Origin of the sequence: Ensifer sp. Root127, from assembly GCF_001425225.1 — a bacterium.
Taxonomy (GTDB): Bacteria; Pseudomonadota; Alphaproteobacteria; order Rhizobiales; family Rhizobiaceae; genus Ensifer; species Ensifer canadensis.
On the sequence record NZ_LMDX01000011.1, the window covers coordinates 55727 to 112668 of the forward strand.

At 60.5% G+C, this 56942-nt stretch carries 52 protein-coding genes, 9 tRNA genes and 2 pseudogenes (2 of these 63 running past the window's edge); 29 read left to right on the forward strand and 34 right to left on the reverse strand.

Annotation, left to right across the window (positions count from 1 at the left end):
* The 4 genes from ASD03_RS13335 to glmU form a co-directional block, all read right to left on the reverse strand.
* Window positions 1-595 carry the 5' portion of a DUF502 domain-containing protein gene (locus ASD03_RS13335; RefSeq protein WP_025427007.1) on the reverse strand. Its footprint begins 98 nt before the window's first position, so only the first 595 of its 693 coding nucleotides appear in the window; it begins with the start codon at window positions 593-595; its stop codon lies off the left edge, out of view.
* An 18-nt stretch (window positions 596-613) separates the two neighbouring features.
* Complete coding sequence (locus ASD03_RS13340) at window positions 614-1111, reverse strand: N-acetyltransferase (protein ID WP_025427006.1); 498 nt, start codon at window positions 1109-1111, stop codon at window positions 614-616.
* Entirely contained in the window at window positions 1111-2937 is a 1827-nt protein-coding gene (gene glmS, locus ASD03_RS13345; protein ID WP_025427005.1) for a glutamine--fructose-6-phosphate transaminase (isomerizing), read from the reverse strand. The genes ASD03_RS13340 and glmS overlap by 1 nt, the downstream gene beginning before the upstream one ends.
* 146 nt (window positions 2938-3083) lie before the next feature.
* Window positions 3084-4454 (reverse strand): bifunctional UDP-N-acetylglucosamine diphosphorylase/glucosamine-1-phosphate N-acetyltransferase GlmU, encoded by a 1371-nt coding sequence (glmU, locus tag ASD03_RS13350; protein WP_025427004.1) that lies wholly within the window; start codon window positions 4452-4454, stop codon window positions 3084-3086.
* A gap of 205 nt (window positions 4455-4659) precedes the next feature.
* Here glmU and ASD03_RS13355 point away from each other — a divergent pair, with 205 nt between their 5' ends.
* Complete coding sequence (locus tag ASD03_RS13355; protein ID WP_025427003.1) at window positions 4660-6423, forward strand: hypothetical protein; 1764 nt, start codon at window positions 4660-4662, stop codon at window positions 6421-6423.
* 3 nt (window positions 6424-6426) lie between these two features.
* Here ASD03_RS13355 and ASD03_RS13360 read toward each other — a convergent pair whose 3' ends face one another.
* Complete coding sequence (locus ASD03_RS13360) at window positions 6427-8073, reverse strand: Na/Pi cotransporter family protein (RefSeq protein WP_025427002.1); 1647 nt, start codon at window positions 8071-8073, stop codon at window positions 6427-6429.
* Between the two features lie 23 nt (window positions 8074-8096).
* Here ASD03_RS13360 and ASD03_RS13365 point away from each other — a divergent pair, with 23 nt between their 5' ends.
* From ASD03_RS13365 to glp, 6 genes are read left to right on the forward strand one after another with little or no spacing between them, the layout of a single operon-like run.
* Window positions 8097-8393, forward strand: a complete 297-nt coding sequence (locus ASD03_RS13365) for a hypothetical protein (RefSeq protein WP_057209401.1) — start codon at window positions 8097-8099, stop codon at window positions 8391-8393.
* A 53-nt stretch (window positions 8394-8446) separates the two neighbouring features.
* A complete protein-coding gene (locus ASD03_RS13370; RefSeq protein ID WP_057214167.1) occupies window positions 8447-10339 on the forward strand; it encodes a peptidylprolyl isomerase in 1893 nt (630 codons plus the stop codon).
* Window positions 10340-10358: 19 nt separating this feature from the next.
* Entirely contained in the window at window positions 10359-11372 is a 1014-nt protein-coding gene (gene trpD / locus ASD03_RS13375; RefSeq protein WP_025426999.1) for an anthranilate phosphoribosyltransferase, read from the forward strand.
* A 31-nt stretch (window positions 11373-11403) separates the two neighbouring features.
* A complete protein-coding gene (trpC, locus tag ASD03_RS13380; RefSeq protein WP_025426998.1) occupies window positions 11404-12219 on the forward strand; it encodes an indole-3-glycerol phosphate synthase TrpC in 816 nt (271 codons plus the stop codon).
* Window positions 12219-12707, forward strand: coding sequence for a cyclic pyranopterin monophosphate synthase MoaC (moaC, locus tag ASD03_RS13385; RefSeq protein ID WP_025426997.1), 489 nt, complete (start codon window positions 12219-12221; stop codon window positions 12705-12707). Before trpC ends, moaC begins: the two co-directional genes overlap by 1 nt.
* 6 nt (window positions 12708-12713) lie before the next feature.
* Window positions 12714-13925 (forward strand): gephyrin-like molybdotransferase Glp, encoded by a 1212-nt coding sequence (glp, locus tag ASD03_RS13390; protein ID WP_057209404.1) that lies wholly within the window; start codon window positions 12714-12716, stop codon window positions 13923-13925.
* 428 nt (window positions 13926-14353) lie between these two features.
* Here glp and ASD03_RS13395 read toward each other — a convergent pair whose 3' ends face one another.
* The 8 genes from ASD03_RS13395 to pcsA form a co-directional block, all read right to left on the reverse strand.
* Window positions 14354-15646, reverse strand: a complete 1293-nt coding sequence (locus ASD03_RS13395) for a hemolysin family protein (RefSeq protein ID WP_025426996.1) — start codon at window positions 15644-15646, stop codon at window positions 14354-14356.
* Window positions 15647-15823: 177 nt separating this feature from the next.
* On the reverse strand, window positions 15824-16570 hold the full coding sequence (locus ASD03_RS13400) for a FadR/GntR family transcriptional regulator (RefSeq protein ID WP_025426995.1): 747 nt from the start codon (window positions 16568-16570) through the stop codon (window positions 15824-15826).
* 318 nt (window positions 16571-16888) lie between these two features.
* On the reverse strand, window positions 16889-17959 hold the full coding sequence (locus ASD03_RS13405; protein ID WP_025426994.1) for a BMP family ABC transporter substrate-binding protein: 1071 nt from the start codon (window positions 17957-17959) through the stop codon (window positions 16889-16891).
* A gap of 48 nt (window positions 17960-18007) precedes the next feature.
* Window positions 18008-18928 (reverse strand): ABC transporter permease, encoded by a 921-nt coding sequence (locus ASD03_RS13410; protein WP_025426993.1) that lies wholly within the window; start codon window positions 18926-18928, stop codon window positions 18008-18010.
* A complete protein-coding gene (locus ASD03_RS13415) occupies window positions 18928-20022 on the reverse strand; it encodes an ABC transporter permease (RefSeq protein ID WP_057209407.1) in 1095 nt (364 codons plus the stop codon). The genes ASD03_RS13410 and ASD03_RS13415 overlap by 1 nt, the downstream gene beginning before the upstream one ends.
* Window positions 20012-21586: an ABC transporter ATP-binding protein gene (locus ASD03_RS13420; protein WP_057209410.1), complete on the reverse strand. Its 1575-nt coding sequence runs from the start codon at window positions 21584-21586 to the stop codon at window positions 20012-20014. The genes ASD03_RS13415 and ASD03_RS13420 overlap by 11 nt, the downstream gene beginning before the upstream one ends.
* 49 nt (window positions 21587-21635) lie before the next feature.
* The gene (locus ASD03_RS13425; protein ID WP_025426990.1) at window positions 21636-22613 is read right to left on the reverse strand and encodes a quinone oxidoreductase; all 978 of its coding nucleotides are present in this window, start codon (window positions 22611-22613) and stop codon (window positions 21636-21638) included.
* Between the two features lie 10 nt (window positions 22614-22623).
* A complete protein-coding gene (pcsA, locus tag ASD03_RS13430) occupies window positions 22624-23349 on the reverse strand; it encodes a phosphatidylcholine synthase (RefSeq protein ID WP_025426989.1) in 726 nt (241 codons plus the stop codon).
* 279 nt (window positions 23350-23628) lie between these two features.
* Between pcsA and ASD03_RS13435 the strand changes: the two genes are divergently transcribed.
* Window positions 23629-24840, forward strand: coding sequence for a UbiH/UbiF family hydroxylase (locus ASD03_RS13435; RefSeq protein ID WP_025426988.1), 1212 nt, complete (start codon window positions 23629-23631; stop codon window positions 24838-24840).
* Here ASD03_RS13435 and ASD03_RS13440 read toward each other — a convergent pair.
* A pseudogene (locus ASD03_RS13440) lies at window positions 24808-25769 on the reverse strand (AEC family transporter). The gene ASD03_RS13435 and the pseudogene ASD03_RS13440 sit on opposite strands and share 33 nt — an antisense overlap.
* Before the next feature lie 213 nt (window positions 25770-25982).
* Complete coding sequence (locus tag ASD03_RS13445; RefSeq protein ID WP_025426986.1) at window positions 25983-26729, reverse strand: cytochrome c biogenesis CcdA family protein; 747 nt, start codon at window positions 26727-26729, stop codon at window positions 25983-25985.
* Between the two features lie 191 nt (window positions 26730-26920).
* Between ASD03_RS13445 and ASD03_RS13450 the strand changes: the two genes are divergently transcribed.
* Window positions 26921-26996: transfer RNA gene (locus tag ASD03_RS13450), tRNA-Lys, on the forward strand.
* A gap of 500 nt (window positions 26997-27496) precedes the next feature.
* Window positions 27497-27751: a YMGG-like glycine zipper-containing protein gene (locus ASD03_RS13455; RefSeq protein WP_025426985.1), complete on the forward strand. Its 255-nt coding sequence runs from the start codon at window positions 27497-27499 to the stop codon at window positions 27749-27751.
* A gap of 75 nt (window positions 27752-27826) precedes the next feature.
* Here ASD03_RS13455 and ASD03_RS13460 read toward each other — a convergent pair whose 3' ends face one another.
* Window positions 27827-28831: a GlxA family transcriptional regulator gene (locus tag ASD03_RS13460; RefSeq protein WP_025426984.1), complete on the reverse strand. Its 1005-nt coding sequence runs from the start codon at window positions 28829-28831 to the stop codon at window positions 27827-27829.
* Window positions 28832-29111: 280 nt separating this feature from the next.
* Entirely contained in the window at window positions 29112-30293 is a 1182-nt protein-coding gene (locus tag ASD03_RS13465; RefSeq protein ID WP_057209414.1) for a GGDEF domain-containing protein, read from the reverse strand.
* A 219-nt stretch (window positions 30294-30512) separates the two neighbouring features.
* On the opposite strand from ASD03_RS13465, the gene ASD03_RS13470 reads away from it, so the two are divergent.
* The 4 genes and pseudogenes from ASD03_RS13470 to ASD03_RS38940 form a co-directional block, all read left to right on the forward strand.
* Window positions 30513-30589: transfer RNA gene (locus ASD03_RS13470), tRNA-Pro, on the forward strand.
* A 282-nt stretch (window positions 30590-30871) separates the two neighbouring features.
* Window positions 30872-31177, forward strand: coding sequence for an ETC complex I subunit (locus ASD03_RS13475; RefSeq protein WP_025426983.1), 306 nt, complete (start codon window positions 30872-30874; stop codon window positions 31175-31177).
* A 34-nt stretch (window positions 31178-31211) separates the two neighbouring features.
* A tRNA-Arg gene (locus ASD03_RS13480) sits at window positions 31212-31288 on the forward strand.
* A gap of 155 nt (window positions 31289-31443) precedes the next feature.
* A pseudogene (locus tag ASD03_RS38940) lies at window positions 31444-31527 on the forward strand (flavin-dependent oxidoreductase); the annotation flags it as partial.
* 40 nt (window positions 31528-31567) lie between these two features.
* Here the strand turns inward: ASD03_RS38940 and ASD03_RS13485 are convergent.
* The 4 genes from ASD03_RS13485 to ASD03_RS13500 all read right to left on the reverse strand — a co-directional run bounded on the left by ASD03_RS13485 (window position 31568) and on the right by ASD03_RS13500 (window position 35254).
* Complete coding sequence (locus ASD03_RS13485; RefSeq protein ID WP_025426897.1) at window positions 31568-31864, reverse strand: hypothetical protein; 297 nt, start codon at window positions 31862-31864, stop codon at window positions 31568-31570.
* A gap of 404 nt (window positions 31865-32268) precedes the next feature.
* Window positions 32269-33477, reverse strand: a complete 1209-nt coding sequence (arsK, locus tag ASD03_RS13490; RefSeq protein ID WP_057204995.1) for an arsenite efflux MFS transporter ArsK — start codon at window positions 33475-33477, stop codon at window positions 32269-32271.
* Window positions 33478-33479: 2 nt separating this feature from the next.
* Window positions 33480-34877 carry an FAD-dependent oxidoreductase gene (locus tag ASD03_RS13495; protein WP_025426895.1) on the reverse strand — a complete coding sequence of 466 codons (1398 nt, stop codon included), beginning with the start codon at window positions 34875-34877 and terminating at the stop codon, window positions 33480-33482.
* A 56-nt stretch (window positions 34878-34933) separates the two neighbouring features.
* Window positions 34934-35254 carry a metalloregulator ArsR/SmtB family transcription factor gene (locus ASD03_RS13500; protein ID WP_025426894.1) on the reverse strand — a complete coding sequence of 107 codons (321 nt, stop codon included), beginning with the start codon at window positions 35252-35254 and terminating at the stop codon, window positions 34934-34936.
* 190 nt (window positions 35255-35444) lie between these two features.
* Between ASD03_RS13500 and ASD03_RS40505 the strand changes: the two genes are divergently transcribed.
* Window positions 35445-35669 (forward strand): GDCCVxC domain-containing (seleno)protein, encoded by a 225-nt coding sequence (locus ASD03_RS40505; protein ID WP_239637575.1) that lies wholly within the window; start codon window positions 35445-35447, stop codon window positions 35667-35669.
* A 42-nt stretch (window positions 35670-35711) separates the two neighbouring features.
* On the opposite strand, the gene arsH is transcribed toward ASD03_RS40505, so the two are convergent.
* From arsH to ASD03_RS13525, 5 genes are read right to left on the reverse strand one after another with little or no spacing between them, the layout of a single operon-like run.
* Window positions 35712-36440 (reverse strand): arsenical resistance protein ArsH, encoded by a 729-nt coding sequence (arsH, locus tag ASD03_RS13505; RefSeq protein WP_025426893.1) that lies wholly within the window; start codon window positions 36438-36440, stop codon window positions 35712-35714.
* Window positions 36415-36843 carry an arsenate reductase (glutaredoxin) gene (arsC, locus tag ASD03_RS13510; RefSeq protein ID WP_225906175.1) on the reverse strand — a complete coding sequence of 143 codons (429 nt, stop codon included), beginning with the start codon at window positions 36841-36843 and terminating at the stop codon, window positions 36415-36417. The genes arsH and arsC overlap by 26 nt, the downstream gene beginning before the upstream one ends.
* Window positions 36840-37913 carry an ACR3 family arsenite efflux transporter gene (gene arsB / locus ASD03_RS13515; protein WP_057205006.1) on the reverse strand — a complete coding sequence of 358 codons (1074 nt, stop codon included), beginning with the start codon at window positions 37911-37913 and terminating at the stop codon, window positions 36840-36842. The genes arsC and arsB overlap by 4 nt, the downstream gene beginning before the upstream one ends.
* Complete coding sequence (locus ASD03_RS13520; protein ID WP_057214170.1) at window positions 37913-38440, reverse strand: arsenate reductase ArsC; 528 nt, start codon at window positions 38438-38440, stop codon at window positions 37913-37915. The genes arsB and ASD03_RS13520 overlap by 1 nt, the downstream gene beginning before the upstream one ends.
* A 49-nt stretch (window positions 38441-38489) precedes the next feature.
* A complete protein-coding gene (locus ASD03_RS13525; RefSeq protein WP_025426889.1) occupies window positions 38490-38843 on the reverse strand; it encodes a metalloregulator ArsR/SmtB family transcription factor in 354 nt (117 codons plus the stop codon).
* 535 nt (window positions 38844-39378) lie between these two features.
* Here ASD03_RS13525 and ASD03_RS13530 point away from each other — a divergent pair.
* Window positions 39379-40005: a DUF1062 domain-containing protein gene (locus tag ASD03_RS13530; RefSeq protein WP_057205010.1), complete on the forward strand. Its 627-nt coding sequence runs from the start codon at window positions 39379-39381 to the stop codon at window positions 40003-40005.
* Between the two features lie 106 nt (window positions 40006-40111).
* On the opposite strand, the gene ASD03_RS13535 is transcribed toward ASD03_RS13530, so the two are convergent.
* From ASD03_RS13535 to ASD03_RS13545, 3 genes are all read right to left on the reverse strand, one after another.
* Window positions 40112-40759, reverse strand: a complete 648-nt coding sequence (locus tag ASD03_RS13535) for an outer membrane protein (RefSeq protein ID WP_057214173.1) — start codon at window positions 40757-40759, stop codon at window positions 40112-40114.
* Between the two features lie 159 nt (window positions 40760-40918).
* A complete protein-coding gene (locus ASD03_RS13540; protein WP_025426886.1) occupies window positions 40919-41401 on the reverse strand; it encodes a DUF192 domain-containing protein in 483 nt (160 codons plus the stop codon).
* Window positions 41401-41979, reverse strand: a complete 579-nt coding sequence (locus tag ASD03_RS13545; protein WP_025426885.1) for a cold-shock protein — start codon at window positions 41977-41979, stop codon at window positions 41401-41403. The genes ASD03_RS13540 and ASD03_RS13545 overlap by 1 nt, the downstream gene beginning before the upstream one ends.
* A 197-nt stretch (window positions 41980-42176) precedes the next feature.
* Here ASD03_RS13545 and ASD03_RS13550 point away from each other — a divergent pair, with 197 nt between their 5' ends.
* From ASD03_RS13550 to ASD03_RS13585, 8 genes are all read left to right on the forward strand, one after another.
* Complete coding sequence (locus tag ASD03_RS13550; RefSeq protein ID WP_025426884.1) at window positions 42177-42617, forward strand: VOC family protein; 441 nt, start codon at window positions 42177-42179, stop codon at window positions 42615-42617.
* A gap of 400 nt (window positions 42618-43017) precedes the next feature.
* The gene (locus ASD03_RS13555) at window positions 43018-44427 is read left to right on the forward strand and encodes a YcbK family protein (protein ID WP_057214177.1); all 1410 of its coding nucleotides are present in this window, start codon (window positions 43018-43020) and stop codon (window positions 44425-44427) included.
* Window positions 44428-44563: 136 nt separating this feature from the next.
* Window positions 44564-44638, forward strand: a tRNA-Glu gene (locus ASD03_RS13560).
* A 21-nt stretch (window positions 44639-44659) separates the two neighbouring features.
* A tRNA-Glu gene (locus ASD03_RS13565) sits at window positions 44660-44734 on the forward strand.
* Between the two features lie 209 nt (window positions 44735-44943).
* Window positions 44944-45018 (forward strand) — tRNA-Glu (locus ASD03_RS13570).
* Between the two features lie 26 nt (window positions 45019-45044).
* Window positions 45045-45119 (forward strand) — tRNA-Glu (locus ASD03_RS13575).
* Between the two features lie 197 nt (window positions 45120-45316).
* Window positions 45317-45388 (forward strand) — tRNA-Glu (locus ASD03_RS13580).
* Between the two features lie 18 nt (window positions 45389-45406).
* Window positions 45407-45481 (forward strand) — tRNA-Glu (locus ASD03_RS13585).
* 207 nt (window positions 45482-45688) lie between these two features.
* Here ASD03_RS13585 and recJ read toward each other — a convergent pair.
* The 4 genes from recJ to ASD03_RS13605 all read right to left on the reverse strand — a co-directional run bounded on the left by recJ (window position 45689) and on the right by ASD03_RS13605 (window position 50674).
* A complete protein-coding gene (gene recJ / locus ASD03_RS13590; RefSeq protein ID WP_057205021.1) occupies window positions 45689-47491 on the reverse strand; it encodes a single-stranded-DNA-specific exonuclease RecJ in 1803 nt (600 codons plus the stop codon).
* A gap of 126 nt (window positions 47492-47617) precedes the next feature.
* On the reverse strand, window positions 47618-48940 hold the full coding sequence (locus ASD03_RS13595; RefSeq protein WP_025426881.1) for a homoserine dehydrogenase: 1323 nt from the start codon (window positions 48938-48940) through the stop codon (window positions 47618-47620).
* Between the two features lie 83 nt (window positions 48941-49023).
* A complete protein-coding gene (locus tag ASD03_RS13600; RefSeq protein WP_025426880.1) occupies window positions 49024-50241 on the reverse strand; it encodes an LL-diaminopimelate aminotransferase in 1218 nt (405 codons plus the stop codon).
* 124 nt (window positions 50242-50365) lie between these two features.
* Window positions 50366-50674 (reverse strand): hypothetical protein, encoded by a 309-nt coding sequence (locus ASD03_RS13605; protein ID WP_025426879.1) that lies wholly within the window; start codon window positions 50672-50674, stop codon window positions 50366-50368.
* 109 nt (window positions 50675-50783) lie between these two features.
* Here ASD03_RS13605 and phaC point away from each other — a divergent pair, with 109 nt between their 5' ends.
* From phaC to radC, 4 genes are all read left to right on the forward strand, one after another.
* A complete protein-coding gene (gene phaC, locus ASD03_RS13610) occupies window positions 50784-52625 on the forward strand; it encodes a poly(3-hydroxyalkanoate) polymerase subunit PhaC (protein WP_025426878.1) in 1842 nt (613 codons plus the stop codon).
* 18 nt (window positions 52626-52643) lie between these two features.
* Window positions 52644-53375, forward strand: coding sequence for a DNA/RNA nuclease SfsA (gene sfsA, locus ASD03_RS13615; protein ID WP_025426877.1), 732 nt, complete (start codon window positions 52644-52646; stop codon window positions 53373-53375).
* Between the two features lie 229 nt (window positions 53376-53604).
* The gene (gene map, locus ASD03_RS13620) at window positions 53605-54444 is read left to right on the forward strand and encodes a type I methionyl aminopeptidase (RefSeq protein ID WP_057205024.1); all 840 of its coding nucleotides are present in this window, start codon (window positions 53605-53607) and stop codon (window positions 54442-54444) included.
* Window positions 54441-55232, forward strand: coding sequence for a DNA repair protein RadC (gene radC / locus ASD03_RS13625; RefSeq protein WP_025426875.1), 792 nt, complete (start codon window positions 54441-54443; stop codon window positions 55230-55232). The genes map and radC overlap by 4 nt, the downstream gene beginning before the upstream one ends.
* Before the next feature lie 107 nt (window positions 55233-55339).
* On the opposite strand, the gene ASD03_RS13630 is transcribed toward radC, so the two are convergent.
* Window positions 55340-56383, reverse strand: a complete 1044-nt coding sequence (locus ASD03_RS13630) for a magnesium and cobalt transport protein CorA (protein WP_025426874.1) — start codon at window positions 56381-56383, stop codon at window positions 55340-55342.
* Between the two features lie 202 nt (window positions 56384-56585).
* On the opposite strand from ASD03_RS13630, the gene sthA reads away from it, so the two are divergent.
* On the forward strand, window positions 56586-56942 hold the 5' portion of the coding sequence (gene sthA, locus ASD03_RS13635; protein ID WP_025426873.1) for a Si-specific NAD(P)(+) transhydrogenase. 1050 nt of this gene lie beyond the right edge of the window; the window shows 357 of its 1407 coding nt (coding positions 1-357); its start codon is at window positions 56586-56588; its stop codon lies off the right edge, out of view.

Sequence of the window (56942 nt, forward strand, 5' to 3'; positions counted from 1 at the left end):
CATCCTCGGCGCTCATTTCAAGCGGAATGATCTTGTCGCGGGGTACGAACAAAAGGAAGCCAGCGGTCGGGATCGGTGTCGGTGGCAGGAACACGGTCACCATATCCATGCCACGCTCGGAGAATTTGGCGGCGACTTCGCCTTTGACATCCGTGGCGATGAAGACCAGCGACCAGAGGCCGGGGCTCGGATATTCGATCAAGCCCGCCTTCTTGAACGAGGACGACTGCTCCTGCAGCACCGTCTGGAAGATCTGCTTCAACGACTTGTAGATGGTGCGAACGAGCGGCGTCCGGCTGACGAGCGATTCGCCGAAGGCAACGATCGAGCGACCGACCAGATTGGCTGTGAGGAAGCCCACCAAGGTGATGACGATGAGTGCGACCAGAAGCCCGAATCCGGGAATAGCCACAGGCGAATAGGTATCCGGATTATAGAAATTCGGCAGGTAGGGCTTCACCCATCCATCGGCCCACTCGATGAAGGTGCGCACCAACCAGACGGTGATGGCCAGCGGCGCGCAGATAATCAGCCCCGTCAGGAAATAGTTCCGCAACCGGGTCGCAATATAGCCGCTCTTCGAATTTTCGCCCATGCCTCTTCCGTTTAAACCTCACTCAGTGCCGAAAGCCGGATGATAGGCAACCGTACCTGTCGGTACCGCGCCGGAGAAGGCCAGCGCCATGAAGTATTGCGGCGCACAACCTGGGAATACAAGTGAAGATTCGTGTCGGAATCTGAACTTTTGGTAATAGTCGGGATCGCCCACGACCACACAGCCCAAGGCGCCGTCAGCGGCAAGCATCGCTAGCCCTTCGCGGATGAGCCGACTGCCAATCCCGTTTGCCTGGCGCTCCCGCATGACGGCCACCGGGCCAAGCCCAAACCAGCCTGCTGCCGGCGGCGTAAGGGTCACCGGCGAGAAGGCAACGTGGCCGACGATCTGACCTTCCTCTTCGGCGACGAGCGAGAGCATCAACGCGCCCTCGCCCCGAAGGCGTTCGATGATGAAGGGTTCGCTCTGGTCGCTGTGCGGGTGCCCCTCGAATGCGGCGGCCGTCACGTCGTGGATCGCCTGTTCGTCGCCCGCTCGCTCCGGCCGTATGATGATCATTCGACCGTCACCGATTTTGCCAGGTTGCGCGGCTGGTCGACGTCGGTGCCCATGAACACGGCCGTGTGATAGGCGAGCAGCTGGATCGGCAGCGAGAAGATCATCGGCGCAATGATCTCGTCGACATTCGGCAGAACGATCGTCGCCATCGTCTCGAGCTTCGAGGCGGCCGCCCCCTTTTCGTCGGTGATCAGGATGATGCGTCCACCGCGGGCTGCCACCTCCTGCATGTTCGACACGGTCTTTTCATAGAAGCGGTCGTGCGGGGCGATGACGATAACAGGCATGTTTTCGTCGATGAGCGCGATCGGACCATGCTTCAATTCACCGGCGGCATACCCCTCGGCGTGGATATAGGAGATTTCCTTGAGCTTCAGCGCGCCTTCCATCGCCAGCGGGAAGCTGGTGCCGCGACCGAGATAGAGCACGTCGCGGCACTTCGACAGTTCGCGCGACAGCATCTCGATCTTTGGCTGGATGGCGTTCAGCACCTGGCCCATGATGCGCGGCATTTCCGCGAGGTGGCGAACGAGTGTCTGTTCTTCATCGGCCGAGACAGTGCCACGGGCGCGGCCGGCGCCGATCGAAAGGGCGGCGAGCACCGCCAGCTGGCAGGTAAAGGCCTTGGTCGAGGCAACACCGATCTCAGGACCGGCCAGGATCGGGAACACGGCATCGGATTCGCGCGCAATGGTCGATTCGCGGGTGTTGACGACCGCGCCGATCGTCAGGCCATGGTCCTTGCAGTACCGAAGCGATGCCAACGTATCGGCGGTTTCGCCGGACTGCGAGATGAACAGCGCGGCCGACTGCGGCGACAGCGGGATTTCCCGGTAGCGGAACTCGGAGGCGACGTCGATTTCGACCGGCAGGCGGGCGTAACGCTCGAACCAGTATTTGCCGACGAGGCCGGCGAGATAGGCGGTGCCACAGGCGGAGATCGCCAAACTTGGTACACCGGCAAAATCGATTGAAGCCGTTGTGGCCTTCACCCGGTTTGCGGCAAAATCGATATAGTGGCCGAGCGCATGCGAGATCACCTCCGGCTGCTCATAGATTTCCTTTTCCATGAAGTGCCGGTGGTTGCCCTTGTCGATCATGTAGGCGGCAGCCATCGAGACCTGCCGCGGGCGGTCGACGGCATTGCCGGCGAGATCGAAGATATGGGCGCCGTTGGCGCCGATCACGGCCCAGTCGCCATCGATCAGATAGGTGATCTCATTGGTAAACGGCGAGAGCGCGATGGCGTCGGAACCCAGGAACATCTCGCCCTTGCCGTGGCCGATCGCCAGCGGCGGGCCGTTGCGGGCCGCCATGATGGTAGACGGGTCGTCCTGAAACAGAATGGCAAGCGCATAGGCACCTGTTACACGCTTTAGCATCGCATGCATGGCTTCACGCCGGCCGAGGCCGTCGCGACGGAACTTTGCCAGAAGATGCGCCACGACTTCCGTGTCGGTCTGCGTCTCGAATGTCGCACCGTCGGCGATCAGTTCGTCCTTCAGCTCGGAGAAGTTCTCGATGATGCCGTTGTGGACCACGGCAACGCCATCGGTGAAATGCGGATGGGCATTGCGCTCGGTCGGGGCGCCGTGCGTCGCCCAGCGGGTGTGGGCGATGCCGATCATGCCGGCCAGCGGCTCCTCGCGCAGCCGGGCCTCCAGATTGACCAGCTTGCCTTCCGCCCGGCGGCGCTCAAGCGTACCGGCATTGATGGTCGCAACGCCGGCCGAATCGTAGCCACGGTACTCCAGGCGCTTCAACGCATCGACAAGTCGCTCCGAGACCGGCTGGTTTCCAACGATGCCAACAATTCCGCACATAGTCGTCTCCAAATTCGTCCCGCGCCGTTTCGACGCCCCAATCGACAGCGCGGAAGTCCCGCCCGGAGCGTTGCCTTGGTAACGCATTTGCCGGACGAGGCAATCCGCCCCCGATTTCACTTTCGGTTTCAGTATTTAACGCGAACCTACTCGGCTGCCTTGGCCGCCTTTTTCGCGGCCTTCTGTGCCTCGTAGCGTTCGCGCAGGATACGCGCCCTGCCCGGCTTGATCTCCTGTCGTGCGCGGCCGAAGGCCACGGCATCGGCCGGCACATCCTCGGTGATGACACTGCCGGAAGCAACCAGCGCTCCGTCACCGATCGTCACCGGTGCAACCAGCGAGGAATTCGAGCCGACGAAGGCATTCTCGCCGATGCGGGTCTCGTGCTTGTTCACGCCATCATAATTGCAGGTGATCGTGCCTGCACCGATGTTGGACCCGGCCCCGACGAAGGCATCGCCGATATAGGTCAGATGGTTGACCTTGGCGCCGGCGCCGATTTCCGCCTTCTTGACCTCGCAGAAATTGCCGACCTTCGACTTTTCGCCGAGATCAGCCCCGGGGCGCAGACGTGCATAGGGTCCGACCGTTGCGCCGGCGCGCACCGTCGCTCCCTCGATATGCGAGAACGCATGGATGATGGCGCCGCTCTCGACGCGAACGCCCGGGCCAAACACGACATTCGGCTCGATCAGCACGTCCTGCTGCAGTTCCGTGTCCCAGGCGAGGAAAACGGTCTCCGGCGCGATCATCGACACACCGGACAGCATCAGCTCATGCCGGCGGCGCTGCTGCCAGAGCCGCTCGATATAGGCGAGTTCCGCCCGGGTGTTGCAGCCGGTCAGCTCTTCCTCTGGCGCCTCGACGGCGATGGCGCGGCCGCCGATCGCCCGCACGATCTCGACGAGGTCGGTCAGGTAGTACTCGCCCTTGACGTTGGCATTGCCAATACGATCGAGCAGATCGAGCGCCTTGTGCCCATCGATCGCCATCAGGCCGCCATTGCAATAGGTGATGCGGCGTTCTTCTTCGGTTGCGTCCTTGTGCTCGCGGATCGCGATCAGCGCGCCGTCCTCGACGATCAGCCGGCCATAGCCCGAAGGATCGGCGGCCTCAAAGCCGATGACCACCACATCGTTGCCGGCGGCCAGGCCGTCGCGCGCCGCCTTGAGAGGCTCAGGCGTGATCAGCGGCGTATCGCCAAAAACCACCAGGATGTCATCAAACCCCTTTGATATCGCCTCGCGCGCCGCCAAAACCGCATGTCCCGTTCCGAGCCGCTCCTTTTGCAGGAACGAAGCGATCGATACGCCGTCGATGCCGGCAGCACCTGAAACAGTTTCGGCGTCGCGCCCGACGACGAGAGCGACGTCGGAGATCGATGCACTCGACAGGGCGGCAACCACATGGGCGATCATCGGCCGGCCGGCCACCGGATGCAGCACCTTCGACATCGACGATTTCATCCGCGTGCTTTCACCCGCAGCCAGAACAATCGCCAGGCAACTCCGTTCCATCCAATGATCTCCTTGGTCTTTTTCTTGAGAACCAGATCCGGTCGCCCGATTCGGCCCCTTCCTATCAGCAACATATTGCGGGAAGCATAATTCACACAATCACGTCACGTTAACCCGCTTAAAACCCGATGATGGCATAAGGAGAAGCGGAGCCTGCCTCGGCAACCCATGCGCGTGCCTCGCTCCCCCGGGGAGAGAAGCAGTAATGCATGCCAGCACCGATCTCGACGCAGCGGCAAAGCCGTTCAACATTGCTCGGGCTGCAATCCGGTCGCCGCTTGCAGCGCTCGTTCTGGCGCTCATCCTCCTGTCGCTGCTTCTCACGGTCACGATCCCGCAGCCGATCGGCCCGATGTTCTGGGATCATTATCTTTATCTCGACGCCGCCAATCGCCTTGCTGACGCGCAGATCCCCTCGGTCGACTTCTTCGCACCGGTCGGGGCGCTCGGCTACTATCTCTTTGCAATCTTGCTGTCGGTTTTCCCGAACGGCCATCCCTTGCTGCTGGCCAGCTGGTGCCTTCTCATCGTCACCGGGCCATTGATCGGCCTGGTGGTGCTCGACATCCAAAAGCGTTCGCGCGCGCTGGCCTACACCATCCTGTTGCCGTTCCTTCTCTTTTCCATTCTCCCGTTCAACACCGGCGACTTCTACCCCTATCCGGGATCCGACGGCTTCGGCATCTACAACCGTCAGGTCTGCCAACTGCTTTACGTGCTCGCAGCGGCGCTGATCTATGTCCGCAATCCACGTACCCTCGCTGTTGTTGCCGCGGGAGCGATGATCGCACTTTTTTTCGTGAAGATCACCGGCGCAATCGCCGGTGTCATCCTGTGCTTGATGGCATTCGCGGCCGGACGGCTCGGCCTGCGCTCGGCGGTCACCGCGGCCCTGATCTTCTTCGGCATTCTTGCCGCTATCGAACTGTCGCTCGGCGCGGTATCGGCCTATGTCGCCGACATTCTGGCTTTGGTCGACGTCAATGACGGGATCCTGTTGGCGCGCCTGCTTCAGGCTGCATCGCTCAACGCCGGACTGCTTCTGCCCGCAGGCATTCTCTGCCTCGCCCTCTTCTTTTCCGCGTTGCCGGCCTATTCCATGTCAATGCGGGACGCTTGCCGACGGCCTTCGATCGCTGCCATTCGCAAAGTCTTCGATCAGAATTTCTTGTGGCTCGGTGCCTTTGTCGTTGCCGGCATCCTGTTTGAGAGCCAGAACACCGGCAGCCAGGCCTTCATCTTCCTCTACCCGCTGCTTCTCAAGATCACACTCGATTGTGTCGCGAATGGCTCATCCAGGCGGCAGACCATTGCGGTTTTTATCCTCGCCATCGCGGCGGCGCTGCCACCTATGACAACTGTCGTCCAGAAGAGCGCGCGCGCGTGGATCGGCGCCGTCAACAATATCCGGATCGAGAGCCGCAATCTGAAAACCATGGGGGCTGTCAATGTCCGCCCGATCCTCTCGCTGCGGGCCGAACGGATGCGAGACACCTATCTTGCCGAGCCAGGCGCCTTTGAGGCACTGGCCGACATGGGCGAATTGCCGTCATTCCTGCTTTACAGCGATTTCGACTTCCAGACCGGCTGGCTGACGAATGTCGATGATGCCATCGATGCATTGCGTACCTATGAGCACGCCAATGGCGTTCGCTTCGACACGATCCTCAATATCGATTTCGCCAATCCGTTTCCGTGGCTGATGGATCGCCACGCGCCGAAACGCGTCGCCATCGGCGCAGATCCGTTCCGCGCAATCCCGCCACCGGACTTGGAGGTGCGCGCGGCAGTCGCTGCCGTGGACATCGCACTCGTGCCGACCTGCCCGAGCACAAACGTCAACAGGACGCTGCTGTCGCTCTACCTGCCGAGCCTCGAGGCTGGCCACACGCGCATCACGCTGACGCCATGCTACGACGCATTCGTCCGCAACGGCCTGCGCCCCGGCGAAACGGCCGCCGGTTCATAACGATCACGCCTGCGGCCTCAGTCTGCTCTCGGTCAGAAGCCCGCTTTCCTCCAGGATGGGATAGGCGACCGAGGCTATATGGGCGTTGATGCGCTTCAAATCACGCAGCATGTCGAGATGCAGCGAGCTAGTCTGAAGACTTTCCAGCAGTCCGTCCCGCAGCCGCTCGATATGCCGTTCGGCCGACCGCTTCTCCATGTGGCGGACATTGACCTTTACCTCGATCAATTGCCGGGCGAGATCGGCGTTGCGGGTGACGAAAATGGTCTGAGCAACCCTGAGATTGTCGATCGTCAGGTTGAAGAGGCTCTTCAGCTCCTGATAGCCGTCCTCGGAGAATTTCAGGCCGTTGTTGACCTTCTTGCCGATTTGCTCACAGAGCCCCTTCTCGATGATATCGCCCATATGCTCGAGGTTGATGGCGTAGTCGATGATAACGATCGAGCGGCGGCCATCTTCCGGGCTCAGGCCATCGCGCCCCAGGCGCGATAGGAAAATCTTCACTTCCTGCTGCAGCAGATCGACCTGCTTTTCGAACTTGCCGACATCGCGGATCTCGGACAGATCGTTGTTGTTGAAGGCGGTCTGGGCGCGGATCAGCATCATCTCGATCAGGTCGCCGACCCGCAGCACTTCACGCGTCGCGCCTGAAAGCGCCATGACCGGCGTATGGAGCACGTTCTCGTCGAGGTAGCGCGGCCCGGTTTCGTCCGTTTCGTTATCGGGGATGAAGCGGATCATCAGCCGCGACAGCAGGCCGGCAAACGGCCAGGCAAGGATCGCCACGGCTAGATTGAATGCCAGGTGGATGTCCACCGGCAGGTTCTGCTTCGGCAAAGGCAGGCTTTGCAAGAGCTCGACGCTGACACCGGTCAGAGGCAGCGCGATCAGACATCCGATGGCGCGGACCACGAGATTGCCGAGCGTGACCCGTCGTGCTGACGGCGCCGAAGACAGCGTCGCCATGACAGGCGGGATCGCCCCGCCAAGATTGGCGCCGAGCACCAGCGCAACCGTCAAGCCGACGGAGAGAATGCCGGCCGTAGAAAGGGAAAGCACCAGCATCACCACGGCAAGGCTGGAGGACGAGGCGAAGGCAAGGCCCGCGGAGATGATCAATGCCACAGGCCAGGCGCTATCGAGCATGCCGAGAAACGCGGCCAGCGCCTCGGATTCGCGCATCGGCTCGGTCGCCAGGCCAAGCAGATGCAGCGACAGCAACATCAGGCCAATCCCGACAAAGGCCGCACCAAGACCCTGCCGGGCGTTCGAGCGGCTGACGCGATGCAGCACGACGCCCACCAGAATGATCATCGGCGACAGCCATTCGATGCCGGTGGCGACGATCCAGGCGGTGATCGCCGTGCCGACATTGGCGCCAAGCAACACGATCTGCGCCATGCGCGAGCGAATGAGCCCCTTTTCCACGAAGGATGAGGTCATCAATGCCGTCGCAGTCGAGCTTTGCAGAGCAATCGTGGCGACGAGACCGGTCAGGAACGATCGGGTCGGGCCGCTCGTTCCCTGTGCGAGGCCAGCCCGCAGCTTCGCCCCGAAGGCGCGCGTGACCCCTTCCTTGACCAGGGAAAGGCCGAACAGCAGCAGTGCTACCGCTCCGAACAGGTTGACCATCACGATTGTCGATTGCATGGCATGTCTTTCCGCAGGGCCGCATGAATCGCCTCGCCCCGATACGCGCAACCATAGTTCCTAAGTGTTTTCGATCTCAATCCAACACCGGCAAATTCGTCGTTTTTTCGGTCAAATTTCTGTTGCCGGCTAATAAATCCGACATCCGTTTTGTCAGCAACGTCTTCCCGTCGATGGCCATCGACGTCGCAGACAGCGATCTCGGCTCTCAAATTCGTCAGCGGCCCGAAGTCCCTGCGAATCACATGATTGCCCGCGATCTTCGGCTGGCGCGCAATTTGCGGCATTGCGCCCTTCATTTCCTGTTTCGTTTGTTTTAAGGAACGAACTCGTTTGGCTCACAGCCACCGCACTGCAACGAGGTTTCTGCCCCATGCTCGAATTCCTGAGAAAAGCCGCCCAGACCTGGGTCGTCAAAGGCCTGCTCGTCATTCTCGTGCTGTCTTTCATGGTGTGGGGCGCATCGACATCGATGATCGCGAACCAGTCGGATGCCGTGGTCGTCGTCGGTGACGTCAAGGTCAAGGCTCCGGACTTCCGGCTCGCCTACGAGCGCCAACTTGCGCTCGTTTCCCGCCAGCTCGGCACGCGCCTGACGCCGCAGCAGGCCAAGGCATTCGGCATCGAGCAGCAGGTTTATTCCCAGCTCGTCGCGGGTGCTGCCCTCGATCAGCTAGCCGGCGATATGAACCTTGGCCTTTCGGAAGACCGGCTGGCCAAGCTCATCGCCGAAGACCCGGCTTTCCACAGCGTCAACGGTCAGTTCGACCGCCTGACGTTCTCGAGCGTGCTGCGCAATGCCGGCCTTCGCGAACAGGATTACATCAACAACCGCAGCCAGGTCGCCGTGCGCTCGCAGATCGTCGATGCCCTGTCTGACGGTTATATCGCGCCAAAGGTGCTGAGCGACGCGATCGGCTCCTATCGCCACGAAAAGCGCTCGATCGACTACGTCCTGCTGTCGAACGCCAACATCGATCCGGTAAAGGCACCGGGCGACGACGTTCTCGCCCCCTGGTACGACAGCCGCAAGGCAAACTACCGCGCGCCGGAATACCGCAAGATCACCTACCTGAAGCTTGCACCCGAGGATCTTGCCGATGCGACGGCGGTGGTCGATGCGGACGTTCGTGCCGACTACGACAAGCGCAAGGACAGCTTCCGCACCGAGGCGACGCGCACGATCGAACAGCTCGCCTTCTCCTCGCGTGAGGCGGCAGACGCCGCGGCAGCCAAGCTCGCAGCCGGCACGTCCTACGACGACATCGTGAAAGCCGAAGGCAAGACGTCTGCCGACGTTCTGCTGGGTGACTTCACCACCGCAAGCGCTCCGGACGCAAAGATCGGCGAAGCCGCGTTTGCGATTGCTGCCGATGGCGGCACGTCGCCCGTTATCGATGGTGCCTTCGGACCGGTGATCCTGCGCGTGACGAACATCCGCCCGGAGACGGTTCGCAGCTTCGACGAGGTCAAGGAAGAACTCCGCAAGGAGATTGCCCTCTCCAACGCGCAGAACGAGATCATCGGCCTTCATGACAAGATCGAGGACGAGCGCGCGACCGGTGCTTCGCTCAAGGACATCGCCGAACTGCTCAAGCTGAAGGTCGCGACCGTCGACGGCATCGATGCGACCGGCAAGGACATGAATGGCGATGAAGTCGCCGGCCTGCCGGAGCCGAAGGCTCTGCTGCCGGACGCCTTCAAGGCTGAAGTAGGCGGAGAAACCCTGCCTGTTAACATCGGCCGCGACGGCTACGTCTGGTTCGACCTCGACGAAGTGGTTCCGGCTCGCGACCGCACGCTCGACGAAGCACGTGACGAAGTCGCCGCAGACTGGACTGCAGAACAGCAGCGCACGGCTCTCGCCACCAAGGCGACCGAACTGAAGCAGCGGATCGAAAAAGGCGCGACGCTCGCCGATATCGCAACCGAGCTTGGCCTTGCCGTCGAAACAAAGACGGGATTGACCCGGTCGACGTCTGATGCGGCGCTGAGCCCGGCCGCCGTCGCTGCTGCCTTCAGCGGCCCGGACGGCCACGTCGCCAATGCCGCCGGTATCGGTGGCGATGGTCAGATCCTGCTGCGGGTCACCTCGATCGAGAACAACGGCCCGACCGATGCCCTGGAAGACGACAGCCATCAGATCCAGGCCATGGCCCGTGCCAGCGGCGACGACATTCTCGACCAAATGGTATCGACCCTGCAGTCGGCCTACGGTGTTTCGATCAATCAGACGCTTGCCGAAACGGCTTTGGCACAGAGATAAGCGGCAAGGAAAGCAACCGATGAGTGATCTGAAACCGTTCGTCGCCAAAGTCGCCGCCGGCGAGGCTCTCAACCGCGAAGACGCACGAGCGGCTTTCGAGATCATCATGTCGGGTGCGGCCACGCCATCGCAGATCGGCGGCTTCCTGATGGCCCTGCGCGTCCGTGGCGAAACTGTCGACGAGATCGTCGGCGCCGTTGCCGCCATGCGCGGCCGCATGCTCCCCGTCGACGCGCCGGCCGATGCTGTCGACATCGTCGGGACCGGCGGTGATGGCGCCGGTACCTACAATATCTCGACACTCGCCTCGCTGATCGTTGCGGGCGCGGGTGTCCCGGTCGCCAAGCATGGCAACCGTGCGCTGAGCTCCAAGTCCGGCACGGCCGATGCCCTGTCCTGCCTCGGCGTCAAGCTCGATATCGGCCCCGAGGCGATTTCACGCTGCATCAGGGAAGCCGGTGTCGGCTTCATGTTCGCCCAGCAGCACCATTCCGCCATGCGCCACGTCGGCCCGACGCGTGTCGAGCTCGGCACACGCACGATCTTCAACCTGCTCGGCCCGCTATCCAATCCTGCCGGCGTCAAGCGGCAACTTGTCGGCGTCTACGCACCGCAGTGGGTCCAGCCGCTGGCGGAAGTATTGCGCGACCTCGGCTCCGAGAATGTCTGGGTCGTGCATGGCGAAGGCCTCGACGAGATCACGACGACCGGCACGACGCAGGTCGCCGCTCTCGATAACGGCAAGATCACCGCTTTCACCTTGACGCCTGAAGATTTCGGCCTGCCAACGGTCACCCTCGACGCCCTGAAGGGCGGCGATGGCGCACACAATGCCGTTGCGCTCTTGGCCGTCCTCGACGGTGCAGAAAACGCCTACCGGGACATTTCGCTTGCCAATGCGGCTGCATCGCTGATGATTGCCGGCAAGGCCGCAGATCTTGGTCAGGGCATGACGCTCGCCCGCCAGTCGCTTTCCAGCGGTGGCGCCAAGGCGGCACTGCAGCGCCTGATCAGCGTTTCGAACGCTGCCTGAGACAACGCTGCTTGAGACAAGGAACCGCGCCATGACCGATATCCTGCGCAAGATCGAAGCCTACAAGCGCGACGAGATCGCTGCGGCCAAATCGCAAACGTCAATCGATGAGCTGAAGGCTCGCATCGCCGATCAATCCGCTCCGCGCGGTTTCCATGCGGCGTTGGCAGCGCGCCAACAGCAAGGCCGCTTCGGCCTGATCGCCGAGATCAAGAAGGCGAGCCCGTCGAAAGGCCTGATTCGACCCGACTTCGATCCACCGGCGCTGGCCAAGGCCTACGAGGCCGGCGGTGCGGCCTGTCTTTCCGTGCTGACGGATGGACCGAGCTTCCAGGGCGCGCCGGCGTTTCTTGAGGCGGCCCGCGCAGCCTGCGTGCTTCCGGCTTTGCGCAAGGACTTCATGTTCGACACCTACCAAGTGTTCGAGGCCCGCGCCTGGGGTGCAGACTGCATCCTGCTGATCATGGCATCGCTCAGCGACGACGATGCCCGGCGTCTGGAAGATTCTGCCTTTTCTCTCGGAATGGATGTACTGATCGAAGTGCATGACGCTGAAGAGATGGAGCGGGCGCTCAAGCTTGCCTCGCCACTTGTTGGCATCAACAATCGCAACCTGAGAACATTCGACGTCGATCTCGCCGTATCCGAGCAACTGGCGTCGATGGTTCCGTCTGATCGGCTGCTCGTCGGCGAGAGCGGTATCTTTACCCATGACGATTGCCAGCGTCTGGAAAGGAGCGGCATCACCACTTTCCTGGTCGGCGAGAGCCTGATGCGCAAGAGCGATGTCGAGACGGCAACACGTGTGCTCCTCACCGGCTCCGAAAGCGTGCTGGCGGCCGAGTGATGGGCAAGACCACACTCACGCATCTCGACAACAGCGGCGAAGCGAACATGGTCGACGTCGGCGCCAAGACCGAAACCGTCCGCATCGCCACTGCGGAGGGTCATGTCCGCATGCGTCCGGAGACACTTGCGCTGATCCTGGAGGGCGATGCCAAGAAGGGCGACGTTATCGGTACGGCGCGGCTGGCCGGCATCATGGCCGCCAAGCAGACGTCGAATCTGATCCCCCTTTGTCATCCGTTGATGCTGACCAAGGTGTCGGTCGACATCACACCCGATCCAGCATTGCCGGGCTTGCGGGTCGAAGCGCTTGCCAAACTGACCGGCAAGACCGGCGTCGAGATGGAAGCGCTGACGGCCGTCAGCATCGCCTGCCTGACGATCTACGACATGGCGAAGGCTGCGGATCGAGAAATGGAAATCGGCGGCATCCAGCTCGTCAGCAAATCCGGTGGACGCTCCGGCGATTATCGGCGCCAGGGAGACTGACCGACGATGTCGTTGCTTTCCGTTGAAGACGCGCTCAACAGGATCCTCGGCAGCGCCAGACCCCGCCACGCAATCGAACATGTGAGCCTGCATGAAGGCCTCGACCGTGTGCTGGCGCAAGATGTAACTGCACGCGTCACCCATCCCGCCTTCGACAATTCAGCGATGGATGGCTATGCGGTTCGCCATGAGGATGTCCACGCCATCGGTGCCGAACTTACGGTCATCGGCCAGTCCGCGGCCGGGCATGGCTTCGATGGCGAGGTAAAGTCCGGGCAGGCTGTCCGCATCTTTACCGGAGCCCCGCTTCCCGCGGGCGCCGATACCGTCATCATCCAAGAAGACACCGAACGGCTTGCCGACAACAAGATCCGCACCTCGTTCGCGCCGGGCAAAGGGCGGCATATCAGACTTTCCGGCCAGGATTTTGCAGCCGGCGAAACGGTGCTGCGCGCGGGAGACGTTCTGGATGCCGGTCGCCTGACGGTCGCCGCCGGCATGAACCATGCGGTGCTGCCAGTGTTCAAGAAACCGACGGTCGCGATCCTTGCAACCGGCGATGAACTGCTGACACCCGGAAGCATACCCGGTGCTGACCAGATCATTGCCTCCAACACATTCGGTGTTGCTGCCATTGCGCGTGACAACGGTGCCGACATCCTCGACCTCGGCATCGTCCCGGACAACCGCCAGGCGATCTCGGCGGCCGTCGAGCGTGCAAGGGCAGCGAGAGCCGATGTGCTCGTGACGCTCGGTGGCGCCTCGGTCGGCGATCATGACCTTGTGCAGTCGACATTGCTTGCGAGCGGGATGACGCTCGATTTCTGGCGGATCGCCATGCGGCCCGGAAAACCACTCATGGTCGGACAGCTCGGCGACATGGCGGTGCTCGGCCTGCCTGGCAATCCTGTATCGAGCCTCGTCTGTGCACTCTTGTTCCTTGAGCCGCTGGTCCGCAAACTGGCGAGACTACCTGATAGAGATCGGCTGACGACGGCCTGCCTCGCCTCGCCGCTGCCTGCCAACGACAAGCGCCAGGATTATGTGCGTGCACGGCTTTCGAGCGATGCGGACGGTTCGCTCGTCGCCCACCCCTTCCCGCGGCAGGACTCGTCGATGATGAAGGTGTTCGCGCAGTCCGATTGTCTGATCGTTCGCGCGCCGAACGCTGAAGAGGCGCCCGCCGGTACACCCTGCGAAATCGTCCGGCTCAGATAGCTTCCGGCGAAATCATCGGGATAAAACAGGCACCCCTTTTGGTCGACCGGACCCGGCGTCAGCAGAAACAAAGAATATTTGCTGTTCCATTGTCATATGCCCGACATGGAGACCCATTAATAACAGGATCATTCAATCATCGCTCAAGGCGGATGACTACGGATGTACTAGCAGGCGCCGTGATGATTTGAGGGAAAGGTCGGGTATTGCCCGACCTTTTGCTTTTCTACGGTTATTTGCTTTCCGGAACGATCATCGTTGCTGCTGCGACGGTGGCAGAGGGGGCGATCAGCGACGCCTACTGCATGTTTCCTAAATCGTATTCGATTTAAGGATAAAACATGACGCAATTCAAAGTGCTACAGCGACCTTTGCGCGCCTAGTAAGACGCGCGGCCCTGTAGGCAGCGTCGCGTCCCCAGCAAGGTTTCAGGCGGCAGTGTTCTCGCAACGGCTGACGAGGATCTTGTCGATGCGGCGGGAATCCATATCGATGACCTCGAAACGGTAACCGTGGGCGATCGCGATGTCGCCCTCTTCCGGCGTCTTGCGCAACTGCTGAACGAGAAAGCCCGCGATCGTTTCAAAATTTCCGTCGGCATCGATGCCTTCGATACCGATGGTCAGGTGGATCTCATCGATCGGCGTGCGTCCGTCGACCAGGTAGGTTCCATCCTCGCGCTGGCGGATCAGTGCGTGCTCGAGATCGTCATAGTTCGACGGCAGCACGCCGACGATCGCCTCTAGAATATCGGCGATGGTGATGATGCCTTCGGTGCTGCCGTATTCGTCGACGATCATCGCCATGTTGATACTCGACGACTTGAAAGCATCGAGCGCCTTCAGGCAGGACGCGGTTTCCGGCAAGGTATGGATCTCGCGCACATACTTGCGAACGTCGAGCGGAACGGACGTCGGGGCATTGAGGATTTCCTTCGCCAGAACCGCGCCAAGCACATCGCCGCTCGGCCCGTCGACCACGGGATAACGGGAGTGGCCGTATTGGCGGATCTTCTCGCCGATGGTCTCCAGGCTGTCGTTGATATCGATGAAGCTCATTTCGGTACGATGCGTCATGATCGATTTCACGTTGCGGTCACCGAGGCGGATGATGCGACGAAGCATCTCGTGCTCCGACTTTTCGATCGCGCCGCTCTCGACGCCTTCCGCCATGATCGCGTGCACTTCCTCTTCGGTAACATGGTCCGGATCATCCGGACGTATGCCCAGCAGCCGCATCATCAACGCGGCCGAGGTCTCGAAGAGATAGACGACCGGCGCCACGATGCGCGAAAGAAGCGTCATCGGCCGCGCCACGAACATCGCGAAGCCCTCGGAGTTCTTCAACGCCAGCTGCTTGGGGATCAACTCGCCGATAACGACGGAGAGGAAGGTGATGAGCGTTACCACGATCGCCACCGCCACCGGATGACCGTAGGGGCTGATCCAGGCGATGCTGTCGAAGAAGGGGGCGAACTTGGCCGCGATCGTCGCGCCACCATAGGCGCCGGCGAGCGTGCCGACCAGCGTGATGCCAACCTGAACGGTGGAAAGAAACTTGCCGGGGTCTTCCGCCAGCTTCAGTGCCGCTTCGGCGCGGAGATTTCCCTGTCTTGCCATCTGGCGAAGCAATGGCTTGCTTGCCGAGACGATTGCCATTTCCGAAAGAGCAAAAAATGCGTTGATCAAAAGCAGGACGAAAATGACAAAAAATTCGGACATGGTCTCCAAGTCACCGTTGACGAAAAGTCGCCCAATCGAGAGCGACCGTTCACCAGATAAGGCCAGCAGGCGATCCGAGCAAGCGCAGTTCTCGAAATCCGTGTCACCAAATGCGCTTCGCCCGTATTTCGCGAGGCGAGAGCGGACCGAAACTCGGACACGTCCGACGAAGGTGGCTCAGTTTTCGCCCGACCTGAGGGCGCCGCGCACGCGCTCGCGCCCGATCTTGATGACATTTTCCATCGCTGCGCGCGCGCCCGCTTCGTCGCGCCTGCCGATTTCCTCGACGATGCGGATGTGATTGCGGGCGACCTCGTCGACGCCGCCCTTTTCTTCGACGGGTGAACTCAGTTTGAAAATGCCGACCAGCGCCGCCTCGATCAGCCCACCGACCGTCCGCATGAACGGGTTGCCCGAAGCTTCCGCAATCGACAGATGGAATTTCAGATCGGCAAAGGCGAGGCTCTCGGCAGTATGGCCGGCCTCACCCATGGCGACCGCGAGGCGCATCATGCGGCTGATCTCGGCCTCAGAAGCGTTGCGCGCAGCAAGAGCCGCAGCGTGCGGCTCGAAGGCGAGACGCACTTCGGAGAGGTGGTAGAGGAACTCCTCGTCCACACCACATTCAAAATGCCAGGTCAGGATGTCGTTGTCGAAGAGGTTCCAATCATTTCTGGGCGTGACGCGCGTGCCAATGCGAGCCCGTGGCACGACCAGACCCTTTGCGGCAAGCGTCTTCATCGCTTCGCGAAGAACCGTGCGCGACACCTTAAAGCGCGCTGCAAGCTCCGGATCGCCGGGCAGGATCGACCCGATCGGGAACTCGCCTGAAACGATCGCCTTGCCAAGCTGGTCGACCACATGCGCATGACTGGTGCGCTTCCGCGTCCCGGAAAGGACAGTCTCCAGCAAGCTCCTGTTCAACCCACCTCCTCCAGGCACTCCCTTGCCTGACAGCGCCAAATGCAGCGCCTCAAAATGCCATATCTCGCCGGTCCACCCATCCCCACGAACAGGATGAGCAGGCCCAGGAATGGCCAACCGATTCCTCAAGCATTACACGAAATGCAGCCAAGCTGCACTATGGCTGAAACCGGCCCGCACGACCGTTGATTGCATCAATCTCGGCTGATTGGGTCATGCCGCAATAATGCGCCACCAAGCCTCGGCCCAATATATCGATAACGACAAACCCCGCCGTAACGGCGGGGTTTGAACATTTTCTGCGTTCTTCCGTTGTGCTTACTTCGGCAGCTGGTCGTCGACGCCTTCGACGTAGAAGTTCATGCCGAGCAGTGTGCCGTCATCCGACGATGCGCCTGCGGCCAGCCACTCGCTGCCATCCTGCTTCTTCAGCGGACCGGTGAACGGCTTCAGCTCGCCCGACTTGATCTTGGCTTCCGCTTCTTCGGCCAGCTTCTTCACGTCGTCAGGCATGTTGGTGTAGGGCGCCATAGTCAGGATGCCGTCCTTCAGGCCGTCCCAGCTCGACGTTGTTTCCCATTTGCCGTCGAGGAAAGCCTCGGTGCGCTTGATGTAGTAGGCGCCCCAGGTGTCGACGATCGCGGTCAGCTGGGTCTTCGGGCCGGCAGCGATCATGTCGGATGCCTGGCCAAAGGCCTTGATGCCGCGTTCTGCGGCCACCTGCATCGGCGCCGTCGTATCGGTGTGCTGGGTCAGGATATCGACGCCCTGGTCGACGAGCGCCTTGGCGGCATCGGCTTCCTTGCCCGGGTCAAACCAGGTGTTGGCCCATACGACCTTGATCTTGAAGTCCGGGTTGACCGAGCGCGCGCCGACGACGAAAGCGTTGATGCCCATCACCACTTCGGGGATCGGGAACGAGGCGATGTAACCGGCAACCCCCTTCTCGGACATCTTGGCAGCGATCACGCCCTGGATGTAGCGGCCCTCGTAGAAGCGGCTGTTATAGGTCGCCACATTCGGGGCGGTCTTGTAGCCGGTGGCGTGCTCGAACTTCACGTCCGGGAACTTCTGGGCGATCTTGATCGTCGCATCCATAAAGCCGAAGGACGTCGTGAAAATCAGGCCGCAGCCGGAACGTGCCATGCGCTCGATCGCGCGCTCGGCATCCGGGCCTTCCGGCACACTTTCGAGGAATTGCGTCTCGATCTTGTCACCGAGCTTCTTTTCCAGTTCCAGGCGACCGATATCGTGTGCCTGGGTCCAGCCGCCGTCGGTCTTGGAACCGACATAGACGAAGCAGACCTTCGCCTTGTCCTGAGCGGCAGCGGCGCTGGCAAAGCCGATGACGGCAGCGGTACTTGCGAGAGCGAGCAGTAGTTTTTTCATTTTCTTGACCTCTGTCGGTTTGAGAAACGTCCGTCTGGGTTGTTATTGTCACCGATCTGGCACAAACGGCTTACCGAGCGATGCCGGCGTATTGATCAGGGTCGTGCGCCGGTTATGTGAAATGAGGATGAGCACGACGATCGTCGCGAGATAGGGAAGCGACGACAGGAATTGCGACGGAATGCCGATGCCGAAGGCCTGCGCATGAAGCTGGCTGATGGAAACGGCACCGAACAGATAGCCGCCGGCAACGAGACGCCACGGACGCCAGGACGAAAACACCACCAGCGCAAGCGCGATCCAGCCACGGCCGGCAGACATGTTTTCCACCCATTGCGGAGTGTAGACCAGCGACAACTGCGCGCCGGCAAGGCCCGCGCAGGCACCGCCGAACATCACCGCGAGATAGCGCGTCCTGATGACGTTGACGCCAAGGGCATGGGCGGAGGCATGGCTGTCGCCGACCGCGCGCAGCTTCAAACCCGCGCGGCTCCTGAACAGGAACCAGTGAACGCCCGCGACCAGGGCAATCGACAGATAGAAGATGATGTCCTGCCGGAACAACAGCGGCCCGAGGACCGGAATATCAGCCAGCACCGGGATGACGATGGGTTGCAGCTTGATGCCCTGCATGCCGAGAAAGCTCTCTCCGAGCATACCGGAAACGCCAAGACCAAGCAGCGTCAACGCCAGGCCGGTCGCCACCTGGTTGGCAACCAGCGTCAACGTCAGGAATGCGAAGAGCTGTGAGAACACAGCGCCGCAGACGACCCCGGCCAGAATCCCGAGGTAGGGCGACCCGGTGATCCGGGTTGCGGCAAAGGCGCAGACGGCGCCCATGACCAGCATGCCCTCAACACCGAGATTGAGCACGCCAGAGCGCTCCGTCACCAGTTCGCCGAGGGCGGCAATGACAAGCGGTGTTGCGGCGGTGATGACGCTCAACAGTATGGCTTCGACGATCCCCATCAACGGCTCCCGTCCGTGTTTGTCTCGGCAAACCGATACCAGACCAGCCGGATGCGATAATGAATGAGCGTGTCGCAGGAGAGCACGAAGAACAGCAGCAGGCCCTGGAAGACGCGCGTGACCTTGTCCGACACGCCAATCGAGAGCTGCGCCGCTTCGCCGCCGAGATAGGTCAGCGCCAGAACGAGGCCGGCGGCGATGATGCCGAGCGGATTGAGCCGCCCGAGAAACGCGACGATGATCGCGGTGAAGCCATAGCCGGGCGAAATCACCGGGCGCAGCTGCTGGATCGCGCCGCTGACCTCGGAGATCCCGGCCAGACCGGCAAGCGCACCCGAGAGCAGCATCGAAAACCAGATCATCCGCCGCGACGAGAAACCGGCAAAGCGTCCTGCCCGCTCCGACTGACCGAGAACCGCGATCTCGAAGCCCTTCAGCGTATAACGCATCATGAACCAGACGAGGATCGCCGCGATGATGGCGAAGGCAAAACCCCAGTGGGTGCGCCCCGACGCGATCAGTTCCGGCAGGATGGCGTCAGCCGCAAAGCTGCGCGTCTCCGGGAAGTTCATGCCCTGCGGATTGCGCCAGGGGCCGCGCACGATCCAGTCGAGAAAGAGCTGGGCGACGTAGACCAGCATCAAGCTCGTCAGGATCTCGTTGGTGTTCATGTGCGCCTTGAGGAAGGCGGGAATGGCGGCAAACAGCGCGCCACCGAGCATGCCCATCAGCATCATCAGCGGCAGCACGAGCGGCGACTGCCACTCGTAAAACACCACCGGCAGGATCGAGCCGGCGATCGCTCCCATGATGAACTGCCCCTCGGCGCCGATGTTCCAGTTGTTCGAGCGGAAACAGACCGAAAGGCCGACGGCGATCAGGATCAGCGGCGCGGCCTTGATCGCCAGTTCGTGCAGCGACCAGACCTCGCTCAGCGGCTCGACGAAGAAGCTGTAGAGCGCCATGACCGGGTTCTTGCCCAGTAGTGCAAACATGATGCCGCCGAAGATGATCGTCAGTAGAAAGGCGATGAATGGGGACAGGATCGAGAACAGCGCCGATATCTTGGCGCGCTTTTCCAGTTCAATGCGCATGCACAGCCCCCGTGTCTTCCGTCTTGCCGTACATGCCACCCATCAGCAGGCCGATCTTCTCGCGCGAAAGCTCGCGCGCCGGATATGGATCGGAAAGCCGTCCTTCACTGATCACCGCGATCTCGGTCGCCACCTCGAAGATCTCGTCAAGGTCCTGGCTGATCACCAGCACCGCGGAGCCCGCCTTGGCGAGATCGACAAGCGCTTGACGGATCCGGCTCGCAGCGCCCGCGTCGACGCCCCAGGTCGGCTGGTTGACGACCAGGACGGCGGGCTGGCGGTCGAGCTCGCGACCGACGATGAATTTCTGCAAATTTCCGCCGGAAAGCGATCCGGCCGGAGGATCTTCCCCGCTCTTGCGCACGTCCATCGCTTCGGAGATGCGCTTGGTCGCCGTGGTCACCGCGTCCCGGCGGATGATCTTGAGAAAGCCGCCGCCGAGGAAGGCCCTGGCGTCGGACCGGCTTCTGGCCAGCACGAGATTGTCCGAGAGCGGCATCGCCGAAACCGCAGCGTGGCCATGGCGCTCTTCCGGAACGAAGCCGGCGCCCATCAGCCGTCGCGCGTTGATGTTCCTGTTGCCGACCGGCCTTTGCCTGATCTGCACCGCAGCATCGTCTGCAACCGGATACTCGCCGGACAGCGCGTCGAAGAGTTCGCCCTGGCCGTTGCCGGCCACACCGGCGATCGCCAGCACTTCGCCGGCACGCACCTTGAGACAGATGTTCTTCAGCGAAACGGCAAACGGCGTGCGTGCGGAAACGGAAAGGTGGCGCGCTTCCAGCTGCACCTCGCCCTTGGTGCTGGTGCCCTCGGCGGTCACCGCCGCAACGTCGCTTCCGACCATCATACGCGCCAGCGACGCCGGCGTTTCCACCTTGGGGTCACAGGCGCCCGTGACCTTGCCGTGGCGCAGCACGGTGGCGCGGTCGCAGATGCGCTGCACTTCCTCCAGCCGGTGGCTGATATAGAGAACCGAACGTCCCTCCGCCTTGAGCTTGTTGAGCGTCTCGAACAGTCGATCGGCCTCCTGCGGCGTCAGCACCGATGTCGGTTCGTCAAGAATGATCAGACGCGGGTTCTGCAAGAGGGCGCGGACGATCTCGATGCGCTGGCGTTCGCCGACGGAAAGGTCGGCCACATGCGCCTTCGGATCGAGCGGCAGGCCATAGGCGTGCGACAGGCGTGAAGCTTCCTCCGCGACCTCGGCCAGCGAAATGTTGCCGTCCATCGACAGCGCTATGTTTTCCGCTACCGTCAGCGCCTCGAACAGCGAAAAGTGCTGGAAAACCATGCCGATGCCGAGCTTGCGGGCCGCGGCCGGGCTGGCGATGCGCACGCTGCGCCCTTGCCACACGATCTCGCCTACCGTCGGCGCGAGAACGCCGAACAGCATTTTCACCAGCGTCGATTTTCCGGCACCGTTTTCGCCGAGAAGGGCGTGGATTTCGCCCTGGTCTATCTGCAGGTTGATTTCATTGCAGGCCGCAAACGAGCCAAACAATTTCGTCAGGTTGCTCACAGTCAACAACGGACCGTTCGCAGTTGCTCCCTCAACAGGCACGCTGCCCTCTTTTCCCCTCTGTCGATCCCCGTCCGCCTTAAGGCTTCGATCAAGGAATCAGCAGTGTTGTTCCACTCGTTTTTCTTGTCTCAAGATCCGTATGCGCGCGACCGGCGTCGGCAAGCGGATAAGTCTGATTGATATTGATACGCACTTTGTTGCTTTGCACAATATCAAAGAGGGAATTTGCACACGCTTCAAGCGCAGGCCGCGTCTGCACATACCCGAAGAGTGTCGGACGCGTCGCAAACAGCGAACCCTTCTGTGCCAGAATGCCGATGCTGAAGGCATCGACAGGACCGGACGAATTGCCGAAGCTCACCCAGAGGCCGCGCGATTTCAGGCAATCGAGCGAGGCCGGATAGGTGTCCTTGCCGACCGAATCATAAACGACATCAACACCCTTGCCGTCGGTCAGTTCCTTGACCCGGGCAACGAAATCGTCCGTGCGGTAGTTGATGACGTGGTCATAGCCATGGGCAAGCGCCAGATCGATCTTGTCCTGCGATCCGGCCGTACCAATGACGGTTGCACCCAGAGCCTTTGCCCATTGGCCGGCAATCAAGCCGACGCCGCCGGCAGCAGCATGGAAGAGCAGCGTCGTTTCAGGCCCAACCTGGAATGTCTGATTGAGCAGATATTGCGCGGTCATACCTTTCAGCATCATCGCCGCCGCCGTCTCAAGCGAGATGCCGTCCGGCACCTTGACCAGTTGCGAGGCTTCGACGTTTCGCTCGCTGGCATAGGCGCCATCCGACGAGGCGTAGGCCACCCGGTCGCCAACACCGAAGAGGCTGACGCCATCACCGACAGCCGTCACGATCCCCGCACCTTCCTTGCCCGGGACAAAGGGCAGGCCCGAGGCGGACTTGTAGAGCCCGGTGCGGAAATAGACGTCGATGAAATTCAACCCGACAGCCACCTGGCGGATCTGCACCTCACCCGGCCCCGGCGGCGAGAGCGTAACGCCCTCCAGCTTCAGGACTTCAGGTCCACCGAGTTCGCGTACGACAATTGCCTGTGCCATCGAAGAGCTCCTAGGTCCGGCCGAGCTTGGGGAGGATCTGCAGGACGAAACCAATCACGTAGAGATAGATGCCTGTTGCAAGAACACCGGTCACCACCCAGGCCGGTGTCACGAAATGCAGAAGCAGGGCGTACATGCTGAGCGCCGACCAGAGGAAAAAGACACCGAGGTTGAGCGGTCTTAACCGCTGGACGCGCACCGGATGCAGGAAGTTGATCGGCAGGAAGGTCAACACTACCGATACGAAGACGACGATCGAGGCGGTCAGCTCGCTCGCCTGGATGACGAACAGCGTAAAGACGACCATGTTCCAGACGACGGGAAAGCCCGAGAAAAAGTATTCGTCGGTCTTCATGCCCATGTCGGCATAGTAGATCGCGCTTGAGACAACGATGGCGCCGGCCGCAACGAAGGACCATGGCTCGCCGATCATGCCGCTCTGGTAGAGCGCAAACGCCGGCAGGAGCACGTAAGTCACATAGTCGATGACGTTGTCGAGCGTGTCGCCCGACCAATTGGGAAGCACTTCCTTGACCCGCACCTTGCGGGCGATCGGACCATCGATGCCATCCACCAGCAAGGCCAGGCCGAGCCACCAGAACATATCGACGAAGCGGTGTTCGGCCGCGGCGACGACGCCAAGAAAAGCGAGGAATGACCCGGAGGCGGTCAATATGTGCACGGAGAAGGCGCGGATCTCGGCGTAGGGGACTCGTTTGTAGTTGAAAAACTTCATCTGCGGACGCCGCCTATCCCCTTCTGCATTTCCCCAGACAGAGTTTTACTCTCTGCCTCAACCGCTGTGGCGGCGCATTGCGCGTAATATGCACCCTTTGCAACGCATCGCCAGCAAAATTCAAGCACGACTTTGTCCGGCGAAGATTGTTCTGTGGACACTTTCAAATTGCTTCTGCGCTGATTCAACCCATTTATTTCGCCTCTGCCCAAGACTAGAAGTAAGATGAGATGAAAGCAGCAGGCGCTTGATGGCGCGAGCGAAAGGGTTCTTTCCATCATGGATCATTACGACATCGCCGTCGTCGGCGCTGGCCTCGCGGGTTCTCTGGCAGCGATCGCTCTCGCGGAGAGCGGCTACCGCGTCGCGCTGATCGGACCGGAACCGGCATCATCAGACGGACGGACGACCGCGTTGATGGACCAGTCGATCGACTATCTGAAGAAATTGAACCTCTGGGAGAAGGTGCAGCCGCTGACGGCGCCGCTATCAACGATGCGCATTCTGGATGGGACAAACCGCCTGCTGCGCGCGCCGACAGTGAACTTCCGCGCGTCGGAAGTCGGCCTTGCGGCCTTCGGCTACAACATTCCGAACGCCCCCTTCCTCGACATTCTGCGGGAGCGGGCATCCGAGACGGAGACGCTCGATCGCATGACGATGTCAGCGTCCGATTTCGACCTCTCCGGCGACAAGGTGCGGATCTCGCTCGATGACGGGCGCGACATCACCGCCGATCTGGTCGTCGGTGCCGACGGCCGTCGGTCGCCGGTGCGGGAAGCCGCCAAGATTTCGGTCAGCACCTGGTCCTATCCGCAGACGGCCGTCGTCCTCAACTTTTCGCACGAGCTTTCCCACCAGGACACCTCGACGGAGTTTCACACCGAGAGCGGGCCCTTCACCCAGGTGCCCCTGCCCGGCAACCGCTCGAGCCTCGTCTGGGTGCGCAAGCCCGACGATGCCGCAGCCACGCTGGCGCTCGATCTCGCCGCACTCTCGCGCGCCGTCGAAGACCGGATGCAGTCGATCCTCGGCAAGGTCACGGTCGAAGGCAGCCCACAGTCCTTCCCGCTGTCGGGCATGAGCGCTCATCGCTTCGGCAAGGGCCGGGTCGCGCTCGTCGGCGAAGCGGCGCACGCCTTTCCGCCAATCGGCGCCCAGGGTCTCAACTTGAGCCTTCGCGACGCGATGACGCTGGTCGATCTGATCGGCGCAAAGACGGACGACAATCTCGCGGGCGACATCGGCGACCGGTTCGACAGTCGGCGCCGCCTCGATATCGTTAGCCGCACGGCGAGCGTCGATCTGTTGAACCGATCGCTGCTGTCGAGTTTCCTGCCGGTTCAGGCGCTGCGCGCCGTCGGCCTGCACATCCTCTCGGCTGCCGGACCGCTGCGCAGCCTGCTGATGCGCGAAGGCGTGCACCCCGGCAGCGCGTTTCACGCGTTGAAGGACAGCTTACGGGAAAAGATCGGCCGGAAGAGCGCCTGAGCGGATCAGATAGAGCAGCCCGGTCACGGTTGCGACCGAAAGCAGCGTCGTGATCAGGATCGTCGCAGAGGCCCGCTCCTGCCAGACGCCATATTGGTGGCCGATGACAAAGACATTGGTCGCTGTCGGCAGCGCCGCCAGCAGCACGGCCGTCTGCACCCACACCGGATCATAGTTGCCCGTCAGGCCGAGCGCCGTGAACACCAGCACCGGATGCAGGATAAGCTTGGCCGGCACGATATAGCCGATCTCGACCGGGATGCGTTTGATCGGCCGGAGCGCCAGCGTCACACCCATCGCAAACAACGCGCAAGGAGCGGCGGCCTGCGCCAGATAGTCGATCAACCGCTGCGCCGGCAGCGGAGGCTGGACCGCGAAAACGCCGCGATGACGCCGGCAAGGGTCGACAGAATGAACGGATGCAGGATGATCTTGCGGGCGATGCCAAGGGCCAGAACCGCAGGCTTTTCCTTTCGCCCACCGGAAAGCGCCATCATCGCCGGCGCCACGGTAAAGTGCGCCGCATTCTCGAAGCAGAAAATCAGTGCGACCGGCACCGCCGCCGCGTCACCCAGCGCCAGCAAGGCGAGGCCCGGCCCCATATAGCCGATATTGCCATAGGCCGCGGCAAAACCCTGGATCGTCGCTTCGCCAACGGTATTGCGCCGGACGTAGAGCCCGATGATGAAGATCAGCGAAAAGACCACATAGGTCGCACCGACGCTCGTCAGGATAAAATCTGCTCGTGTCAGTTGCTCGATCGGCGTTCGCGACACCAGCTTGAAGAACAGCGCCGGCAAGGCGAGATAGATGATGAAGGTGTTCAGCCACCCCATCGCTTCGCCTGGATGCTCGACGAAGCGGGCGGTGAGATAGCCGAGAAAGATCAACCCGAAGAACGGCAATACCAGGCCAGCAATTTCCGTCATGCCTCTCCCCGACCATGCTCATGCGACACATTGAGCGGGCACGTAATCCCCGCTCATAACCCGGTCGCTGTCGCGGTACCCACGCGTTGGGCACGATGCACACGCCCCTCACGCAATCGGGCCTGTTCAACCCAATATCATCAACCCGATCGATTCCAATAGGTTGAGGCGCACTTGGCTAGGGCCAACCCCGTCCATTGACCCGCTGATGACCTAGCCGATTTTCATCAGAATCGGGAAGGTCTGCTGGAACCAGATGGCGACGGAGCTGATGAAGCCGAAGAGGAAGGCAAGGCCGGCCAGCACCAGAAGCGCGCCCATCAGCTTTTCGACGAGACCGAGATGGCGACGGAACCGCAGGAGAAAGCGCATGAACGCACCGGAAAAACCGGCGGCGATCCAGAACGGGATCGCAAGCCCGAGCGAATAGACGGCCAGAAGCATGGCGCCGTCCGTGACCGTATCGCGCGCAGCTGCAACGCCGAGAATCGTGCCGAGCACCGGACCAATACACGGCGTCCAGCCAAAGGCGAAGGCAAGGCCCATGATATAGGCGCCCGACAGCGTCGCCGGCTTGCCGCCGCCTTGAAACCGCGCCTCGCGGGCAAGCAGGCCGATCTTGAACACGCCAAGGAAATGCAGGCCCATGATGATGATCACCACGCCGCCGATACGCGACAGGAGATCCATGTGCTGGCGCAACAGCAGGCCGATCGAGGATGCGCCGGCACCGAGCGACACGAACACGGTCGCAAAGCCGAGCGTAAACAGAAGCGCCGCCGGCAGAACGGCGCGCCGGGTGCTGCGGGCAGAAACCACCTCGCCGCTGCGGAACTGGTCGACCGACACCCCGGCCATATAGCAGAGATAGGGCGGGACAAGCGGCAGAACACAGGGCGAAAGAAAGGACAGAGCGCCAGCGAGAATGGCGGTCCAGATCGAAATATCGGCAATCGACAACGGCAAGAACTCCGGCATGCGGTATTTGGGCCATTCCTTAGCCGCATGACCGTGACGATACCAATCACCTTTTGGCGATCATTGCGCCATGCACCATTTCTTCACGAAAGCCGTAATTTTTGGGTTGACCGGCGGGAAGCTCAAGTGCATATGTCCGCCCACTTCCGCCGGGCTTCACCGCCGCGGCCAGGGAGCGCGTAGCTCAGCCGGTAGAGCAACTGACTTTTAATCAGTAGGTCCAGGGTTCGAATCCCTGCGCGCTCACCACTTAAATTCAAGCGCTTAGCTAAAAATCACTTGATCGCTGCTCCTTAGTGAGTCGCCACCGTACATCGAAATCCCTCAAAATCGCCGTGCCCTAACTGGAACGCCCTTGCCTTCCGCGTTGCTAAGATATGGGAATGCTTCGCCAGAAACACAGGTCACCGTACCGGCCGGCGCTGCTTGTACAGACGCAGGTGGTGACCGTGCCAGCCATTGGCATTCGGTAGCGGGCAGGAAAGTCGACAACCTCGTGGATCTTCTGAACTGGCTGTACGTCCGCCGACAGGCGGGATCGGTGCATTGGTCAGAAATGCAACTTTCTTGCCGGCGTAGTTGGAGCTTTCCCAGCGGCCGCGCGGATGAGAGGCCAAGCAGCGCGCCGGCCGCCTTTGAGAATCGGCACTATCGACAATTGCAAGCATTGCGTAGATGCTGAACCTCACGCCGTGGATGCAAAGACGTGCACCAGGCCCCGGGTTGATATCGAGCAAAGGGATGAAAGCATGAGAAAGCTTGTCATTGCGGTTGGAATGATTGGTACCCTCGCGTCCTGCACTCAGACAGAGCGAGGGACTGCAATCGGTGCAGGAACCGGCGCAATCATCGGAGGCGTGGTGAGCGACAGCTGGGGCGGCGCGGCTATCGGCGCTGTGGCCGGCGGCATTATGGGCAACCTGATTGGTCGTTCCCGGGAGCGTGACGGCTATTGTATCTATCGGGATCGCTATGGCCGCCGCTTCGAAGCACGCTGCCAATAGCAGCAGCCCAGGCGTCCGATAGCGCGACCGCCAAACATAATAATGGCTGGCAAAGGTTCGGTGCGCTCACAACCTTCAGATCCCCTCGCCACCTTCCGACGTCGCACCCGCGCCGCGGTGCCTGCTACGCATCTTCAGCGGGCTCGTCCCATATTCGCGGCTATAGGCGCGGGAAAAAGCCGACAGGCTGTCGAAGCCACAGCGCAGCGCGATCTCGCGGATCGGGCTGCCCGAATCGCGCACCAGTCGATGCGCCACCTGCAGGCGCAGGCGCAGGTAATAGGCGCCGGGGCTGGTCGATAATCCCTTTGTAAACAGCAGTTCCAGCTTCCGCTGCGAAATGGACAGCCGGCGTGCAAGCGCCGACACCGTCAGCGGCCGTTCGAGCGTTCGCTCCATCAGGCGGATCGCCTCAGCCAAACCGGGATCGCGGGTCTCGATCCGCCCGAGAGACACCACGGGCTGGATGTCCGTCGCGCTGTGGGTCTGGTCGTAGACGAAGATGCTGGCGACATCGAGCGCCAGCGCCGAGCCGAGGCGCTGGGTGATGAGGTGCAGCATCATGTCGAAGGTCGGTGACGCACCACCGGAGGTCCAGAACTTTCCATCGGTGACGAACCGATCCCCCAGCACCGTCAATGCTGGAAATGCCTGGCTGAAATCCTCCAGCTCCTCCCAGTGGGCGGTTGCCTTGCGGCCGTTGAGCAGACCGCTGCGGCCGAGCAGCCAGCAGCCCGATTCGATGCCGGCCACGATGCCAAAATGGCGGGCGCATTCCTGAAGCGTGGCGATGAACCGGCGCCCGACATGCCGATCGAGATTGAAGCCACCGATCGCCAGCAGGACATCGCCTTCAAGCGGCAGCGAGAACGTGCCGTCGACCGCGATCGGTATACCGCATGTCAGGATGACCGGCTCACCGTCGGCCGAAAGCAACCGCCAACGAAAGACCTGGCGGCCCGAGACGCGGTTGGCAGCGCGCATCGGATCCAGCACGGAGGCCAGCGACATGATCGACGATTCCGGCAGCACGACCACCACGACATCGATCATAGATTGTATTTTCTCAGTGCCAGACATGCGAGAAATGTCAAATTTCTGGCGTAAAATGTCAATTGGGCGGACCGCATTCAGGCATTATCAGGTGGCAATCGATCTCCCTTCGCGCGGTGCTGCAGCCCCGCGCAGAGACGTTCCCCTTTCCGCGATATTGCCGGAACGGGCCGGCCGGACCTAGATCCGACCGGCCCGTTTTTTTATCCAAGGTTCTTAAGGAGACAAAAGGCCAGCGATGTGCCGGCTCCCGAAATAGCGACGCGCAAGGGCGGACAGCCAGATCATCGACTGCCTCGCGTCAAACTCAACCTGTCCGTGCGATTGGTATGCCAATTGCGAACGAAGCCGGTGGCGGGGCATAGGCGACTATGCAGTTACGGCCAGCATCCTTGGCCTGATAGAGTGCGGCATCTGCCATACTGAAGAGCTCTTCCCAGCTGCTTTTCGCATCCTGTCCGACGACAAACCCGATGCTGACACTGACGGCAATGCGCTGGCCGTCGCAATGGATGTGCAATTGTTCGGTGGCAAGCCGCAACCGCTCGACGATCGCTCGCGCCTGCACCTCGTTCGTTTTCGGAAGGTAGAGCCCGAACTCCTCGCCGCCGAGCCTTGCGAAACAATCGGTCGCGCGCAGGTTTGCCCGCACCAGTTCGGCAAAGGCGATCAGCACCTGGTCGCCCGCCTGATGGCCGTAGCGATCATTGATGCGTTTGAAGAAATCGAGATCCATGACTGCAAGGGCGTCGCCCTTCCAGCCGAAACGCGGCAGTTGCGACAGGAACCACCGACGGTTTCCCACACCGGTCAGCATGTCCGTGTCGGCCGTTCGCCGCAATGCCGCCTCCGCCCGCTCCTTGACCAGCACCAGTGCAAAGAGCGCAATGGCGAAGTGGCTGATGATCAGCAGGAAGAAGGCGTAGGTCGTGGTGATCGGCAGGATATCCGGCTTGAGCAGGCCAACCACGACGGCAAGGCAGAGCGTGGCGCCGATTGCGAGTGAAGCCGCGAAGATGGTCCTGACCGGCAGCGGCTCGCTTTTCCGATCTGCGACGACTGCAAAGGCGGACGCGGCGAGAAACAGGAAGGCACCGGTATTGAATGCACTTGCGCGTATAGAATTGATGACGTGGAAGTGCGTGATCAGGCCGGCAATCGCGCCGGTCAAAGGAATGGCAAGCGCCAACCAATCCGCCCGGTGGCGCCTTTGGCCGCTCAGCCGGCGCAAACCGATCCAGAACAGGGCGTAGCCGCCAAGACCAAGTGTAAAACTGGAAAGCGTCCATAGAATAGCGGGTAGCAGCTTCTGCTCGCCATACCCTGAGAGCGTCGAGGCCAGAGCGAGAAAAAGAAACCCGGCTGCCAGAATGCCGAGCCCCTCGTTCCGGGGTGACTGCCACCGGAGATAAAGAAAGCACAACGCACCGACCAGAAACGACGATTTGTGAAGCAGCAGCACAGTTGCGAGGTCAAGTTGGGCGGTCATCGATCCGGCTCGGCGTGTTTGTTTGTCGCTGCGCCTCTATCGCATGGAGTTTAGGGAGTACTAAATGAAAATGAGAAATCGGCACCAGAGCCTGAAATTCCGGCATATTGGCCGCCAAGGCGCCCTCTCATCGCATCACATTTGGCCTCCCGTGTCGGTCAACGTGAAATTTCATGTTGCAGGGCGTGGGTGAAGCGTGTATCTCCGGCGCCGTTGGCACGGAGTGTAGCGCAGCCTGGTAGCGCATCTGGTTTGGGACCAGAGGGTCGGGAGTTCGAATCTCTCCACTCCGACCAACGAAATCCCTTGAAAATCTTATGTTATTAGTTGCCCTCGATGTTGGTTGCCGCCAATATGTGGGCATATCGGGCATTTTGTGCCCCGGATCGCAGGATGCGGTGATGCCATTGCCACCTCATGGTAAATCGACCACTCACCTTGCACTGACAAAATACGGACGAAAAGCCAGATTTATCCGTCTGAAAGTCATTCCGTTTTAAATCATTCTGCGCTATGGGAAGACGCATGTTGGGGCCGCAAAATGCTCCACCAGCGAAATAACGGAGCCGTTCGAGACAATGTCCGCAAAGATCTATCGTCCAGCAAAGACCGCCATGCAGTCTGGTAAAGCCAAGACGAATCTGTGGTTGCTGGAGTTCGATCAGGAAAAGCCGCGCACCATCGATCCGATCATGGGCTACACCAGCTCCGGCGACACGTTGCAGCAACTGCGACTGACTTTCGAAAGTGCGGAACAGGCAATCGCCTACGCTGAACGCAACGGCATCGAATACCGCGTGATCGCGCCGAAAGAGGCGACGCGCAAGACTGTGTCCTACCCGGACAATTTCCGTTTCAGCCGGATGCAGCCCTGGACCCATTGAGGTCCTGCCGTTTTCGACGGGCCCTGCCCGGAACGGCCCCTTAGCTCAGTTGGATAGAGCACCTGCCTTCTAAGCAGGTTGTCGCAGGTTCGAATCCTGCAGGGGTCGCCACCACTTTTCCATCTAGTTGATACTCTTGGTCTTACCTGAAATTGGGTGCGACCAAAGACTGTGCGCCAACTGTTCTCACCTCGCCGCATGCTGTCGGCATAGGGCTAAGCTGGCGCGCCGCCAGGCGAGACAATCGATGAGGCCGACACGGCCGTCCCAATCAGCTGGGCGTCGACTACAGCGCACACGTTATCGAGGCGACCCTACATCGCGTCGCACCGACTCTCGGCTGGCGCTGAGCCGCAGCTGCTCGTTTCCTCATGCTGAACGATCGGGCGCTCAGGGAACTGGTGGCGGGTGCGCGATCCCCTGGTAGTAATCACCTTCACCGGGCCCCATGAACTCATTCGTATAGCGTTCGCGTTCGTCACCCAACGTCCGGGCCGGCGGACGGTAGTAACCGTAAGCGCCGTACATCGGCATCGGCTCCACATACACATTGCCCGTCGGCATGGGATCAACATAGACGCCGCCGGGTGCAGGCTCGTAATAGTAGTTGTCGGCAAAAGCCGGTGCGGTGTTCCCGGCCAAGGTGACGACAAATGCGACGCATGACATTTTCGTAGAAATTCTCATGGCGCTGCTCCTATCTCCGGTCGGGATTCAGTCCCACCTGACGAGATACCAGGCAGCCTCTGCCTGCGGGCTTACGCTGCCTGGTAAGAATAACGCTTGATCGCTGCAACCGTTCCACCAGGCAGTCGGTTTCGACACGCAGTCGGTCGACTTGAAGCCTGGATCGGCGATCCTAGAGCGTTTCCGATTTATGCGGAACCGCACAAACGCTCTATCTCTTTGTTTTTACGCATATCCTGACGGAAAACCCGCTTCGCACTTTTCCTGGAAATGCTCTAGACGAAGCGGCCGAATAAAGGCGACCGACGCACGACCCAATTGCTCCCTGGACGACCTTAGGCTGACTGGGCATGAGGTCGTCCAGTATCAGCGGCAAACCGTGACGAAAGAACGAACGTGAAGCGTTAAGCCGGTCGGGGCAGTCCGGCAGGACCCTGCACGACTGCAACGATGGCTAAGAATGCCACCACCCCGGCTATGCCAATAGCCACAGTCATCCAGATGGACGGCACGACGCCGATCCCGGCCATCGACATGGACATGGCGAGCGGCGCAATCGCCGACATCATCTGTTTGGCCGACGTGGCCCAGCCGAGACGACTGCCGTATCCCTTTGGTCCGAACAGTTCGAGCGGCAATGTCCCGCCGACAATGCTTGTCAGACCGGAGCCTAATCCGAAGCAGATAGCGAACATTACCGCTCCGGCCACCCACGGTGTCGTCATCAGGAGGATCGTCAAACCGATTGGCAGGAGCCCGGTCGCGATAACAGCCAGCCATTTCTGCGACAGTTCACGGCCGAAGAGCAGGTTGATCAAGCGACTTGCGACCTGAGCCGGACCGAACAGCGAGGCTACCAGGAGACCTGCGGCACCAAACCCGAGCGCCTGTGTGAGCGGAACCATATGAACCAGGATCGCCGACAGCGCATAGCCTTCGATGGCAAAGCCAAGCAGCATGAGGGAGAATACAAGCGTTCCGTTCGCAAGTGGCCGGTGTTCGCCAACGGCCGCGACGGTACCCCTGGAAGCGAACACCGCAGTCGTCGTCAGCCGCGCCAGCGCCAAATGCACTGGAAGACAGACGAGGAGGTTCAACGCGGCAAAGAGCAGGTAGACTTCTCTCCAAGACAGAAAACCATGCAGCCAGGATGTCAGCGGCCAGAACAGCGAAGAGGCGAAACCAGCGATCAGTGTCAGGTGAACAATCGACTTCTGGGCTTTGTGTCCTCCAGTCTGAACGATAGCCGTGAAGGCAGTGGCATAGAGGACAGCGACAGAGACGATTTCGGTCAGCGCCAGTGCGACAGCGAAGGTGATTGGCCCGGTGGATACCGCCATCAAGACGAGTGTCGCGGAGGCTAACAGCGATCCTGCCGCCATCAATCGCCCCGCACCGATCCGGTCGGCAAGGTAGCCTGAGAGGGGTGCGGCAAGGCTGCCAACGAGCAGAGCCACCGAAAAGGCTCCGAAGACCCATTGCTGCGATTTGCCGATGTCTTCGGCGATTTCTGGCACCAGGATGCTGAAGGCATAATAGAGCGTGCCGTATCCGATAATTTGTGATGCGCCGAGGCCCGCCAGCGCCCATGTAGGAAGCTTCCGTCCTTCCATGATCACGCTCGCTCTTCTTCAACGACCGACGCCGAGCAACCACATCCGGACTTTCCCTCGGATTTGGCGGTCGCGTCGGCGACACAACAGGCATCCGTTTCTAAGGGCGCAGGTCCCCCACAGCATCCGGATGATGTGGCATTCACTGCGAGGTCGACAGAGCACACTCCTGTCTCGGGAAGGACAAGTTCGACCCGTCTGGCGGCGAGATGATCCCCTGCAAGCTCGGCGACCACGGAACGAACCTGTTCGTAGCCGGTCTTCATCAGGAATGTTGGAGCGCGGCCATAGGACTTCGAGCCGACGATGTAGAAATCCTTCTCCGGATGGGCCAATTCATCGACGCTGTGGGGCGGGACGGTACCGCAGGAATGAAGGTTCGGATCGATCAGTGGAGCCAGGGCTGGCGGGGCCTCCACGGCAGGATCGAGATCAATGCGGAGTTCTCGAAGAAACGATAGGTCAGGCCGGAAACCAGTCGTGACCACCACATGGTCGAGCGCCAGTGTGATAGGCTCTCCATTTGACACGGCTTCGACCACCACCCCTTCGCCTTCTGATTTCACACTTCTGGCAGCAAAGGACGTCAGCATTTTGAGGCGACCCTCGTCCATGGCCTTCTTCGCAGCCAACCCGAGGGCACCGCGCTCGGGTAGCTGGTCATTGAGACCGCCGCCAAGAAGGCGAGCTACACCATGGTGACGGAGCGCCCAGAAGATTTCAGTCGCAGGATCACTTTCCTGAAGTTCCAATAAGGCCAAGGCGACATTGATTGCGGAGTGACCACTTCCGACGACCAATGTTCGCTTGCCAACGAAGTCAGCCCGCCTGGTCCCGGCAACATCTGGAATGCCATAGGAGAGCCTGCCGGAGGCAATTTCACCAACAACAGGCAGCCCGTTGATCCCCATCGGGTTCGGTTGCGTCCATGTGCCGGATGCGTCGATAACGGCCTGTGCCTGGACGTCGTGCTCACCCGTTGCATCGTTGTAGCGGACCACGAAGGGCGCAGCCTCACGACCATTTGATGAGACCTTGTCAAACCCCGCACGCGTAATCGCCTTGACCGTAGCACTGAGTTTCAGGTTGTCAGCGATCTGAGGGATAGCAGATAGTGGAAGCAGATAGTTTTGAACGATCTCCCGACCCGTCGGCACACCATCTGCTCGTGGAGCGCTCCAGCCGTGGTCATCGAGCAATCGCCGCGCGGCATCGTCGATGTTGTATTTCCAGGGTGAGAACACGCGGACATGGCCCCAGTCAACAAGTGCTGAGCCGACGGAAGCCCCCCGTTCCAGGATAAGCGGTGTGATGCCTGCCTCGACCAGTCTCGCGGCAGCTGCGAGGCCAACAGGACCAGCACCAATCACTGCCACAGGAAGGTTACTATCTAAAGCCATCTGCATATCCTTTCGTATTTCTGGAAGTTTCGAAATTAGAGTGCGAAAAAAAGCCCTCAGGCTACGGTTTCGTCGGTCTGCTTTGAGCAAGCTGCGTCGGCGCAGCACTCATCGGCAAGGTAGCCAATCAGCGCGTTCATGTGCTTGTAGTTCGCGGTACAAATCAGTGTCGTCGCCTGACGATCCTGGATAACAAGGCCTGTATCGACGAGCCGCTTGAGGTGGTGTGAAAGGGTCGATGCCGGAATTTCCAGCTTCTCCTGCAGCTTCCCGACCGGCAGGCCATCTTCACCGGCACGCACAAGCGCACGGTAAATCTGAAGGCGGGTAACGTTGCCAATCGCTTCGAGCTGCGATGCTGCTTTTTCGATAATCATGGAAATAAGCTATGGCGAAAACCGCCTCCGGTCAAAGAGTATTTCGGCATTTGTGGAAATACGGTGCGCGTAGAAGTATACCGTCAATCTGGGTGCTCGTACCGCCCGCACCGGGCATGATGTTTTTAGTTGTTGGGCTCACGTGCCGTGCCAAGTAGAATCACCCTGTCTACTAAAGCAAGGAACGATGGTGCAGCTTCAATCGACCCTTACCTGTCCGCACTGCGGGCAAACGGCAACGGAAACGATGCCCGTCGACGCTTGCCAGTTTTTCTATGAATGTATCGGATGTGGCACGATGCTCCGGCCAAAAGCTGGTGACTGTTGTGTGTTCTGCTCCTACGGTGACGTACCTTGCCCGCCGGTCCAAGAAGACAGGCAAAATAGAACAGGATCGTGTTGCTCCGCCTCCTGATAGGTCTTCATCCCCTGGTGGAGCTTCGAACAAGGCGTTTGTTCAGATGGCCTTGAGCTGAACCCGCTTCTCCAGCTTCTCCGCATCCTCTTTCCGCTCACTGTAGCGGTCAGTGAGGTACGACGACGCATCTCGGGTAAGCCACGTAAACTTCACCAGCTCTTCGCAGACGTCGACGACGCGGTCGTAGTAGGACGACGGCCTCATCCGGCCATCGCCGTCAAACTCCTGGTAGGCCTTGGCAAATGAAGACTGGTTCGGGATCGTGATCATCCGCATCCAGCGACCGAGAATGCGCATCTGGTTGACCGCATTGAACGACTGGCTGCCGCCGGACACTTCCATGACCGCCAGCGTCTTGCCCTGAGTCGGTCGAACGGAGCCGAGGGAAAGCGGGATCCAGTCAATCTGGGCCTTCATGATGCCGGTCATCGCGCCATGTCGCTCCGGGCTGACCCAGACCTGGCCCTCGGACCACTCGGAAAGGTCGCGCAGTTCTTTCACCTTGGGATGGCTGATCGGCGCTTCATCGGGGAGTGGTAAGCCCTTGGGATCGAACACCTGTACCTCGCAGCCGAAGCGCTCCAGCAGGCGGCGAGCTTCGTGTGCCAGAAGACGGCTGTAGGAGATTTCCCGGAGTGAACCGTACAGGATCAGGATGCGCGGCTTGCGTGTCGAGAACGCGGGATGCAGCGCATCGAGATCGAGCATACACAAGTGTTCACTGGCGGCGGCAGGAAGTGTTTCAGACAATGCGCCGTCCCTTCTCATCGAGGACGCGCTCGCCATCCTCCTTCGTGAACGCACCCTTGTGAGTGTCTGGAAGGATATCGAGGACGAGTTCGGACGGACGGGAAAGACGGGTACCCATCGGCGTGATGACGAACGGACGGTTGATCAGGATCGGGTCCTTCAGCATGGCATCGAGCAACTGATCATCGGTCAGCTCCGGATTATCGAGGCCCAGTTCCGCATAGGGCGTGCCTTTCTCGCGGATCGCCTCACGGACCGTAAGCCCCGCATCGGTGATCGTCTGCGCGAGCCGGTCGCGTGTTGGAGGCGTGTTCACGTAGTCGATGACAGTCGGCTCGATACCCGCGTTGCGGATCATTTCCAGCGTGTTGCGCGACGTGCCGCAGGCCGGGTTGTGATAGATAGTGACGTCCATGATCATGCCCTTTCGGCAACGGCTTTTTCGACGATGGTGTTCTTGGCGACGGCAGTGCCTGCTTCGTACCAGCCCTTCGAGCGGTTCACGATCCAGACGACGGACAGCATCACCGGGACCTCGATGAGGACCCCAACGACGGTTGCCAGCGCAGCACCCGACTGGAAGCCGAACAGGCTGATGGCCGCCGCGACCGCGAGTTCGAAGAAGTTTGATGCCCCAATCAGTGCGGACGGTCCCGCAACGCAATGCTGTTCGCCAGTCATCCGGTTCAAAAGGTATGCCAGGCCGGAATTGAAGTAGACCTGAATCAGGATCGGAACTGCAAGCAGTGCGATAATCGTCGGCTGGGCGGTAATCTGTTCACCCTGGAAGCCGAACAGCAGGACCAAGGTTGCCAGAAGCGCCAAGAGCGACAGAGGCTGCAGCTTGGTGAGAAGCCCATCGAGAGCCCTCGTCGTGCCGTCGGCCATCAACATCTTGCGAAGGACCTGCGAGATCGCCACAGGGATCAGGATGTAGAGCGCGACCGAGATCGTCAGCGTGTCCCAAGGGACCGTGATTGCCGACAGTCCGAGGAGTAGGCCGACAATCGGCGCGAACGCGACAATCATGATGGCGTCGTTGAGTGCGACCTGGGAAAGCGTGAAATGCGGCTCACCCTTTGTCAGGTTCGACCAGACGAAGACCATGGCCGTGCACGGCGCTGCGGCGAGAATGATCAGGCCCGCGATATAGGAGTCGATCTGGTCTTCGGGCAGCCACGAACGAAACAGGTAGCCTACGAACAGCCAACCGAGCAGCGCCATTGAGAACGGCTTGACCGCCCAGTTGATGAACAGGGTGACGCCGATCCCGCGCCAGTAGCTGCCGACCTTAGACAATGATCCGAAGTCGATCCTCAGCAGCATGGGGATAACCATCAACCATATCAGGACGGCGACGGGGATGTTCACCTTGGCGATTTCCGCTGCCCCGACGACCAGGAAGACGCCTGGCATCAGATGACCAAGCGCGATGCCGACAACAATGCAGAGAAACACCCAGACGGTAAGGTAACGTTCAAACGTCGACATCAGCTTGCCTTTTCCTGAGGCTGCGTGGAGCCTTCCATCCTGCCGATCTGGCGCAGGTGCTGTTCGAGGGCGAGCTTGTCGATGGAGGAATGCGGCAGGCTGAGAAACGCCGATATGCGGTTCTTGACGAACCTTGCAGCTTGAGCGAAGGCCTTTTGCACCTCGACTTCTGTCCCTTCGACGACTGCCGGGTCTTCGACACCCCAATGTGCGGTCATGGGATGGCCAATCCACACAGGGCACGCTTCGCCTGCTGCGCTGTCGCAGACGGTGAAGATGAAGTCCATCTGCGGTGCGCCTGGCTCAGCGAAGACGTCCCAGCTTTTCGAGGAAAACCCCGTGGACGGATAACCGAGTGCGTCTAGCTCCCTGATGGCGTGAGGATTGACCTCGCCCTTTGGATTGCTGCCCGCGGAGTAGGCGCGGAAGCTGCCCTTGCCCTCGGCGTTGAGGATGGACTCGGCAAGAATAGAGCGATCGGAATTGCCCGTGCACAAGAAGAGCACGTTATAAACACGTTCAGACATTGGAGTTGTCCCTAGTGGTGTTGGTCCGACTTTAGAAAAATAAAGCCAGTCATGCGCTCACTCCCACGGGTGGGCAGCACGGCATGAGTTCGGCAATCAAAGGGGTGCAAATCTCCGCATTGCCGCCACAGCAGTCCTTGATCAGGAACAGTGTCAGTTCGCGGAACACATCGAGCTTTGCACGGTAGATGATTGAACGGCTGTGGCGCTCACCGGAGATCAAGCCAGCCTGTGTCAGCGTTTTGAGATGCGCAGACATGGTGTTTTGCGGCACGTCGACGATCTTCGCCAACTCGCCAACGGGCAGCCCGTCAGGCTCATGTTTGACGAGCAGCCGGAACGTGTCCAGACGAGTGCTCTGTGCGAGTGCGCCCAGCGCAGTGATGGCTTCCAAGTTATCCATATATCCAACCTATTGGATATATGGATACGAGTCAACGCGTTCTTCGAACTTTGAGCGCCTAGTACCTCTTAACAAGAATTTCTATGCCGGCACGACAGCCCGGCCTTCCCGACTGGGTCATCCGGTGTCCGACGGCACATAGAAAAACTCAATCAGAGAAACTCGTCCTCACACGCCCACGACAAATCCAAAAACGCGACTATCACAAATACTACTACTTCCCGTAGCAACAATATTCGGCTAGGACGGTTGCGCAACAAATTGCGCTGCCTTTTCCTGGAGTTCCGCTTTGCCTTTGTAAACCCCGGTCTCGCTTGTTTCACCACGTACGCCCGATAGCGATCGTCGCTGTCGGATCGCAACTCAATGCGTTCGTCGAGGTGACGGTTCGAGACCGGAATGGCATTGCCGACCTGTCGCCGCACAATTGCTTGTGCGGATCGAACCATCACCAACAACGCTGCCAGACCGCGTCCCCTGAACGGGTGCTCAAACCGTCGTCTTGATGGACTTCCAATCGGAAGAACCAGACGACATGTCTCACACATACCTGGTCCAGTGGACCATCAAACCCAAAATCGCGCCGCGTCCCTGGCTCGCCTGCAACCGTTGCCGAGCAGCACGTCCATTCGAGCCGAGCGGCAAGACACGGCTCAATGCCAATGGTCGGCGGCTGGATGCCTGGCTGATCTATCGCTGCTGCAGTTGCGACAGCACCTGGAACCGCCCCATCTTCGAACGCCGCCACATCCGCGATATCGATCCGCACACGCTCAACGCGCTTCAGACCAATGACGAAGCCTGGATCGAGAAGGTCTCTTTCGATCTCGACGGGTTGCGCCGGGATGCGGGGCAGATCGAGGAGTTTTCCGAGGTTCATGTGCAAAAGACGATTCTGAACCCGGCCGCCGAATCATCCCCGCCTCTGGAGATCGTTCTTGACCTGGCGATGAAAACATCGCTGCGAACGGAGCGGTTGCTATCCATGGAACTCGGCCTATCACGCAAGCGTATCGCCATACTTGAAGAGGCAGGCCGCCTCTCCACAGCACCATCGGGCAAGAACGCTCTACGGCGACCGGTGAAGGATGAAATGCGCATCACCATCGATCTTGCCGGCGAAGCCGATCGTAATGCAATCCTCAGCCGCGCCGGGCCTTAGCCGAAGATTGGCTGGGGTCTCGGCCCCGATCAAAGCGTGAAGAGCACGATGACGACAGCAAAGAGGGCTCCGTGCCATCGGCGCCCTCTCCTCGCATTCACAATCTTTAGAACTTTACGCCGATGCCGACGGTGAATTGATGCTGGTCGAAATCGACGTTGTAGCCGCCGACATCCTTGTCGCCATAGTCGTTGTAGCGATATTCGGCCCGACCGAACAGGCTGTCGGTGAAGGCGTAGTCGACACCGGCACCGATCGTCCAGCCATTGATGGTTTCCTTTTCCTTGGAAGCCCCAGGCACATCGACAAAGCCGCGCGTAATCGCCCAGCCGCTGGTCGCATAGACAAGTGCCTTGTCGTTGACGACGTAACCCAGACGGCCGCGGACGGAACCGGATACATCGGTTCCGGCTTCCGGAGAGGCGCCGAAGATATCGAAGGTCTTGTCGTTCCAGTTATAGCTGACATCGCCTTCGATACCGTAGACCCAATCGCCTTGTTGGTAGTTGAAGCCGGCGAAGGCACCGAGAAGGCCGCCATTGAAATCCTGTGAAGCGCTTCCGCCCGGCGTACTGAAATCGCCATTAAGCCAGCCGCCACCACCCTGTAGACCGACATAACCGCCGGTCCAGACAAAGGTAGGCGCTGCTTCCACGAGGGGCGCCGGCTCGAGGTTTTCGGTCAGATCGGCGGCCGATGCCGCGGGCGCGAAGGCGGCCGCAGCAATGATTGCAACAAGCACATGCCTGATCATCACAGATGCCTCCTGTTGGTCCGATAGAAAGACTACCAACTTATGTAGGGCGCGTCTGCCGAAAAGGCTCGCTGCAGTGCAAGAATAATGAATTGCGCTTTTAAATCAGCTGGTTGGAAACCGTCAACCGGGCCACGTCGGACACCGTGCCCTGCATCATCAGTTACCGACGATACGAGCGCCTTCCAGCCGATCACCCGGCTTGATGCCGAGCCGTTTGACGGTTCCGGCATTGAGTTCCAGCACATAGGCCACCGGCTCACGCGAATCGATGATCGCCTCGGAAAACGGCACGGCATCCTGATGGATCGTCCGCACAGTACCGCTCTTGTCGATGAACAGCATGTCGAGCGCCAGATAGGTGTTCTTCATCCACATCATCACCCGACGGGTATCACCGAAATCGAACAACATTCCGTGATCGGGTGCCATTGAGCGCCGAAACATCAGCCCCTGCTCCCGCTGATCGGCATCGATGGCAAGCTCGACCGTGAACTCATGGATCTTGTTGTCGGCCGTCACCAGCCGCATCCGGTCGCTGGTGAATTGCGCTTCCGCTAGCGCAAAGGCTGCAAACAGTAGCGCCGACAAAAAAAGCGCCGTGGCGGCGCTTCTTGCAGAAAAGGTTCGAGCCATCGACATCAGTGCGAACGGCTTGTCGGTGTTGGGCCATCGGGATGGATCTCGGCCGCCATCAAGCCCTTTTCACCGTCGCCGAAGCGCACGAGAACCACTTGGCCGGGGCGCAGTTCCGTCAGACCGAAACGGCGCAACGTTTCCATATGAACGAAGATATCCTCCGTGCCCTCGCCGCGCGTCAAGAAGCCGAAGCCCTTGGTCCGGTTGAACCACTTGACCAAGACACGTTCGAGGCCGCTCGTCGGCGTTACCTGCACGTGGGTTCTGATCGGCGGCAGTTGCGAGGGATGAATGGCCGTCGACTGATCCATCGACAGAATGCGGAAGGCCTGGTAGCCACGGTCGCGCTTCTGGATGAGAGCCACGACGCGGGCCCCTTCGAGCACCGTCTGATAGCCGTCGCGCCGCAGGCAGGTCACGTGCACCAGCACATCCTGCATGCCGTTATCAGGCACGATGAAGCCAAACCCCTTGGCGACATCGAACCATTTGATCACGCCGGTGATTTCGACGAGGTCGAGGGCGTCGCTGCCAAAGTCGTCATCATGCATGACGTCTTTTGAAGATGTCCTATCCGCCATTCTCTCCCAGCCCCTCGTTTACGCGCGACTACCGACTACGGTTAACTGATTCTTATTGACCAGAATAACATCGTCCCGCCGCTGGTGCGCAAGACCCTCGGCGTATTTTGGCCTGGATCCAATGTAGGGACGCAGCCTTGCCTCTGGCTTGCTGGCAGATAAGTATACGCCATCTTCTTCGAAACAGGGACATTGCAATGCGTTATCTGCACACGATGGTTCGCGTCAAAAATCTGGACGAGGCCTTGAACTTCTATTGCACGCTTTTCGGCCTCAGCGAAATCCGTCGCTACGAGAACGAGAAGGGCCGCTTCACGCTTGTCTTCCTGGCCGCCCCAGGCGATCTCGACCGGGCAAAGGGCGAACTCTCGCCGTGCCTCGAACTCACCTACAATTGGGACAGCGAAGATTATACAGGCGGTCGCAACTTCGGTCACCTGGCCTATGAGGTGGATGACATTTATGGCTTCTGCCAGCACCTGATGGACAACGGCGTAACCATTAACCGCCCGCCACGCGATGGGCACATGGCCTTTGTGCGCTCACCCGACGGTATTTCGATCGAGATCCTGCAGAAGGGCGAGAACCTGGCGGCGCAGGAGCCCTGGGCGTCCATGGCCAACACCGGCGCCTGGTAAGCCTCGCGCAATTCTGGCCGCCGATGATTGACGTCTGCAGCCGGGAGTTTCGGCTTGGCACAGTCGAGTCGCGGATCCGTTGAATTGACGAATGATCCGGGGCCCGGCATCGACACCGGGCCTTCGCATGCTTGGCGCATGTGGGCTCAAGGTTAGCGCCAGTTTACAAATCACGTATCGTTCAGTAACTTTCCGCGCGAAACGTTGATACGGGGTTCTATCCGCGATGTCTCGTGGCGACGCCCCTAACTGTATTTGGCCTAATCCTTCCCGCGGCGATCCGATTGGTCGCCGCGCGAAATTCGTGTTTGTTTGTTCTGGGCGATGTTTCGGAACTGAGACTTAATGCATGGAAAGGCGACGATCTCGCCGATCATGCACGGAGAGCGGGGATAGGACGTTGCAACATCGGGAAACAAGGGGAGCGCTGCTGGCAACTTTCAGCCGCGCAGCCGCGATATCCGTTTCGCTGTTCGCGTTGAGCGGCTGCGTGTCTGCCGTCGCTGATAGCGAAGCAGCAAATGCGTTGAAGGTAGAGGAAGCGCAAGACGCTCTGCAGGTCGCCGATTCGCCCCAGACCGGCGCGACCGTTCGCGACGCTCAAGTGTCGGCGGTTGGCAGCAACCCGCAGGCATCCCAAGGCAATAGCGCTCTCGCGCCGGGTCAGGCCCCCGCGCAACAGGGTGGGCCGCTGACCATGCAGAGCACGGGCCTGCGTGCGGCCTCATCGAGCATCTATGGCCAGGCTCCGGCCGCGGCCGGTCAAGCGGCGATGGCGGGCGCACAGCCGCAGGCGACGGGCTCCGTCCCGGCCACAGGCGCTGCCCAGCCGAGCATGAACGCAACGACGAACAGCCTCTTCAGCGGCAGCCAAGGACAGGGGCAAATCCAGCCTCAGCCTCAGCCTCAGCCTCAGCCGCAACCCCAGCCGATCATCCAGCCGCAGCAAGGCGCATCGAATGAGACTTCCGGCGCCCCGTCCGATACAGCAGTGATGGCCTATGCCGCCCCGGAAGGCGCTACTCTTCCCGCCTCGGTACCGCTGCCCTTGAGCGCGCAAGCCGCCCTCGGCGGCAAGACATCGCGCGTGCTTCAGCCCGTACAAGCTGTTGAGCAGGCGCAGGCGGCAACAGACGTGGCGACCCAGGCCGCCACGGCCACGCCGAACGCCAAGGCCAGCGAAAGCGGCTCCAAGGAAGTACCGAAGACCTGGACGCTTGCGAGCCTGTTTGCGGGAAAACGCAAGGAGAAACAGCAGCAGGAAACGGCGCGCGCAGCGCAGCCGGCTGAGAAAAAAACCATCACCACCAGCAACGCCAGCCAGCCGCAGATGGCCTCGCTCGCCTATCAGGGCCTGCCCGGCGTCAAGATGAGCCCGCTGTTCAGCGTGGCGCATGAAGACCACGCGGCGGACGAAGAGGACGCACCGGTTCAGGTCGCCTCCCTTTCCGGCTTGGCCCGTCTGGCACCAAGCGGCCTTATCCTGCAGACCGAAAAGGTCGAGGCCGGCTGCTTCAAGCCGGAGCTGATGCAGATGCTCAAACAGGTTGAAACGCATTACGGCCGCCAAGTGATGGTGACTTCGGGCCTGCGCCCGATCAAGGTCAACCGCGCAAAGCAATCCCTCCATACGCGCTGCGAGGCGGCAGACATCCAGGTGAAGGGCGTCAGCAAGTGGGAGTTGGCAGATTTCCTGCGCAGCATTCCCGGGCGCGGTGGCGTTGGAACCTACTGCCACACGGAATCGGTTCATATCGACATCGGCGCCCAGCGCGATTGGAACTGGCGCTGCCGCCGCGGCAAGGGCTGAAGGCAAGCCCTTGTTTCCATGAGCTAATCCGCAGGATCCGTCCATCTTTTCCGGCTTTTGCATTTTTTACAGAAAAATGAAAATTGCCGCTTGCGGTAATCAAATCGCCTGACTATAAGACGCCCACACAGCAAGTGCGCCCTTCGTCTATCGGTTAGGACACCAGATTTTCATTCTGGGAAGAGGGGTTCGACTCCCCTAGGGCGTGCCACTGTGNGCCCACACAGCAAGTGCGCCCTTCGTCTATCGGTTAGGACACCAGATTTTCATTCTGGGAAGAGGGGTTCGACTCCCCTAGGGCGTGCCACTGTGACCCTCCCCTTCAGATGATTTTGTTATTGGTGATCGGCAGTTTCTTGCCGAGAATTCAGCGTGCGCTCGAATATGCGATGCGCACATGCACGCCGAACGGGTGCAGATTTTTCCGTTTCTTTTTCACGGGAAAAGCACACGAATTTTCAGATTCACGCTTGCAGTCTGCAAAGGCGCTGCCTATAAGGCGCCCACACAGCAAGTGCGCCCTTCGTCTATCGGTTAGGACACCAGATTTTCATTCTGGGAAGAGGGGTTCGACTCCCCTAGGGCGTGCCACTGTGACNGGCGCCCACACAGCAAGTGCGCCCTTCGTCTATCGGTTAGGACACCAGATTTTCATTCTGGGAAGAGGGGTTCGACTCCCCTAGGGCGTGCCACTGTGATCCCCTCCCCAGCACATTCGTTTCCGTTTTGGCGCCGATTGCATCGACCCATGCCCCTCGGCTTCAGGCATCTGCGCCATGTTCTTAGCCGTTGATTTTTCCTGCATTTTCCCCAGAAAAACCTCAAAAATCCTGACATTAGCGCTTGCAGCCGGCAAAAGCGCTGACTATAAGACGCCCACACAGCAAGTGCGCCCTTCGTCTATCGGTTAGGACACCAGATTTTCATTCTGGGAAGAGGGGTTCGACTCCCCTAGGGCGNAGACGCCCACACAGCAAGTGCGCCCTTCGTCTATCGGTTAGGACACCAGATTTTCATTCTGGGAAGAGGGGTTCGACTCCCCTAGGGCGTGCCACTGTGACCTTCCCCTCGACATTGTTGATGTTCGGCCTGCACGTCTTCGCAGGACCAAAAATAGTCATGCTCCGTCCCGTGGCGCGGAGTACTTCTGCCCCGTCTCTGACGCAGGTTCACAGGAGATGACTGGACTCGATCCCGGCAGATAGTCATGCATTCCAAGCGGCACCGCAGAGCTTGACGGAATATAGATTCAGGCTGCCGGCTACATTGCCTTGGCAGCGTCGCTTACACGCAACTGCACGCGCCGCTGGCCTTGCCAAAGATCGGCCGAAACCGAACCCGCAACATGAATGGATGCGCCACGGCTGGCGAACAGGAAGTCGCCGAGCGGCGTCTCCACGGCCCGAAAGGCGATACCTTCGAGGCGGCTGCCGTCTTGCCCTTCGAGGGTCACCTTGATGTGGTTGGCTCCAACCTGGCGGCAGTCGCGCAGCCGATGCAGGGGGAAGGCGAAGACCGGCTGCGGATGGGCGGAGCCGTAGGGGCCGGCCTGCTCCAGCAGATCGATCAGTTCCAGCGTTGCGCCAGACGCGCCGAGCGCGCCGTCCACCTTCAGCGTCTGCACCGCAACGAGGTCCCGCACGGCTGCTTCAGCCTTCTCCTCAAAGAATTGGCGCAACCGGCCGAGCTTTGCCCGCTCGACCGTCAGGCCTGCGGCCATGGCGTGGCCGCCGCCTTTCACCAACAATCCGCCGTCGACGGCGGCACGAACCATCTTTCCCATGTCGAAACCAGCAATCGACCGACCCGATCCGGTGCCGCGACCATTCGGATCGAAGGCAATGGCAAAGGTCGGGCGACGGAATTTCTCTTTTATTCTCGCCGCGATCAGCCCGACGATACCGGGGTGCCAGTTCTCCCGCGCCGTCACAATGACGGAGGCGCCCTCGCCCGTGCCGTACTCAGCCAGAACCTCGGCCTCGGCCTCGGCCAACATCGCCGCTTCCATCGCCTGCCGCTCGCGGTTGAGCTCGTCGAGCCGTGCCGCAATCGTTTCAGCCGCAGCACTATCGTCCATCGTCAACAGGCGGCTGCCAAGCGCCGCGTCCCCGATGCGCCCGCCCGCATTGATGCGTGGCCCGACCAGAAAGCCGAGATGATATGGCGTCACGGGACCGCCGATCGCCGCCTTGCGCAACAGCGCGGCCAGCCCGACATTGCCCATATGCCGGGCTGCAATCAGCCCCTTGACCACATAGGCGCGATTGAGCCCCTTCAGCGGCACCACATCACAAACGGTTGCGAGTGCCACGAGATCGAGTTGCGCCAGTAGATCGAAAGTCCCAACGCGCGCATCACCAGCGGCGCGCAGCACCCGCACGGCATTGACGAGAACGAGATAGACGACGCCGGCAGCGCAAAGGTGCCCCTGGCCGGAGAGATCGTCCTCGCGGTTGGGATTGACCAGTGCATGGCATGGCGGCAACGTCGAGCCGACCTGGTGATGGTCGATGACGACGACGTCGATACCGCGTTGGGCCGCGACAGCGAGCGATTCATGGCTGGTCGAGCCACAGTCGACGGTGACGATGAGCCTGGCCCCGTTATCGATCAACTGTTCGATCGCCTGTGGGTTGGGGCCATAGCCTTCAAAGATGCGATCGGGGATGTAGATCTCGACCTCGAGCCCGAAATGTTCGAGGAAGCGCGCCATCAGCGCCGAGGATGCAGCGCCATCGACGTCGTAGTCGCCGAAGACCACTACCTTCTCGCGCCTGGATATTGCCAGCGACAGGCGCTCTGCCGCTTTGCGGCAGTCGGTCAAGGTGTCGGGGTCCGGCATCAGCGAGCGAAGCGTCGGGTCGAGGAAGGTCGCGGCATCGTCGAGCGAAACGCCACGGCCGGCCAGCACGCGTCCAATGAGATCGGAATAGCCATGAACCTGGCTGATCGCCAGCGCGCGGTTCTGCCCGGCCTGGTCGAGACGAGAGACCCAGCGCTGACCGCTGATCGATCGCTCGACGCCCAGAAAAGCTCGCTGTATCGGGTCTACCGGTTCTTCCATGCTGTCCACCTGCCTCAATCTCTTCGTTATTAGCGAACAATGCGCGCACGCAAAACCCGGCATGAAAAAGGCCCCACCGACGCCAATGGTCGATGGGGCCCGTTCTCAACAGCTTTGCACCTTGAGCTAGGCTGCCTTCGGCCGCTCGATGCGGATCACCTGCGGCTCGCCGACCAGATAGCCCTCGCTCTTGATCGCGACGATCGCATCGCGCACCGAATGCTCGGCGGTCGCGTGCGTCACCAAAATGATCGTCTGCGGCTCGTCCGATTCCTTCGGGTGCTTGGAATGCTGCATGATCGATTCCAGCGAAATGCCGTTTTCGGCCATGCGCGAAGCAATGCTCGCAAAGACGCCTGTGCGATCGACGACCTTCAGGCGGATGAAGTAGCCGCCTTCGTGGCTCTGGATCTGCGCGCGCTTGTAAGGCAGCAGCGCATTGGTCGGACGACCAAATGCGGGCACATGCTGGGCGCCAGGGCGGCTCTTGGCGATATCGGCGACGTCGCCGAGAACGGCCGACGCCGTCGCGTTGCCGCCGGCACCCGGACCGACCATCAGCAGCTCGCCGAGAATATCGGATTCGATCGCGACCGCATTGGTGACGCCATCGACCTGAGCGATCACCGAATCATAGGGAACCATCGTTGGATGTACGCGCTGCTCGATGCCGCTTTCGGTGCGCTGGGCGACCCCGAGAAGCTTGATCCGGTATCCGAGATCGGCCGCGGCATTGATATCGTCGATGGAGATATTGGTGATGCCTTCGAGATAGATGTCGTCGGCCGCAATCGCCGTGCCGAAGGCAAGGCTCGTCAGGATCGATAGCTTGTGGGCGGTATCGTTGCCTTCGATGTCGAAGGCCGGGTCGGCCTCAGCATAGCCGAGCCTCTGGGCTTCCTTCAGGCAGGCCTCGAAGGACAGACCCTCCTTCTCCATCTTCGTCAGGATGTAGTTGCAGGTGCCGTTCATGATCCCGTAGACGCGCGAGATCGTGTTGCCGGTCATGGATTCGCGCAGCGCCTTGATGACGGGAATGCCGCCAGCAACGGCAGCTTCGTAGTTGAGCAGCGCGCCGTTGTTCTCGGCAATGGCCGCAAGCTCGATGCCATGTGCTGCCAGCAACGCCTTGTTGGCGGTGACGACATGGATACCACGGCCGAGCGCCGTCTTGACCGCAGCATAGGCCGGGTCGCCGGAACCGCCCATCAATTCGATGAAGACATCGATATCGGCATTGGCAGCGAGCGAGACGGCATCGTCGAACCAGGTGGTCTTCGACAGATCGACTCCACGATCCCTGGAGCGGTCACGCGCCGTTACGGCTGTAATTTCGATTGCCCTGCCACATGTCGTTGCCAGCATCTCGTGACGATCCTGGAGGATTCGCACGAGCGAGGCACCGACGGTACCCAAGCCCGCAATGCCAATTTTGAGGGCATCTGCCATAGCCATTTCCTAACATGTGAGGGTCCCCGCCAGAACGGCGGGGCCGTTGCGGTAGGGGCGCGCGCCTGGCACGCCCCCGTCTTTTACCGATGCGCGTTCAGCGAGATGACGTTGTGCATCGTCTCGTCAGCCGTGGACAGGAACTTCTTGATATTGCGTGCCGCCTGACGAATGCGGTGCTCGTTTTCGACGAGCGCCAGACGCACATAGTCGTCACCCTGCTCGCCGAAGCCGATGCCCGGCGCTACGGCCACATCGGCCTTCTCTACAAGCAGCTTTGAGAATTCGAGCGATCCGAGATGACGGAACTTCTCCGGGATCTTGGCCCAGGCAAACATCGTGGCTGCCGGCGGCGGCACGTCGAAGCCGGCCTTGCCGAAGCTTTCGACCATCACGTCGCGACGGCGCTTGTAGATGTTGCGGACCTCGGCGATGTCGCTGCCGTCACCGTTAAGTGCCTGGGTGGCGGCAACCTGGATCGGCGTGAACGCACCATAGTCGAGATAAGACTTCACGCGCGTCAGCGCCGCGATCAACCGCTCGTTGCCGACGGCAAAGCCCATGCGCCAACCGGGCATGGAAAACGTCTTCGACATCGAGGTGAACTCGACCGCGATGTCGATCGCGCCCGGCACCTCGAGCACGGATGGTGGCGGCGCATCGTTGAAGTAGATTTCCGAATAGGCCAGATCCGACAAGACGATGATGTCGTGCTTCTTCGCGAATGCCACGACTTCCTTATAGAAATCGAGCGTCGCAACCTGCGCCGTCGGGTTCGACGGGTAATTGAGGATCAGCGCCAGCGGCTTCGGGATCGAATGGCGAACGGCGCGCTCCAGCGGCCCGAAGAATGTGTCGTCCGGCTCGACCGAGATCGAGCGGATGACGCCACCGGCCATCAGAAAGCCGAAGGCATGGATCGGATAGGTCGGATTAGGGCACAGGATCACGTCGCCCGGCGCGGTGATCGCCTGAGCCATGTTGGCAAAGCCTTCCTTGGAGCCAAGGGTGGCGACGACCTGCGTGTCCGGGTTCAGTTTGACGCCGAAGCGGCGGGCGTAATAGGCGGCCTGGGCACGACGCAGCCCGGGAATGCCCTTCGACGACGAATAACGATGCGTGCGCGGGTCCTGAACGGCCTCGCAGAGCTTGTCGACAATCGACTGCGGAGTGGGAAGATCCGGATTGCCCATGCCGAGGTCGATGATGTCAGCACCGGCCGCTCGCGCGCTTGCTTTCAAACGGTTGACCTGTTCGAAAACATAAGGCGGCAAACGCCGGACTTTGTGAAACTCTTCCATCTCCAAACCTCGTTTGGCGCACGTATCCGCCAGCGGTTGGCCGTCGCGAAAACATGCGCTTTGGTGAACGGCCGTCATTGCGGCCATTGAACGCTTTGCGTCCAAATCACCTGAAACGCAAGTGCTAATTCGTGATCTGTTTCAACGTGTCGGAGCCGTGGTCTTCGGCAAGCTTTCGCATTTCCTTCATGCGACGCTGATACTCCGCTTCGGAGATGGAGCCGGATTTGCGCGCGGCACCGAGCGCGGACAGCCGCGCCTGCATATCGGCGGCTTCCTGATTGGTCATCTGCTGCGTTGCCGCAGGCTTCTGACCGTAGACGGAGGGATAATTTTCGAAATCGGTCTTCTGGCTGTTGCAGCCCGCAAGCGTGCCGAGGAGAATGATCCCGGCAACCCAGGTGATGGAGCGCTGTTTTCCGACGGCGAGCATACTGGCAAAGACCTCTGTTTTCGTGGCGCGACGATGCGCTAGCCCTTGTAATCATTTTCGGGCAGAATGTAAAAATACAAAACAAACAAGATGCTGTGGAGGAAACCGGGTGACAGCAGACAGGAATGCCGAAGGCAAGGACGGCTTTGCTGGCTTCGACCCGAAGTCCGTTGAACCCTACATCGTCAAGGATCCCGAAGGCCTCGCGGTCAACCTTGCCCGCGCAATGGAGCAGCTCGGCAAGGCGGCCTCAGCCTGGCTTGCGCCGCGCGAAACCGGCGAAAAATCCGACGTCTTCTCCGAACCTGTCACCGACATGGTCAAAACCCTCTCCAGGGTTTCCGAGTATTGGCTTTCCGATCCACGCCGGACGCTCGAAGCCCAGACCCATCTGATGGGCAGTTTCTTCGAGATGTGGTCTCGAACCTTGCATCGCATGTCCGGTGATGTTGTCGCCACCGATCCCGTGAGCTTGCAGCGCACCGACAAGCGCTTCGCCGACGAGGACTGGGTAAAAAACCCGTTCTTCGATTTCGTCCGGCAGGCCTATTTCATCACGTCGGACTGGGCTGACAAGATGGTGCGCGACGCGGAAGGGCTGGACGACCACACCAAACACAAGGCTGCCTTTTACGTCAGGCAGATTTCGAGTGCGCTCTCTCCGACCAATTTCGTCACCACCAACCCTCAGCTCTACCGGGAAACGGTTGCGACGAGCGGCGCCAATCTCGTCAAGGGCATGCAAATGTTTGCCGAGGACGTGGTGGCCGGTCGCGGCGATCTCAGGATGCGCCAGACCGATACCAGCAAATTCGCGATCGGCGAAAACATCGCGATCACCCCCGGCAAGGTGGTCGCGCAGAGCGACGTCTGCCAGGTGATCCAGTACGAGGCCTCGACGGAAACGGTGCTCAAGCGTCCGCTGTTGATCTGCCCGCCCTGGATCAACAAGTTCTACGTGCTCGACCTCAACCCGCAGAAATCCTACATCAAGTGGGCGGTCGATCAGGGACACACGGTGTTCGTCATCTCCTGGGTCAATCCGGACGAGCGGCATGCGGCCAAGGATTGGGAAGCCTATGCCCGCGAAGGCATCGGCTTTGCGCTCGACACCGTCGAACAGGCGACCGGCGAACGGGACGTGAATGCCATCGGCTATTGCGTCGGTGGAACGCTATTGGCCGCAACACTGGCGCTCCATGCCGCAGAGGGCGACGAGCGCATCCGCTCGGCAACGCTGTTTACCACCCAGGTCGACTTCACTCACGCCGGTGATCTCAAGGTCTTCGTCGACGAAGACCAGATCAGCCAGATGGAAGCCAACATGCGGGTGGCCGGCTATCTCGACGGCTCGAAAATGGCGACCGCGTTCAACATGCTGCGCGCCTCCGAACTGATCTGGCCCTACTTCGTCAACAACTACCTCAAGGGGCAGGAGCCCCTGCCCTTCGACCTGCTCTACTGGAATTCCGATTCGACCCGGATGCCGGCGGCCAACCATTCGTTCTACCTGCGCAACTGCTACCTGGAAAACCGTCTGTCGAAGGGCGAGATGATGCTGGCCGGCAAGCAGGTATCGCTGGGTGACGTCAAGATCCCGATCTACAACCTGGCAACCAAGGAAGACCATATCGCTCCGCCGCGCTCCGTTTTCCTCGGCAGTTCCTCCTTCGGTGGCAAGGTCACATACGTGCTTTCCGGCTCGGGCCACATCGCCGGCGTCGTGAACCCACCGGACAAGGGCAAGTACCAGTTCTGGACCGGCGGTCCTCCCAAGGGAGAGTTCGACGATTGGGTCAAAACGGCCACGGAGACCCCCGGGTCCTGGTGGCCGCACTGGCATCAGTGGATCGAAAAGCTGGACAAGAAGCGCGTGCCCGCGCGCAAGCCCGGCGGCACGCTCAACACGCTGGAAGAGGCGCCCGGCTCCTATGTGCGCGCCCGCGCCTGACCAAAGTGTGAACAGATCTTGATTTTCGATCGGCCACTCGTGCCCGCCACGCTCGTGCAGCGCTACAAACGCTTTCTATTCGACGCTCTCCTCGCCGATGGTACGGCATTGACCGGCTCATGCCCCAACACCGGGTCGATGCGCGGACTGACGACGCCGGGTTCGCGCATCTGGATGTCGGAGCATGATAGCCCGACGCGCAAGTACCGGCAGATGCTCGAAATCGTCGAGGCGGATGGTACGCTGGTCGGCATCAACACCGGCCTGCCCAACCGTCTGGCGGAAGAGGCCATTCGGCTCGGACTTGTCGCCGACCTTCATCTCTACGAGAACCTCGCCCGCGAGCAGAAATACGGGCGCAATTCGCGAATCGACATTCTCTTGAGCGACAGCCTGCGCGGTCTTGCCTATGTCGAGGTGAAGAATGTGCATTTCAGTCGCAACCCTGGCGTGGCCGAGTTTCCCGACAGCCCGACTGCACGTGGCGCCAAGCACCTCGAAGAACTGGGAGACATGGTCGAAGCCGGCCATCGCGCGATCATGGTCTACCTAGTGCAGCGCAGCGATTGCGATCACCTGCAGATCTGCCGCGACTACGACCCTGTATATGCCGCTGCCTTCGATCGTGCCATGACCAGAGGTGTCGAGGCCTATGCGGTGAAATGCCTGGTATCGCCCTCCGAGATAGCACCGATCGGCTTGATCGCAATCGATGAGGCAGGTGCCAGCGCTATTCGCAACTTCGCCTGAGTTACCGATTTGGCACGCACGGCATCGCCAACCCTTAGCAACCTGCAACATTCTACGGATAGGCGCAGGCATTGATCCGCGTTAGGCTTGCCGATCTGCTTAGCGGAAGATCGCGGCTGCGAAATACTGTGCGCTGCGCCCTATATCAGTCCCTCAAGGTGCACGGCAGTGGACGAGGCTGCCCCTGCTGGATTATGAAATTCGACAGGAAACAACTGAAAGTTCTGGAATGGTGACTTACATCGAGGCAGGGTCCGCGCCCTATAAGAACACCGGCGTCATCCGCCTCTACGGACCGGAGGGGTTCGAAGGTATGCGCAAGGCCTGTCAGGTGACGGCGCGTTGCCTCGACGAACTGGTGTCGCGCGTTCGGCCCGGGGTGACGACCGAGGAGATCGACCGCTTCGTCTTCGAGTTCGGCATGGACAACGGCGCGCTTCCGGCAACGCTGAACTACCGCGGCTATACCAAGTCGTCCTGCACCTCGATCAACCACGTTGTCTGCCACGGTATTCCGAACGACAAGCCGCTTCGCGACGGCGATATCGTCAATATCGACGTGACCTATGTGATCGATGGCTGGCACGGCGATTCCAGCCGCATGTATCCGGTCGGCGAGATCAAACGTGCCGCCGAGCGGCTTCTCGACGTGACGCATGAGTGCCTGATGCGCGGCATTGCCGCCGTGCGTCCTGGCGCCCGCACCGGCGCGATCGGCGAAGCCATCCAGGCCTATGCCGAAGCCGAACGGTGCTCGGTCGTACGCGACTTCTGCGGACACGGCGTCGGCCGGCTTTTCCACGACGCTCCCAACATCCTGCATTACGGCCGCGCCAACGAGGGGCCGGAACTGCGCGAAGGCATGATCTTCACCATCGAGCCGATGATCAATCTCGGTCGCCCGCACGTGAAGGTGCTTGCCGATGGCTGGACGGCGGTAACACGCGACCGTTCTCTCTCGGCGCAGTACGAGCATACGGTCGGCGTCACGGCTGATGGCTGCGAGATCTTCACGCTCTCGCCGGCCGGCCTCTTCAAGCCTGACATGGCCGCCATGGGCGCCGCATGAAGAAAAACTCCCGCTCATCCGCAGGCGATGCGACGCAGCCGGCGGACGAACGGTCGTTTTTTGCGGATCTGCAGCCGCAGGACGCGCATGTCTCAGACGCGGCAGCTCAGGCGGTCGAGGCGCACTATCTTGGCCACCGTGATCGGCTGCGAACACGGTATCGCGAGCACGGCGACGCCGCGCTTGCCGACTACGAACTCCTCGAAATGCTGCTGTTCCGGCTTATCCCGCGCAAGGATACCAAGCCGATTGCCAAGGCGCTGCTGACGCGCTTTGGCACGCTTGCCGGTGTATTCGGCGCACCGCTCCCGTTGCTGCAGGAGGTCAAGGGTGTTGGCGAATCGGTCGCGCTCGACCTGAAGCTCGTCTCGACGATCGGGCACCGAACGCTGAAGAGTGACCTGCGCAAGAAGCACATTCTCTCGTCCTGGTCGGCGGTGATCGAATATTGCCACGCGGCTATGGCCTATGAGACCAAGGAGCAATTCCGGATATTATTCCTCGACAAGCGTAATGCGTTGATTGCCGACGAGGTCCAGCAGACGGGCACGATCGACCACACGCCTGTCTATCCGCGCGAGGTCGTCAAGCGCGCACTCGAATTGTCGGCAACCGCGATCATCCTTGCGCATAATCACCCCTCAGGCGACCCCACGCCGTCGCGGGCGGATATCGACATGACCAAGCTGATCGTCGAGACAGCCAAGCCGCTCGGCATTGCGGTGCACGATCACATCATCATCGGCAAGGACGGCCATGTAAGCCTGAAGGGGCTGCGCCTCTTCTAGAGCGTTTCCGATTTGGACGGAATCGCACAAACGCTTTTTTACGCATTTCCTGATGGAAAACCGCTTCGCACTTTTCCTGGAAATGCTCTAGCCGCCGGGCTTTGCAATCAAAGCCATCGGGCGCGGCGGAAGAAGCGATACAGCGTCAGGCAGAGCCCGATGATCACGGCCAGCACCACGAAATAACCGTAGCGGAATTTAAGCTCCGGCATGTCGTCGAAGTTCATCCCGTAGATACCGGCAATTGCCGTCGGCACTGCAAGGATAGCTGCCCAGGAGGCAAGCTTGCGGGAGATCTCCGTCTGCTCGGATTGGCCGATCATCAAGCTGGCTTCAAAGGTGAAGGCCAGAACCTCGCGCAACGCATCGATATCTTCCTGCACGCGGCGGACATGGTCGGTCACATCGCGAAACAGCGGTTGCAGTGCCGCCTCCATGCCGGGCAGATCGATATGCTCGTGCCGCCGGCAGACATCGACCAGCGGCACGGCGGCATTGCGAAGCCTGAGCAGGTTGCGCCGGAGCAGATAGAGCCGTTCGATATCCGCCTTCTCCAGCCGTTGGCGAAGCAGACGATCCTCGAGCCGTTCGACTTCCTCGTGAATGGCCTCGATTACCGGCATGTAATTGTCGACGATGAAATCGAGGATCGAATACAGGATATAGTTCTCACCATGAGCAAGGGCAGCGGGTGACGCTTCGCATCGCTGCCGCACGGCCATATAGGAGGTCGAGGCGCCGTGGCGAACCGAGACGACGTAGCCGCGCCCGACGAAGAGATGCGTTTCGCCGAACGCGATTTCGACTCCGACCATATGAGCGGTGCGGGCAACGACGAAAATCGAATCGCCATAGATCTCAAGTTTAGGACGTTGATGCGCCTTGCAGGCGTCTTCGATCGCCAGGTCATGCAGATCGAACTCGCGCTGCACCTGGCGAAGCAACGCAGCATCCGGTTCATGGAGACCGATCCAGATGACGGCATTCGGGCGGTTTCGCCATTTGCTCGCATCTTCCACCTGAATGTCCTGGATGCGCACGCCGTTTTCGTAGACCGCAGCGGCGATCACGCCCTGCCTGTCCTCCCCATGCGGCGGTTCCGTGGTGCGCGAATAGTCCGAGCTTGGCTCGTTCATCAGGTCGAACGCCATAGAAGACCTCCCATGCCCGCATGAATTCCATGCACCGGTATGCTATTGGGTCATCGAGCATACGCGTATTTCGTCATATTCGCACCCAACAGGTTTCAAAGACGAAAACCACTTCATCAAACTGTGCGATTGACGATATAGACGCATGCGAGCGAGACTTTTCGCAGCGCACAACGATTCTTCCTTTTTTACGGAAATGCCCATGAACCAGTTCGATCTCATCGTCGTCGGAAGCGGACCCGCCGGCCGCCGTGGCGCCATCCAGGCCGCCAAGCTCGGCAAGAAGGTTCTCGTCATCGAACAGGGCAAACGCGTCGGCGGCGTTTCCGTGCACACGGGCACGATCCCGTCGAAGACCCTGCGCGAAACGGCGCTCAATCTCTCGGGTTGGCGCGAACGCGGCTTTTACGGCCGCTCTTACCGCGTCAAGGAGGAGATCAGCGCCGAGGATCTGCGCCAGCGACTGATCATCACCCTCAATCATGAGGTTGAGGTTCTCGAACACCAGTTTGCCCGCAACCGCGTGCAGCAGATGCGCGGCAAGGCAAGTTTCGTCGAT

Coding starts and splice junctions, on each gene's coding strand:
- ASD03_RS13540 (WP_025426886.1), bottom strand. CDS start 41,401: ATGTCGATGGCTCGAACCTTTTCTGCAAGAAGCGCCGCCACGGCGCTT.
- glmU (WP_025427004.1), bottom strand. CDS start 4,454: ATGGAACGGAGTTGCCTGGCGATTGTTCTGGCTGCGGGTGAAAGCACG.
- glp (WP_057209404.1), top strand. CDS start 12,714: ATGTCGTTGCTTTCCGTTGAAGACGCGCTCAACAGGATCCTCGGCAGC.
- ASD03_RS13425 (WP_025426990.1), bottom strand. CDS start 22,613: ATGGCACAGGCAATTGTCGTACGCGAACTCGGTGGACCTGAAGTCCTG.
- ASD03_RS13495 (WP_025426895.1), bottom strand. CDS start 34,877: ATGGCTTTAGATAGTAACCTTCCTGTGGCAGTGATTGGTGCTGGTCCT.
- ASD03_RS13485 (WP_025426897.1), bottom strand. CDS start 31,864: ATGAGAATTTCTACGAAAATGTCATGCGTCGCATTTGTCGTCACCTTG.
- ASD03_RS13410 (WP_025426993.1), bottom strand. CDS start 18,928: ATGGGGATCGTCGAAGCCATACTGTTGAGCGTCATCACCGCCGCAACA.
- ASD03_RS13415 (WP_057209407.1), bottom strand. CDS start 20,022: ATGCGCATTGAACTGGAAAAGCGCGCCAAGATATCGGCGCTGTTCTCG.
- arsB (WP_057205006.1), bottom strand. CDS start 37,913: ATGTCGACGTTTGAACGTTACCTTACCGTCTGGGTGTTTCTCTGCATT.
- map (WP_057205024.1), top strand. CDS start 53,605: ATGGTGACTTACATCGAGGCAGGGTCCGCGCCCTATAAGAACACCGGC.
- ASD03_RS13605 (WP_025426879.1), bottom strand. CDS start 50,674: ATGCTCGCCGTCGGAAAACAGCGCTCCATCACCTGGGTTGCCGGGATC.
- ASD03_RS13545 (WP_025426885.1), bottom strand. CDS start 41,979: ATGGCGGATAGGACATCTTCAAAAGACGTCATGCATGATGACGACTTT.
- ASD03_RS13520 (WP_057214170.1), bottom strand. CDS start 38,440: ATGTCTGAACGTGTTTATAACGTGCTCTTCTTGTGCACGGGCAATTCC.
- ASD03_RS13395 (WP_025426996.1), bottom strand. CDS start 15,646: ATGTCCGAATTTTTTGTCATTTTCGTCCTGCTTTTGATCAACGCATTT.
- ASD03_RS13405 (WP_025426994.1), bottom strand. CDS start 17,959: ATGAAAAAACTACTGCTCGCTCTCGCAAGTACCGCTGCCGTCATCGGC.
- ASD03_RS13360 (WP_025427002.1), bottom strand. CDS start 8,073: ATGCAATCGACAATCGTGATGGTCAACCTGTTCGGAGCGGTAGCACTG.
- ASD03_RS13460 (WP_025426984.1), bottom strand. CDS start 28,831: ATGTCTGGCACTGAGAAAATACAATCTATGATCGATGTCGTGGTGGTC.
- radC (WP_025426875.1), top strand. CDS start 54,441: ATGAAGAAAAACTCCCGCTCATCCGCAGGCGATGCGACGCAGCCGGCG.
- ASD03_RS13475 (WP_025426983.1), top strand. CDS start 30,872: ATGTCCGCAAAGATCTATCGTCCAGCAAAGACCGCCATGCAGTCTGGT.
- ASD03_RS13600 (WP_025426880.1), bottom strand. CDS start 50,241: ATGGAAGAGTTTCACAAAGTCCGGCGTTTGCCGCCTTATGTTTTCGAA.
- ASD03_RS13595 (WP_025426881.1), bottom strand. CDS start 48,940: ATGGCAGATGCCCTCAAAATTGGCATTGCGGGCTTGGGTACCGTCGGT.
- arsK (WP_057204995.1), bottom strand. CDS start 33,477: ATGGAAGGACGGAAGCTTCCTACATGGGCGCTGGCGGGCCTCGGCGCA.
- ASD03_RS13455 (WP_025426985.1), top strand. CDS start 27,497: ATGAGAAAGCTTGTCATTGCGGTTGGAATGATTGGTACCCTCGCGTCC.
- trpC (WP_025426998.1), top strand. CDS start 11,404: ATGACCGATATCCTGCGCAAGATCGAAGCCTACAAGCGCGACGAGATC.
- glmS (WP_025427005.1), bottom strand. CDS start 2,937: ATGTGCGGAATTGTTGGCATCGTTGGAAACCAGCCGGTCTCGGAGCGA.
- trpD (WP_025426999.1), top strand. CDS start 10,359: ATGAGTGATCTGAAACCGTTCGTCGCCAAAGTCGCCGCCGGCGAGGCT.
- ASD03_RS13535 (WP_057214173.1), bottom strand. CDS start 40,759: ATGATCAGGCATGTGCTTGTTGCAATCATTGCTGCGGCCGCCTTCGCG.
- moaC (WP_025426997.1), top strand. CDS start 12,219: ATGGGCAAGACCACACTCACGCATCTCGACAACAGCGGCGAAGCGAAC.
- ASD03_RS13355 (WP_025427003.1), top strand. CDS start 4,660: ATGCATGCCAGCACCGATCTCGACGCAGCGGCAAAGCCGTTCAACATT.
- arsC (WP_225906175.1), bottom strand. CDS start 36,843: ATGATCATGGACGTCACTATCTATCACAACCCGGCCTGCGGCACGTCG.
- ASD03_RS13435 (WP_025426988.1), top strand. CDS start 23,629: ATGGATCATTACGACATCGCCGTCGTCGGCGCTGGCCTCGCGGGTTCT.
- ASD03_RS13630 (WP_025426874.1), bottom strand. CDS start 56,383: ATGGCGTTCGACCTGATGAACGAGCCAAGCTCGGACTATTCGCGCACC.
- recJ (WP_057205021.1), bottom strand. CDS start 47,491: ATGGAAGAACCGGTAGACCCGATACAGCGAGCTTTTCTGGGCGTCGAG.
- ASD03_RS13365 (WP_057209401.1), top strand. CDS start 8,097: ATGAATCGCCTCGCCCCGATACGCGCAACCATAGTTCCTAAGTGTTTT.
- ASD03_RS13550 (WP_025426884.1), top strand. CDS start 42,177: ATGCGTTATCTGCACACGATGGTTCGCGTCAAAAATCTGGACGAGGCC.
- pcsA (WP_025426989.1), bottom strand. CDS start 23,349: ATGAAGTTTTTCAACTACAAACGAGTCCCCTACGCCGAGATCCGCGCC.
- arsH (WP_025426893.1), bottom strand. CDS start 36,440: ATGAGAAGGGACGGCGCATTGTCTGAAACACTTCCTGCCGCCGCCAGT.
- ASD03_RS13465 (WP_057209414.1), bottom strand. CDS start 30,293: ATGACCGCCCAACTTGACCTCGCAACTGTGCTGCTGCTTCACAAATCG.
- ASD03_RS13530 (WP_057205010.1), top strand. CDS start 39,379: ATGTCTCACACATACCTGGTCCAGTGGACCATCAAACCCAAAATCGCG.
- ASD03_RS13500 (WP_025426894.1), bottom strand. CDS start 35,254: ATGATTATCGAAAAAGCAGCATCGCAGCTCGAAGCGATTGGCAACGTT.
- ASD03_RS13370 (WP_057214167.1), top strand. CDS start 8,447: ATGCTCGAATTCCTGAGAAAAGCCGCCCAGACCTGGGTCGTCAAAGGC.
- ASD03_RS13525 (WP_025426889.1), bottom strand. CDS start 38,843: ATGGATAACTTGGAAGCCATCACTGCGCTGGGCGCACTCGCACAGAGC.